Below are 40,516 nucleotides of genomic sequence, written 5' to 3'. Positions count from 1 at the left end.
GGCTGCAGGCTGCACCTTCATCCTGAAGCCTAGCGAGCGCGATCCGTCGGCGTCGCTCTTCATGGCGCGTCTGCTCAAGGAAGCCGGTCTGCCCGATGGCGTGTTCAACGTCGTGCAGGGCGACAAGATCGTGGTCGATGCGCTGCTCGCGCACCGCGATGTGAAGGCGGTGAGCTTCGTCGGCTCCACGCCGATCGCCAACTACATCTACGAAACCGGCGCGAAGCACGGCAAGCGTGTGCAGGCCCTGGGCGGCGCGAAGAACCATATGGTCGTGATGCCCGACGCGGATATCGAACAGACCGTCGACGCGCTGATCGGCGCGGGTTACGGTTCGGCGGGCGAGCGCTGCATGGCAATCTCGGTCGCGGTGCTGGTGGGCGACGTGGCCGACAAGATCGTGCCGCGTCTGGCCGAGCGCGCGAAGACGCTGATCGTCAAGAACGGCATGGAAGCCGATGCCGAAATGGGCCCGATCGTCACGCGCCAGGCGCTGGAGCGCATCGAAGGCTATATCGCGAGCGGTGTCGAGGAAGGCGCGACGCTGGTGGTCGATGGCCGCGGCCTCAAGGTGCCGGGTCACGAAGAAGGCTTCTTCACGGGCGGCACGCTGTTCGACAACGTCACGCCGGAGATGCGCATCTACAAGGAAGAGATTTTCGGCCCGGTGCTGGCCTGCGTGCGCGTCGACGACTTCGCGCAAGCCGTCCAACTGATCAACGATCACGAGTTCGGCAATGGCGTGGCCTGCTTCACGCGTGACGGCAACGTGGCGCGCGAGTTCGGCCGCCAGATCGAAGTGGGCATGGTAGGCATCAACGTGCCGATTCCGGTGCCGATGGCCTGGCACGGTTTCGGCGGCTGGAAGCGCAGCCTGTTCGGCGACATGCACGCTTATGGCGAAGAAGGCGTGCGCTTCTACACGAAGCAGAAGTCGATCATGCAGCGCTGGCCGGAAAGCACCGAAAAGGGTGCCGAGTTCACGATGCCCGTTGCGAAGTAACCCCGCGAAGTAGAACCGCTGCTTGCCGCCTGATCAAACGTCAAGCGGCAAGCAGCGCGGCAGCAATCTCGGCGACGCGCAGCACATGCGCCGTCGCCGCTTCTCTTGCGCGCTCGCCATCGCGTGCGCGAATCGCCGCGACAATCTCGTTCATCTCCGCCACGGCCTGGCGGCCACGATCGTCGGACGCAATCGTCATGGCCCGCAATCGGTCGATACGCGCGTTCAGACTCTGCACGATCTCCCACGCCACCGACCGCGCGCCGCTATCGAACATCTGCTCGTAGAAGTGCGCCGTGAGTTCGCGCACGGCCGCATGGTCGTGCGACGCGAAGGCGCGCTCGATACGCGTGACGCAGGCGGCCAGACGCTCAACGGTCGCGGCGTCGCCGCGCAGCGCGCAGGATTTCGCCGCATCGCCTTCCACCAGTGCGCGAATCTCGTAGATCTCGGCCGCCGTGCTGGCGTCCAGGCGCGCGACGATCGGCCCCTGGTTCGGCAGCGTATCGACCAGCCCTTCGGTTTCCAGATGCCGCAGCACTTCGCGCACCACTGAACGGCTCACGCCCAGTTCTTCGCAGAGCGTGCGCTCGACGAGCCGCTCGCCCGGCGCGAAATGCGCGTCCAGGATCGCTGCGCGCATCTTCTGCAACGTGAGTTCGCGCAGCGTCGCCGTGGGCCGCTCGACGCGCAGCGAAGCGGGCGTTTGCGCCAGATCGTTCATCATGCGTGCGCAAACAGGCGCGTGTCGCCCGCATCCCATTCGACCACCGCCTGCGAGCCGATCGCGAGGCCGCTATCGTGGCGTTGCGCGGCGGGCAGGCGGATCGAGATTTCCTGCGACCAGGGCGTGGCCACCGCATAGTGCATGGCGTCGCCCAGATACGTGATGTCGCGCACCGTAACAGGCAGGCCAGCCGCCGTGCCGTCGCGCTGTGACGTGAGGCGCATCTGCTCGGGGCGGATCATCAGCGTGCCGTCGTCGCCCGCCGCGAGCGCCGGATTGAAGTTGCCGCACGCCAGCGCGTGACCGTTGGGGAACACGCCATTCGCGAGCCCATCGCGGCTCGCCGTCACTTTCACGGGCAGGAAATTCGAATTGCCGATAAAACCCGCCACGAAGCGCGACGCCGGGTTCGCATAGAGTTCCTCGCCGGTACCCACCTGTTCGATGCGCCCCTTGTTGAACACCGCAATGCGATCGGACAGGCGCAGCGCCTCTTCCTGATCGTGCGTCACGTAGAGAATCGTCACGCCCGTCTCCTGATGGATGCGGCGCAGTTCGAGCTGGATCTCCTCGCGCAGTTTCTTGTCGAGCGCCGAAAGCGGCTCGTCCATCAGCAGCACGGGCGGATCGTAGGCCAGCGCGCGCGCGATCGCCACGCGCTGCTGCTGGCCGCCGGAAAGCTGCGCGGGCATGCGGTCGCGGCATTCGGACAGATGCACGAGCGCGAGCATCTTGTCGACTTTCGCCTTTATTTCGGAGTCCGGACGACGGCGCACGCGCAGCGGAAACGCCACGTTCTCGCCCACCGTCAAATGCGGAAACAGCGTGTAGCGCTGGAACACCATGCCGATGTTGCGCTTGTTCGGCGCGACCGCGAGCAGCGGCTTGCCGTCGAGCAGCACGCGCCCTTCGGTGGGCTCCTGAAAGCCCGCAACGATATAGAGCGTCGTGCTCTTGCCCGAGCCGGACGGCCCGAGGAAGGTCATGAACTCGCCCTTGCGCACGTCGAGTGACACGCTGTCGATGGCGACCACGTCGTCGTAGGTCTTGCGCAGGCGCTGGATTTGCAGGAATGCGGCAGTCATGGCTTACGTCTCCGGGAGCGGTTACTGGATCGCCTGACGGGCGCGGCGCAACAAGGCGCTCGCCAGCATCAGCAAGGTGGTGAGCGCCACGAGCAGCGAGGACGCCGCCGCCACCACGGGCGTGAGGTCCTGGCGCAGCGTCGCCCAGATACGCACGGGCAGCGTTTGCAGCGTGGGGCTCGACATGAAGATCGACACGACCACTTCATCCCACGAGGCGAGGAACGAGAAGATGGCGGCCGCAACGAGACCCAGGCGGATCGCGGGCAGCGTCACGCGCCACTTCACGGCGAGCGGCGACGCGCCGCAAATCAGCGCAGCATCTTCGAGCGCGGTGTCGAAACCCGAAAGCGAATTGCTGATGGCGATGATCGCGAACGGCAGCGCGATGATCAAATGGCCGATCACGAAGCCCGTCATCGTGCCCGCGAGGCCGATGCGCAGGAAGAACGCATAGAGCGCGACCGCGAGCACCACCACGGGCAGCACCATCGGCGTGAGGAAAAAGGCCTGCACAGCAGCGCGCCCGCGAAACTTGCCGCGCACGAGCGCCAGCGAAGCGAGAAAGCCCAGCGTGACGGAGAGCACCGTGACGATCACCGCCAGCTTCATGCTGGTCATGAGCGAGTCGATCCAGCCCGCGTCCGTGAAGAGCTGGCGATACCACTCCAGCGTCCAGCCCGGCGCGGGAAACGCCAGCCATTGAGAGTCGCCGAACGAGAGCGCGACGATAAACACAATCGGCAGCAACAGGAACAACGCCACCAGCGCGCCGATGCCAACGAGCAGCACGCGTACCGCACCAAGACGATCGAAGTCGAGCAACATGTCAGCGTCCTCCCAGGCTTTGGCGCGCGCTGCCCGTGAAGCGCAGTTGCAGCGCGTAGAGGCCGAGCGTCACAACGAGCAGCACGAACGCGGCCGCGCCCGCCAGACCCCAGTTCAACAGTTCCTGCACGAGCTGGGCGATCAGTTCGGCGAGCATCATGTACGACGGGCCGCCGAGCAGCGCGGGCGTGACGAAGTAGCCGAGCGCCATCACGAACACCATCAGCGCGCCCGAGGCGATGCCCGGCATCGCGAGCGGCACGAGAATGCGCCAGAACGCCTGCCAGCGGCTCGCGCCGCAGACGGCGGCGGCGCGCAGCGTGGCGGGATCGATGCCGCGCAGCGTCGCGTGCAGCGGCATCACGAGAAACGGCAGCATGATGTAGGTCATCCCCACCGTCACGCCAATCAGATTGTTCACGAGCGTGAGCGGCTGGTCGATGATGCCCAGCGCCATCAGCAGGCGGTTGATCGGGCCGGTCTGCTGCAACAGCACCATCCAGGCAAAGGTGCGCGCGAGCAGGTTGGTCCACATCGAGAGCAGCAGGATCGAGAACAGCGTCGTGCTCAGCCAGCGCGGCGCGATGGCAAGCAGCCAGGCAGTGGGAAAGCCGATCGCCACGGTCACCACGGTGACCACGCCCGCGACCAGGAAGGTGTTGCCGAACACACGCAGATAGGTGGTCGAGCCGAGCAATTGCGCGTAGTTGTGCAGGCCGGGCGTCGGCTCCATCACGCTGCGCAGCAGCAGCGACAGCACCGGTAGCACGAAAAAGATGGCGAGCAGCAGCAGCGCGGGCGCAAGCAGGCGCGCGTTTCGCCAGTTGCGCCGCTTAGGCGGCGCGTGAACCGGCGCCTGGGCGACGGTGCTCAGTAAGTTAGGCATGATCTCTCCCGATCCGCTTCGAAGAATGCGCGCGGCGCGCGCCGTGTTTCCGTGCCTGGCACGCCAGCCGCGCGCGCCCGGCTTACTTCGCCTGCCACGCGTACCAGCGCTTGGCGATGGCGTCGCGATTGGCGGCCCAGTACTTCATGTCGAGGTTGATCTGCGACTGCGTGAACTGGTCGGGCAGCGTCTTGGCCACGGCCGGGGTCATCAGCGCGGCCGATTTCACGTTGATCGGCGCGTAACCCGTATCGGCGGCGAACTTCGCCTGCGCCTGCGGACTCGTTGCGGCCGCAAGGAACTTGAGCGCTTCGTCGCGATGCTTCGCGCCCTTCGGGATCACCAGCATGTCGGCGGCCGTGAGGTTCTGGTTCCACGAGATGCCCACCGGCACGCCTGTGGCCTGCAATGCGTGCAGACGGCCGTTCCAGAACATGCCCATTGACGCCTCGCCCGAGGCCAGCAACTGCTGCGACTGCGCGCCGCCGCTCCACCAGACGATATCGCCCTTGATGGTGTCGAGCTTCTTGAACGCGCGGTCGAGATCAAGCGGATAGAGCTTCGCGGGCGGCACGCCATCGGCCAGCAGCGCGATTTCCAGCACGCCCGGCGCGGACCATTTATAGAACGTGCGCTTGCCGGGGAATTTCTTCGTGTCGAACAGGTCGGCCCATGTGGAGGGCTGCGCACCCTTGAACGCCGACTTGTTGTAGCCGAGCACGAACGAGTAATAGAAACTGCCCACCGCTTGCGGCGACGAGAAACGCGGATCGAGTTCGTCCTTCTTCACCACCGAATAATCGATCGGCTCGATCAGGCCGTCTTTGGCGGCCGCGTAAGCGAAGTCGCCTTCCACATCCACCACGTCCCAGTTCACGTTGCCGCTTTCCACCATCGCCTTGAACTTGCCGTAATCGGTCGGGCCGTCCATGAGCACGTTGATGCCCGTGGCCTGCGCGAAGGGCTGCGCCCAGTTCTTCTGCTGCGACGACTGGGTCGTGCCGCCCCAGCTGGCGAACACGATCGGATCGGCGGCCAGTGCGGGCGCGGCCGCCAGCATCGCCGCACCGGCCGCGATCAGCGGCGCGGCGTACAGGGTCCATCTGCTGCTCATGACTTTCTCCACGGATCAAGGACTGCGAGGTGAATGCGTGACAACGAAAAGAATGGGCGAAGCGGCGCGCGAACTCAGCGCGGGGAAAACGCGGGCATGACCTCCGAGATGAACAATTCGAGCGACTTGCGCTTGCGCTCGAAACTCATATGACTGTCGAGCCAGAAGCTGTACTGGTCGTAGCCCAGTTCCTCGTAATTCTTCAGGCGCTCGATCACCTGCTTCGGCTCGCCGATCACGAGGTTCTTGCGGATCGCCTCAGCCGAGTACTGCGGGAACATCTGCGTGTCCGCATCCGTCAACGGCTCGATAAAGCCCTGTTCGATGGGCCGCTCGTTCTTGAACCACTTGCTGAAGTAGCGATAAAAGCGCGCGAGGTCTTCCACGGCCGCGTCCACTTCCTGCGCGTTCGCGCCAACGAAGGTGTGCATCAGCATCATCACCTGCGGGCGCGGCACCTCCGGATGCGCGGCGCACGCGGCGTTGAAGCGCTCCATCAGGCTCACGACTTCGGCGTCGCCTTGGGCGAGCGAGGTGACCTGCACGTTGCAGCCGTTGGCGACGGCGAACGCATGCGAGTTGGGGTCGCGGGCCGCCAGCCACATCGGCGGATGCGATGCCTGCACGGGACGCGGCACCGGCGTCGTCGCGGGCCACGACCAGAATTCGCCCTGATGCGCGTAATCGCCCTTGAAGAGCTTGCGCAGCGCGGGCACCAGTTCCCGCATGCGCGCGCCCGCGCTCATCGCGTCGAGCCCCGGCAGCAGACGCTCGTATTCGAACGAGTACGCACCGCGCGCGATGCCCAGATCGAGTCGCCCGTTGCTCGCCACATCGACCATGCCCGCTTCGCCCGCGAGTCGGATGGGATGCCAGAACGGCGCGATCACCGTGCCGGTCCCCAAACGAATGCGCGATGTTTTCGCCGCGAGATACGCGAGATTGACGAAAGGGTTCGGCGCAATCGTGAATTCCATGCCGTGATGCTCGCCGATCCACGCGGTCTCGAAACCGCCGCGCTCCGCCAACAACACCAGCTCCGTGAGCTCGTCGAACAACTCGCGATGCGACGTGCCGGTGTCGTACCGCTCCATATGCAGGAACAACGAAAATTTCATGATGGGGCCTCTCGTGTCTCGATCCGCAATCAGGTCATTCGCGTCAATCAGGGCGCGCGCCGTGTTCAGGCCAGCGCGAGCGTCTGCACCGTGCCGGCTTCGCTGTCGCCGACGTACACACCGAAGGCGTCTTCGTGACGCTCCTTCACATAGCGTTCGAGCATCGAGCGCTCGGCCGGGTCGCTGAGCGCGTCCCACGGCACCTGCGAAAGCGGGACGATATGCAATTCGGGCGCGCTCATGCCGCGCTGCGCGACCACGCGGCCGCGATAGAAAATGCGCACGCCGTCGCGGTCTTCGTCGTGAGCGTGGTCGTGATCCTGGTCGCGACGCGGGTTCGATTCGAACACGGCAAAAATGAAGTCGAGGTGCGCAACCAGGCCCAGACGCGCGAGCACGCCGCGCAGGCTCTTCGGATCGTCGGCGGATTCGAGGCGCGCGCCGCGCGGCAGGCGCAATCCGTCCTTCGTTTCGAGCAGCACGATGCCGTCCGTGTGTTCGAGGATCGCGCCCACGTGGGCGTGCTCGCTCGCGGCAGTTGCGGCAATCGCGTCCTGAGAGAGGCTGAAGTTCACATACGCTCCCCGGCAATAGCCGAGCGGCGAGACACCCGTGTGCGCGAAATCGAGCACGCGACCGAGCAGGATGATGTGGTCGCCCGCATCGACGACTTCATGGGTGGCGCAATCGAAATGCGCCGCCGCACCGTGCATGATCGGTGCGCCCGTCGCGCGCGCCTGCCAGGCCACCTGCGCGAACTTGTCGGTGCTTTTCGAGGCGAACACGCCGGAGACATCCTTCTGGTCCTCCGCCAGCACGCTCACCGCGAAGTGCGACGTCTGCGAGAACACGCCGTAGCTCGATGCGCTCTTCGCGATGCAGACCAGCACGAGCGGCGGATCGAGCGACACCGACGTGAACGAATTCGCCGTAAAGCCGCGGGGCGTGCCGTCGGCCTGGATCGTCGTCACGACGGTGACGCCGGTGACGAAGGCGCCGAGCGCGCGGCGGAAACCCTGCGCGTCGAAGGTATCGGATTGGGGTGAGTGATCCATCTCGGACTCCTTATGGACAGCTGGCGTGGCCGGCGATGTCCCGTTTTGCATGCCCCTCAGCGCAAGCACAGCCTCCTGGCGCTCTCCTGGCAGGTCGCCGTCGTCTAGCGAACCCCGAGGTGTGGTGGCCTGCTGCGTGATTCGTGTTGCATGAGATTATGGTATGCCATGTTACGGCGGACAAAAAGCACGTCAATATTATGGAATACCATGATAGATATGATGATGAGCGGATACTGGTGATGGGGCCAGTACGCGTGAACGACAGGAGGAAGGCGGGCAGAACGAGCGCTGGCGTGGCGAGGAGAGTGCCAGGGAACGGCGGTGACGTAGCGGCGGGCGACGCTTTCTAAAGGCCAACAGGAATCGCACGCCTCGCGTAACATGCCGACACCATCCGATTCACTGCTCTATCGCCATGTTTCCGCTGATCGCCACCGCCTCCCTGCTCGTCATGATTTATGTGCACATGAGCATCCCGCGCTTCACATCCACACGCCGCAAGCGCTTCATCGCGCATGCGGTGCTGCTCGCGGTCGGGCTGGCGTTCGGGACGATCTCGGCGATGCTCTCGGGGACCGTCGCGCCGCCGTGGGTCGTGATTCTGGGCGGCATGGGCATCGTGCATCTACCCGCGATGTATGTGCTCGTGCTCAAGCGTTTCAGGAACGAAGGGCAGAGCTGATGTTCGAACCTGTCGCGCTCTCCACTGCGCGCCTGCTTATTCGCGCCCGCTTCGTCAAAGCGATGCGCGCACGCGGTTGATGGTCGCCGGTGCAGCCTTGAACACTAGTCCGCGGCGTGCACGGTCCAGGCCACGAGACGCATGACGATCGGCCTCACGATCAGCACGCACACGAACGCCGCAGGCATCGCTACACGGTAGGCATTCTTCACGTTTTCCATGTAATGCGCGTCCAGGCCGAATTCGGCGAACGTAATTACGAGGCACATCAGAAACGCCATGATCGTCGCCATGTACAGCGCGAAGACATAGGGCGTCAAACGTCTCGGAAAGCGGATTCGCAGCACGTTTTGCGACGTTCTTGTGATCATCGGCGGAAACCTCGAAGGCATCGGTCAGTTGAAGGAGCGGCCAGCGTAGCAAGCCGCCCTCTGTCCCGGTAGCGGCACATCGCTTGATTCATTCTTAAGTAAAATCAACGAATTCAAGCGATAGACTGACGCGACGATGAACGTTCTGGCTCTGATCAACAGCTTTATCCGCGTGGTCGAATGCGGCAGCATCGCGGCGGCGGCGCGTGCCCAGGGCATGAGCCCGGCCGCGGTTAGCCAGAACCTCTCGCGGCTCGAGGCGCATCTGAACGTGCGCCTGCTCTCGCGCACGACGCGCAGCATGGCGCTCACCGATAGCGGCGCGCGCTACTACGAGAAAGTGCGCCACATTCCGCGCGATCTCGAACTCGCCTCGCAGGCAGCGGCGGGCGCGGACGAGCCGCAAGGGCCGCTATGCGTCGCCACGACGGCGGCGTTCGGCCGCCACGTCCTCGCGCCACTGATGCCCGCGTTCAAGGCAGCGCATCCGCGCATCGACATCGAACTCATCAGCACCGACCGGCGCGTCGATCATCGGCTAGAAGGCGTCGATGTGAGCTTGCGCATCGCCGCGCAGCTCGACGAGCGGCTGATTGCACGACGCATCGCGTCGCGGCCGTTCGTGGTGTGCGCGTCGCCGGGCTACCTTGAGCGCGCGGGCGTGCCTGATTCGCCGGAAGCGTTGAAGGATCACGCGTGTCTGGTGTTCCGCTATCCGACCGACGGGCGCTTTCTGCCGTGGGGATTCGTGCGCGATGGCCAGCGTTTCGAGGCGCAGCTCAACGCGCAATTCGTCTGCGACGATATCGACATGCTGGCGCAGATCGCCGTGAATGGCGGGGGCATCGCGCGGCTGGCGAGCTTTGTCGCGCAGCCGTTGATCGATAGCGGCCGACTGCTGCCTTTGTTCGAGGCGACCCAGCGCAGGCAGGCCTATGCCGAACCGGAGCCGATGGAAATTTACGCCTGCGTTGCGGAGCGCTCGGCGCTCAATGCCAAGGTGCGCGCGCTGATTGCCTTTCTCGAAGCAGCGCTGGAGGGCGACGCGAAGTCGCCCGTCGCCTGACACCGCCGCCTCAACACGTCATCGCTCGAACTGCTCGACGATCGCGTCGACCACGACGCGCACACGCGAGGTTCGCGCGAGATCCTCGTGCAACACCAGCCACGCTTCGTAGGGCGCGGCCCGCCTGCGTTCGGGCCAGATGCGGACCAGTTCGGGATGACGCTGCGCCATCCAGGTGGGCAATTCCGCCAGTGCCAGCCCCGCGCGCACGAACGTGCTGAGCATCAGGCTCGAATCCAGTTCCGCGACGACACGACCCTGCGTGATCGGTTCGCCAACCAGCGTCCCCACTTGCCGCTTCGTCACACCGCGTTGATAAAGCGCGATTTCGTGGCCCGCCAGCGCCTCACCTTCGCGCGGTTGCCCGTGCCGCGCGACGTAGCTGCGCGACGCGTAGAGCCCCACGTCCCAGCTTCCCAGCCGCCGCACGATGAGCCCCGCCTGCTCGGGGCGCTCCGTGCGAACGGCCACATCGGCTTCACGCCGCGCGAGATCGAGCAGGCGCGGTGTCGTGCTCAAGATCGCACGCACGCCCGGATGCCGCGTCTGCAGACGCTCGATCGCCGGGACCACGAAGTCGACGCCGAGCGTGTCGGTGGTCGTCACGCGCACCTCGCCCTCGACGCGCTCGTCCGCGCCTTCGCTGCGGCGCTCGAACGACACCGCCAGACGCTCCATCTCTTCGGCGGTCTGCAAAACCTGCTCGCCGCTTTGGGTCAGAACGAAACCCGCTGTCGTGCGCAGAAACAGACGGCTGCCGAGCGCAGCTTCGAGACCGCCCAGACGCCGCCCCGCCGTGGTCTGGTCAATGCTCAATTGTTGAGCCGCGCCGCGCAGCGTTCCCGTGCGGTGGATAGCGAGAAAAATGCGAACGTCGTCCCAGTTCATGGCCAAAGTCAACCTGCAAAATTGCAGCCTGTGGTTGCGATTGCGTGCATTTTCACATGAAGAAACGCGCTCTAGCATGACGGCTCCCCCACTCTGCGCGCCAAGGAGCCTGTTCGTGCCACGCCTTTCGTTCATTCTCTCCGTTGCGATGCTCAACGCCTTCGGCCTGATCGCCTCGGATGTCTATCTACCCGCCATGCCGCAGATGGCCGCCGATCTGGACATCGCGAACTGGCAAATGCCGCAGACCGTCTCCGTCTATCTGCTGGTGCTGGCCATCGCGCAGATTGTCTATGGTCCGCTTTCCGAGCGGTTCGGCCGCAAGCCGGTCCTGTACGCAGGCATCGCGCTCTACCTCGCTGGCTCGCTCGGTTGCGCGAGTGCGACGGGCTTCGGCGCCTTCCTCGCCTGGCGCATGGTGGAGGCCGCTGGCGCTGCTGCGGGTCTGGTGATCGGACGCGCATTGATCGCCGATACCTGCGATAGACGGGCATCGGCCAAGGTCTACGCCATCGTCTATCCGCTCGTTTCGCTGTCGCCAGCGCTTGCGCCTGCCGTGGGCGGCTATCTCGCAGCGGCGTACGGCTGGCATGCGGATTTCGTGTTTATCGCGGTGTTTGCAGTCGCGGCGCTCTTGATGACGGCGCGCTTCATACCGGAAACGCTCGCACGCGAACAGCGCAAGCGCCGCTCGCCATTTGCCGGATTCGCGCCGGTGCTGCGCGATCGCACCTTCCGCCGCTACACGCTCGTCGTGTGCTCGATTTACTGCGCCTGGTTCGTCTATCTGACGCAGTCGCCCTTTGTATTCGCGCGACTGGGACTGGGCGAAGCGCAAAGCGGTTGGCTCTATCTGCCGCTGACGGCGGGCATCGTCACAGCGAATCTGCTGACACGCCGATGGCTCGATCGCTGGTCCTACGACCGCCTCGTGACAACAGGCGTGGTGAGCTTCACGCTGGGTGGACTCGCGTTCATGCTCGTCGCCCTGCATGGGATGGGGAGCGTGGCAGCCGTGGTGCTGCCGATGTGTCTCGTGAGTCTCGCGAACGGCTCGTCGCTGTCGCTGGCCGTCTCCGGCGCGGTGGCCGGATCTCACGGCCATGCGGCGAGCGCTTCCGCACTCGTGGGCTTCTTTCAGATCGGCAGTTCGGCGTTGATGGCGAGCGCGATCAGCGCGGTTTTCGGCACGGGGCCGCTCGTGCTCGCCGCATCGATTTTTCTGTTCTCGTTGCTGGCGCTCGCGACCTGTCTTCCCGTGCGTGCAGCCACGCGCTGCGCAGGGTAAGCGCTCGAAGCGTCGAGCTTGCAGGCACCACTGTCCGATGCCTGCGCGTCCCGTTACGCTTCGTCCGCCTCGCCCAGTTTCTCGAGCGCTTCCATCGCCAGTTGCGCCGTGCGACGAATATGCACCGACGACGCCTTCGCCGCCGCATCGCCGTCATGGCGCTCGATGGCGTCGAGCAGCGCGTTCATCTCGCGGTTCGATTCGCCGCTGCGGCCAGGCGTGGCGATGGTCAGCGCGCGCAGCCGGTTGATACGCGCGTTGAGCGTCTTCACGACGCCCAGCGACACGTTCTTGCCCGCGCCATCGAACATCGCATCGTAAAAGCGCTCGGTGTAATCGAGCACGCGCGGCAGATCCTGTTCGACGAAGGCCGCTTCGATCACGGCGCGCAACTCGCGCAGCCGCGCGACGAGCTCCGGCGTGGAATGTTCGGCGCAGGCGCGCGCCGCGTGCGCTTCGAGCAGGCCGCGCAGTTCGTAGATCTCGCCCACCTGCTGCGGATCGAGACGCGCGACGATCGGCCCCTGGCGTCCGACGGTCTCCACGAGCCCCTCGGTTTCCAGATGGCGCAGCACTTCGCGCACGACGGTGCGGCTCACGCCGAGTTCGTCGCACAGCGTGCGCTCGACGAGGCGCGTGCCCGGGCGAAAGTAACCCTGCACGATCGCGCCGCGCAACTTGTCGAGCGTGAGTTCGCGCAGCGTCTTGGCATTACGGTCGATTTTGAGGTCGGACATGGACGGCGGACGGCTGGAAAAAGGGATAAAAGATGGCAAGATACACGAGCAGGCGGCGCGTGCTGCGCCCGCCTGCCCGTGGCATGCCATATTATGCCTTCTCCCGCCCCGCCGCCCAACGACAACGGTGCGCCGCCGCTTACGCGTGGTAGGCCGTCTCGCCATGCGAGCTGACGTCGAGCCCTTCGCGCTCGCCTTCCTGATCGACGCGCAGGCCAAACACCATGTCCACCAGCTTGAACGCGACGAACGACACGACCGCCGACCACACGAGCGACGTGCCCACGCCCCAGCATTGCGCGATCATCTGGCTGGCCATGTCGTAATCGCCCACCTTGTTGGCCACATAGTCGTAGACGCCCGTGCCGCCCAGGCGCGGCGAAGCGAACACGCCCGTGAGCAGCGCACCCGCAATCCCGCCAATGCAGTGCACGCCGAACACGTCGAGCGAATCGTCCACGCCCAGCAGACGCTTGAGGCCGTTCACGCCCCAGTAGCACAGCGCGCCCGCGATCAGGCCCATGACGATCGCGCCCATCGGCCCGACGAAACCACACGCGGGCGTAATAACGACGAGGCCCGCAATCGCGCCCGACACCGCGCCGAGCATCGAAGGCTTGCCCTTGAGGCCCCACTCCACGAAGGTCCACGACACCGTGGCCGCGCAGGTCGCCAGCAGCGTGGTGACGAAGGCAAGCGCAGCCGCGCCGTTGGCTTCCAGGTTCGAGCCGACGTTGAAGCCGAACCAGCCCACCCACAGCAGCGAGCCGCCGATCATCGTCATCGTGAGGCTATGCGGCGCCATGTGTTCGCGGCCATAGCCCACACGCTTGCCGATCATCACCGCGCCCACCAGCGCGGCAATGCCCGCGTTGATATGCACGACGGTGCCGCCCGCGAAGTCGAGCGCACCCTTCTGGAACAGGAAGCCTGCGGTGGCGTTGGCCTTGTCGGCGGCAGCAGCACTCGTGTAGGCGTCCGGGCCAGGCCAGTACCAGACCATATGCGCGATCGGCAGATACGAGAACGTGAACCACAGCACCATGAAGGCCAGCACGGCCGAGAACTTCGCGCGTTCCGCAATGCCGCCGATGATCAGCGCGGGCGTGATCGCCGCGAAGGTCAACTGGAACGAAACGTAGATGTACTCGGGAATCACCACACCCTTGCTGAAGGTGGAGGCGGTGGTATCGGGCGTCACGCCCGCGAGGAACATCTTCGAGAAGCCGCCGAAGAACGCATTGCCTTCCGTGAACGCGAGGCTATAGCCATACACGGCCCACAGCACGCCCAGCAGACAGAAGATCACCAGCGTCTGCATCAGCACGGACAGCATGTTCTTTGCGCGCACCATGCCGCCGTAAAAGAGGCCGAGACCGGGTGCGGCCATCATCACGACCAGCAGCGTCGCGACGATCATCCAGGCGGTGTCGCCCTTGTTCGGCACGGGCGCCGCAGCCCCCTGCGCCCACGCGGGTAGCGCGAGCGCCAGCGCACTGATCAGTGCGAGTAGTTTGCCCAAGCTCTTCATTGCACGATCCTGTAGAAAGGCGTCCGGCAGCGCTCGCCGCCCGTGAAAAGCGGAAAGCGCGCCGTGACGGCCTGGTGTGGTGGACTACATTCGGATGGATGGCGCGCGCATCGCTGCAATGGCGGTGGCGATGCGCGCGCTGCGGCCTCATGAGCTGCGGCCTCTTTTCTAACACGCCTATTTATTACGGACTACGTTGCAAAATAAATCGTGCTGATCGAACGCTTCAAAGATCAACGCGTGAGACCGGGAATCCACGACGTGCCCGCCAGCGGCACGCGCGCCATCGCCGCTGCTTCCACCGTGAGCGCCACGAGGTCTTCCGGCTCCAGGTGGTGCACGTTCTGCTTGCCGCAGGCGCGCGCGATGGTGGTGAGTTCCATCGTCAGCGTCTTGAGGTAGTTGCGCACGCGGCGCGCGCCCTCTTCCGGCTCCAGACGCTTTTCGAGCAGGGCGTCCTGGGTCGTCACGCCCACCGGGCACTTGCCCGTATGGCAGTGATGGCAGAAACCGGGCGCCGTGTTGAGCGCTGCGTAATCCGCCACGGCCGAATGCAGCGCGCCGTTCTGGAAGTAGCTTTCGCTATTGCAGCCCAGCGCCATCAGCACGCCCTGGCCAATCGCCACTGCGTCCGCGCCCAGCGCCAGCGCCTTCGCCACGTCCGCGCCCGTGCGGATGCCGCCCGAGACGATCAGTTGCACCTTGCCCTTCATGTTGAGATCTTCGAGCGCATCCACGGCCTGACGCACCGCCGCCAGCGTGGGAATGCCCACGTTGTCGATGAAGCAGCTTTGCGTAGCAGCCGTGCCGCCCTGCATGCCGTCGATCACCACCACGTCCGCGCCCGCGTGCACCGCCAGCTTTACGTCGTTGAACGTGCGCGTGGCGGCGACCTTCACGTAGATCGGCTTTTCCCAATCGGTGATTTCGCGCAGTTCCTGGATCTTGATCGCCAGATCGTCGGGGCCGGTCCAGTCGGGGTGACGGCTCGCCGAGCGTTGATCGACGCCGGCGGGCAGCGTGCGCATCGACGCCACGCGCGGGTTCACCTTCTGCCCGAGCAGCATGCCGCCGCCGCCCGGCTTCGCGCCCTGGCCGATCACGACTTCGATGGCGTCCGCGCGGCGCACGTCGTCGGGATTGAAGCCGTAGCGCGAGGGCAGGCATTGATACACCAGCGTCTTCGACGACTGGCGCTCTTCCTGCGTCATGCCGCCGTCGCCCGTGGTGGTCGAGGTGCCCGCCGCCGTGGCTGCACGGCCGAGCGCTTCCTTCACGTTCGCCGACAGCGCGCCGAAGCTCATGCCCGCGATGGTGACCGGCGTGTCGAGCACGATGGGCTTCTTCGCGTAGCGCGTGCCGAGCACGGTCTGCGAGCTGCACTTCTCGCGATAGCCTTCGAGCGGATAGCGCGAGAGCGAAGCGCCAAGGAACAGCAGATCGTCGAAGTGCGGCACGGTCTTCTTCGAACCCAGTCCGCGAATTTCATAAAGACCGCGCTGTGCGGCAGTGTGGATGTAGTCGATGGTCTTGCGGTCGAAGGTGCTGGACTCTTCCTGTTGCAGACGCGCGAAATGAACCGGTTTGGTTTCCATGGGGACCTTCTCGATCTATGAGGTTCAATATTCCTGGTCCGCGTCCGCGTTCCAGTGGTAGAGCGTGCGAGCCGAAGCGATGCGGCGGAATTGCACCGGATCGTGATCCATGCCCGCGGCGTCGAGCAGCCCGCGCAGCGCGCTGATATCGGCATCGGTCATCGGCTCGAACTGTGCGTCGGCGCCAAGCGACTTCACTTCGCCCTTCACATACAGCACTGCTTCGTAGAGCGAATCGCCCAGCGCATCGCCCGCGTCGCCGCAGATCACGAGACGCCCGGCTTGCGCCATGAACGCCGAGAAGCTGCCGACCGAGCCGCCCACCACAATATCGCCGCCCTTGAGCGAGATGCCGCAGCGCAGACCCGCATCGCCGTCGATCACGAGCAGGCCGCCGTGCGCCGAAGCGCCCGCGCCATTCGAGGCGAAACCGCGCACATGGACCTTGCCGCTCATCATGTTCTCGCCCACGCCGGTGCCGGCGCTGCCTTCGATCACGATGGTCGCGTGCTTGTTCATGCCGCCCGCGTAGTAGCCCGCATGGCCTTCGATGCGCACCTGCACGTCGGCGTCCACGCCCACTGCGATGTTGTGCGCGCCGTTAGGCGAGGTCGCGCTCACTTGCTGGCCTTTCAGCGCGGCCGCGTCGCCGTGCAGGTACTGATTCAGTTCCCGCACGCCCTGTTTTTCCAGGTCGAAAATCACGCCTTCCATACGTACATCTCCTCGGGTGCGGGTTCGAATACCTTTGCGTTGCGAATGTCGGGCAGATGCGCGAGCGAGCGGAACTCGGACGCGATCGCCACGTAGTCGTCGTTTTCGGCCACGACAGCGGGCTTGCAGGCGAACGGATCGCGAATCAGCGCCAGCTCGTTCGACGTGCCCATCAGGAACGTGTAGAAACCGTCCAGTTCCTCGAAGCCCTTTTGCAGCGCGGCGGGCAGCGTATCGCCTTCACGCAGGCGCCATTCGAGGAAGCGGCACGCGGCTTCCGTGTCGTTGTCCGTATCGAAGTGAATGCCGAGCGGCTCCAGCTTGCGGCGCACGCCATAGGGGTTCGAAAGCGAGCCGTTGTGCACGAGGCAAAAGTCCTCGCCCGCCGTGAACGGATGCGCGCGATCGGGCGTGACCGCCGACTCCGTCGCCATGCGCGTATGCCCCACCAGGTGCGAGCCCTTGAGCTTCGAAAAGTCGTAACGCTCAGCCACTTCGGCGGGCGAGCCGATGTCCTTGTACAGATCGATCGAGCGCCCCGTCGAAAGCAGATAGAGCTTCGGATACTGCTCGGTGAGCCAGGCCTTCACGAGGTCCGCGTTGCCTTGCAGCGTGATCACCGCGTGGTTGGACTTCGCGTCGATGCGCGCGGTCACGTCCATCGCGCGATTGAGCTTGTCCAGCAGCGCCTGCCACGGGAACTGCGCGCCTTCCTCGGTGAACCCCGAGTACACGCTCAGTTTTCGCTGGCTCGCATCGACTTCCTTGCCGAACACGGCGAGACCCGCCGAGTCGGGACCGCGCTCGGTCATGCCGATCAGCATCGGCACCATCAGTTCGCCGAGCCGCTCGCGTAGCGCCGGCGTTTTCACCAGCAAGCCTACGATTCCGCACATAAGTGTTCTCCTTAGAAAAATTCGAGGTAGCTCTTGAGTTCCCAGTCGGAAACGTGGCGCATGTATTCGAGCCATTCCATGCGCTTGAGCTTGATGAATTCCTGAGCGACGGGGCCGAGCGCTTCGCAGATCAGCGTGTCCGCTTCGAGCGCGTCAAGCGCCTGTTCGAGGTTTTGCGGCAACACGGTGATGCCGTGTTCGGCAAGCTTCGCGGGCGACCACTCGTAGAGGTTTTCGTTGGACGGCGCGCCCGGATCGAGTTCGTTTTCGATGCCGTCGAGACCGGCCGCCAGCACCGCCGCCGTCGCCAGATACGGATTGCACGCGCCGTCGGGCAGACGTAGTTCGATGCGCTCGCCGGGCATGCGCACCATCGTCGAGCGGTTGTTGTCGCCGTAGCTCACATAGGCGGGCGCCCACGTCGCGCCCGTGAGCGAGCGGCCCACCACGAGACGCTTGTACGAATTCACGGTGGGGTTGCACAGCGCGGTCAGCGCGGGTGCGTGCTTCAGCAGGCCAGCCGTAAACTGGTAGCCGAGCTTCGAAAGACCCATGCCGAGGGAATCGCTGGGATCGGCAAACAGATTGCGCTTGCCGTCGCCGATCGACATGTGCATATGCATGCCGTTACCCGGGCGGTTCGCGAACGGCTTGGGCATGAACGAGCAGATCATGCCCAGATCGTTGGCGATCTCGGAGGCGGCCATCTTGAAGAACACGTAGTGATCGCACGACGTCAGGCAATCCGTGTACGTGTAGTTGATCTCGAACTGACCGTTGGCGTCCTCGTGATCGATCTGATAGACGTCAATGCCAACCGCGCGCATGGATTCCGTGAGACGTTCGAGGAACACCCGCGTGCGCGAGAGACCCTTGTAGTCGTAACAGGGCTTGGCGAGCGTATCGCTCGGATCGCACGGCTCGAGCGTGCCCGACGCCGAGCGGCGCAGCAGCGAGAATTCCGGCTCGAGACCCGTGAACAAGGTCCAGCCGCGTGCGGCCAGGCGCTCGGTCTGACGCTTGAGCGTGACGCGCGAATCGAAGGCCCAGGCCTTGCCATCGACATGACCATCGCAGACGATGCGCGCCACACCCGGCTGCCACGGCACCGGCGTGAGCGTCGCGAGATCGCCCACGGCCATGTAGTCGGGACCATTCGGCTCGATGCCCACGCCCCAGATCGCGAAACCGGCGAAACCGGCGCCGGCCTTGAGCACGCTCTTCAGATGGGCGAGCGGCACCGACTTGGCCTTCGCGACACCGTGAATATCGACGAACTGCGCCAATACATATTTCACGCCTTGCTGGCTGAGCCAACCCTGCGCGTCCTCGGCCGAGTCAAAGCGCGGCACACCGGCTGGCTCATTGAGCGGCAGCTTGCCCGCATCGTTCAGATTCATCGCTACTCCTTGCAACTACTGCATTGGCGGTTGAAAGAGGCCGTGCGCGAGGCACACGGCAGTTACGCTGGATTCAGGCCAGACCGCCATTGCGGGGACGCCGGCCGGTACTGCCCAAGTGCGCATTCACTGCGCGGGTTCTGGAACTGCTTTTACTGCCATGCAACAATGCTTCCTGCAGTTAAACCTCCGGTGCGCACGAAGGCGATGCCTCATCCTTGCGTGCCGGTCTGATACCCTTGCAACTTTGCGCCGGGACCGACCATGCACACCGTGGACGACAGCAAAACACCACTCGAACGCTACCTGGGCGCGACGCTGCGCGAACTGCGCCTGCGCCACGGCCTGACCATCGCGCAGGTCGCCGACCAGGCCGGCATCAGCCGCGGCATGCTCTCGAAGATCGAGAACGCACAGACCTCAACCGGACTCGACGTCCTGAACCGCATTGCCCAGACCCTGGGCGTCTCGCTCTCCACGCTCTTTCGACACTTCGACGTACCGCAGGGCGGTGCGCAACTCGTGAAGAAAGGCGCGGGGATGGAGGTCGTGCGCAAAGGCACCAAACGCGGCCACACCTACCATCTGCTCGCTTACGACCAGGGCCCGCGCAAAGCCTTCGAACCCTTTCTCATCACCATGGAAGACGAGGCGGAACGCTTCCCGACCTTCGAACATCCGGGCACCGAGTTCATCCACATGCTCAAGGGCGTACTCGAATACCGTCACGGCCAACACACCTACGTCCTGCATCCCGGCGACACGCTCACCTTCCAGGCCGACATCCCTCATGGCCCCGAGCGCCTCATCAAGACGCCCATCCAGTTCCTGTCGATCTTCATCTACCCGCCGGGGGCCGCCGAGTAACACGCGGCCCGTTTGCTCTTTCTTATGCAATCTCCGTGCCAAGTTTATCTCGGTGAATCAAAAGTTCCTGTAGATAAACATCTGGCGCGCACTTGCGGGTTTTGCTGCTTCTGCGTCCTGCTTGCCGTGCACCGTTTGATGTTGCCTTCCTGCCTGCTAACGGTGCGCGGCGTTCCTGCCTGCGGAGCGTCCCTGCACTGAAACGGGACGGCCGCTTACGCTTCTGTATCAGTCTTGCTTATGCAACCGCCGGGGCGAGATGTGTCACGGCGTCGAGCGCCGCGCTGACCATGCGGTGCAAGGTTGGCTGTACGGCTTCAGCGCGATCGCTCTTGTAGTCGAACGGGGCTTGCTCGTTCATGTAGGTCGATTGGCACATTTCCAGTTGGATCGCGTGGATGCCGGCTGCTGGCGCGCCGAAGTTACGCGTGATGTAGCCGCCTTTGAAGCGGCCGTTTGCTATCCAGGTGTACGGGCTAGTTGCCATTGCCGCTATTGCTGCGTCCTGCACTGTGCTTGCGCAGGTTCGCCCGTCCAGGGTGCCTAGATTCAGGTCCGGAAGTTTGTCCGCGAATAGGCGCGGTAGCACGCTGGCTATCGAGTGCGCTTCCCAGAGCAGGACGTTTGCGTGGTGCTCGCGCAGGCGGGTGAGTTCTGTGCGCAGCGCGTCGTGGTAGGGCTGCCAGTATTGCGCTACGCGGCGGGCTTTTTCTGCTGCGCCTGGCGCACTGTTGGGCTTGTAGATCGGCTCGCCACGGAAGGTTTCATTTGGGCATAAGCCCGTTGTCGTCTGGCCTGGATAGAGGCTCTCATCATTCGATGGGCGGTTCAGGTCGATCACGTAGCGCGAGATTCTTGCGCCGATTATCGTCGCGTTTAGCTCTTTTGCGAACGCGTATAGGCGGTCTAGATGCCAGTCTGTGTCTGCTACCGTGAGCGCTTCTTCCGTGTAGTTCGGGCGCAGTTCCGCCGGGATTTCGGTGCCCAAGTGCGGTATCGATATCAGGAGCGGCGATGTGCCGCGTTCTAGCGAATATAGTTCGGTCATCTGATTTCTCCTCTTCGGTTTTGACCAGGCTATTTTTCGCAGCTCCTCCGGCGTTGGCCTTTCCTTGTTTTCTTGTCGGTCTATTAGCGTCGCCCCTGTGCGGGGCAGCACCTACTTTTCTTTGCCGCGGCAAAGAAAAGTAGGCAAAAGAAAGCCGCTCACACCGCTAGTGTGACGAAGTCCACAAACCGCCTTTTAGGGGGAAAGGTATAGGTGCGTCTGCCATCTCGCACCACCATACTTAGTGACAAGGCCGTCATTCATCCGGGGGCGCTACGCGCCCCGTGGGGCATAACCGCAAACCGAAGGTTTGCTAGAACTCGCGCAAATGCCTTTAGCAAGGGATTTCCCTTGCAGACCCGTCCGCTGCGCGCGTAGCGAGCAGCGGGATGAATGAGTCCTTTGTCACTTTGTTTGGTGGTGCGAAATGACGGATGCTCCTATACCATTCCCCCTATACGGCTGGATGTGGACTGCGTCACACTGGCGGTTTGAGCGGCTTTCTTTTGCCTCCTTTTCTTTGCCGCGGCAAAGAAAAGTAGGTGCCGCCCCGCACAGGGGCGACGCTAATAGACCGACAAGAAAACAAGGAAATGCCCACACCGCAAGAACCACAAAAAAACCTAAAGCAAAGCATCCTCAGGCAGCTGAGGCAACGCGCGCATAAGCGCGGGCCGAATAGTCCCATCGAGCACGCCACGCGTGAGCGTAACGATTTCCTGCCCAAAAGCTTCCCACTCCCCCTGCCTGTGCAACAAAAAGAAATCACGCCGCCCAAGGCGCCCAGCGGGTAAGGGCAACACGGCGATATCGGGCAAATAATGCCGAGCCTGCCACAAACAAAGTGGCGTAGAAATAGCAAACCCGAGCTTGGCGGCCACAAGACTTAACAAAGGATCCGTAGCATCAAACTCATACCGCCGGGGGCTATTAATACCCAGATGCCGCGCATACCTCTCGACTTGCTGCCCAATAACCGACCTCGCGGTATAGCGAATCAACGGCAATTCAAGCGCGAGCGTACGCCAATCGACATTGCGCCGCTCGGCGAGCCACGCCCTCGACACCACCACAACGAAGGCTTCAGAAAACAGCGGCACCTCAACAATCCGCGCATCGTTAAGCGTAGTCTGCGTGCACACAGCAAGATCAAGCTCGCGATCGTGCAACTGCTTGCTCAACCCCGGCGTCAAGCCGGACCAAAGAGCAATTTGCCGCGCCGACCCAGAAACAGCACGGATAAGCTCAGGCCCAACAGTAGCCGCAAACGAATCGACACACCCCAGCCGCACCGGCAAAGTCCCCGCATGCGAAGCATCGCCAATCCGCGTACTCACCATCTGCGCATGCTCCAGCAACGCGCCCGCGAGTTCCAACAGCGCTCGCCCTGCAACGTTCGGCCGCGGCGGCCGACTTTCCCGATCGAACAGCGTGACCCCTTGATCACGCTCCAAGGCGGCAATCGCCTGACTCACGGCACTCTGGCTCACGCCCAGTTGTTTCGCGGCGCCCGTCATCGAACCGGTCTCGCACACCGCGAGAAAAGCCTGCAAGGCATTCAGATCAATAGGCGCCTGGGTGCGTCTCATAACGACTCCGTGGAAATCCCGTGCAAAGCCCGTCCGGATACCCCGGACGCTCAACCGGCACCGCGTTGGACAGCATCATGCCGCGCCATGCACCGTTCGCGCCGAGGATGAGCGATTGCGCTCGTTGTCCATAAGTTTGCCTAATACAAAAAAACCGTGGGCAGCCAAGTCCCAGAATTCGTTCCATCGTCCACCCACGGGGGCCCCATGAGCCACTATGACTATGTCGTGATCGGTGCCGGTGTGATCGGCACGTCCGTCGCCCACCATCTCGCCGCGCTCGGCGCGAAGAGCGTGCTTGTACTCGATCAGGGCACGATCGGCGCCGGCACCACCTCGCAGTCCTCCGGGCTGCTGCGCACCCACTATTCGGTGCGCCAGAATGTCGAACTCGCCCGGGCCTCCTGGTGGGCGTTCAATAATTTCGCCGATTACCTCGGCGACGACGAAGCCTCGTGCGGTCTCGTCAAATGCGGCTACATGATCGCCGCGCCCGATGGCGACAAGCTCGATCCGCTCGCCGCCTCGCTGCGCGCCCAGCAGGACATGGGCATCGAGGTGCAGTTGCTCGACCGCACCGAGGCGCAGGCGCGTCTGCCCATCGCCACCTTCGACGACGCCGCGCTGATCGGTTTCGAGCCCGAAGCCGGTTTCGCCGATGCCTATCTGGTGGCGACCAGCTTCGCGCGCTCGGCACGCCGCCGTGGCGTCAAGATCATGGAAGGCACGCGCGTGACCGGCGTGGTCCGCGAAGGCCGTCGCGTGGTGGGCGTCGAAACCACCGCAGGCCGCTTTAGCTGCGGCACGCTCATCAGCACGCAGAACATCTGGACGCCGGAGCTAGCCGAGTGGATCGGCGTGCCCCTGCCCGTCAAGCCCGAGCGTCACACCGTGCTCGCGCTCGAATGCGAGGCCGCGCCTTACACCTTCGCGATGCCCGCCTTCAAGGATCTCGGCTCGGCGGGCATGCTGTATTTCCGCAGCTATGGCGGCAGTCAGATGCTTGTATCCGAAGGCGTGGTGGGCGACACGCTCAACGCGCCCGAGACCGAGCAGGGCGATATCTCGCTCGACTATGTCGCCGAGGTGGGCGCGCAGGTCGCCGAGCATTTCCCCGCCTATGAGACGGCCGGGCTCGCCTCATCGTGGACCGGCGTGTACGACGTCACGCCCGACTGGAATCCGGTGCTCGGCAGCGTCGCCGATGTGGAAGGCCTGACGGTGGGCTTCGGCTTCTCGGGCCACGGCTTCAAGCTCTCGCCGGGTATCGGCAAGCTGCTCGCCCAGCATGCGCTCGGTCTGCCCACCGATGTTTCGCTCGACCCGTATGCGCTCTCGCGTTTCGAAAGCGGCGCGCTCCTGACCGGCAAGTACGGTCTGGGCGCGGTGTCGTAAAAGCACAAAGGACAACACCATGACTATCCGCATTCTCGTGCCCGTCAAGCGCGTGGTCGATCCGAACGTGCGCGTGCGCCTGAGCGCCGCCGGGGCAATCGACACGGCCGGGCTGAAGATGTCACTCAATCCGTTCGACGAATGCGCGCTCGAAAAAGCGCTGCAACTCAAGGAAGCCGGCGTGGCCACGCACGTGACAGTGCTCACCTGCGGGCTGCCCACGCATCAGGACGTATTACGCACCGCGCTCGCGATGGGCGCCGACGACGCCGTGCTGATCGACACCGGCGCGGCCACCGCGACGCTCGATTCTCTCGCCGTGGCGCGGCTGATCGCGGCGCATATGAGTGAGGTCGAATACGGCCTCGTGCTGTGCGGCAAGCAGGCCATCGACGGCGATATCGGCGGCGTGGCGGCAATGCTCGCCGCGCTCCTCGGCTGGCCGCAGGCGCTCAATGCAAGCGCGCTCGATGCAGCGGATGCCGGCTGGCGCGTGAGTTGCGGCGACGATGCGGGCACCTCCACCTGGCAGCTCGACGGCCCCGCTGTGGTGAGCGCCGATCTGCGTCTGGCCGAGCCGCGCCGCGTGACACTGCCAAGCATCGTCAAGGCGAAACAGAAGCCGCTCGCCACGCGCGAAGCGGGTGTGCCGCTCGATGCGCAAAGCCGTCTGGTCGCGCTCAACGATCCGCCCGTACGCGAGCCGGGCGTGAAGGTGGAAGGGGTCACCGCGTTGCTGGACGCGCTGGCCGGTCAACGTGTGTTTGAAACCGCAGGAGCATGACGATGAGAACACTGGTACTCGCCGATGGCGATCTGGGCGCGATCTCCGACGCCACCTTGCGCGTGGTGGGCGCAGCAGCCGCACTGGGGCAGCCCGTCGATGTGCTCGTATTCGATGCGGCAAGCGCCTCAGCAGCGGCTCAAGTGAGTGGCGTGGCGCGCGTGTTGAGCGCTTCGGCTGGCGACGCCGACACACTCGCACCCGAAACCGTGGCGGCCCAATTGCAAACGCTCGCGCCGCAATATTCGACGATCCTCGCGCCGCATCGCGCACGCGGCCGCGCCGCGTTGCCGCGTGCAGCAGCGCTCACCGGCGGCGCTTTCCTCGCCGATGTGATCGCGCTGCGCGAAGGCGCCCAATTCGTGCGCGGCCTCTACGCCGGGAGCGTGATCGCAACCGTTGCCAGCGCAACCACATGCACGTTCGCCACGGTGCGTCCCACTTCGTTCGCGCCCGCGGACGCGCAAGGCGGCACGGCGGAAATCGTCGCGCTCGAAGCGCTCGCGCCGTTCGCCCGCACGCGTCTGATCGAGCGTCGCGCCGCCGAACAGAGCGGTCAGGATCTGGGCAACGCGCGTGTCGTGATCGCAGGCGGACGCGGTCTCGCCTCGCCCGACAACATGACGCGCCTCGGCCGTCTGGCCGATTCGCTGGGCGCGGCGCTCGGCGCCTCGCGCGCCGCCGTCGATGCGGGCTATGCGCCCAACGCCGCGCAGGTCGGGCAGACCGGACGCAGCGTCGCGCCCGATGTCTACGTGGCGTTCGGCATCTCCGGTGCGATCCAGCATCTGGCGGGCATGAAGGATTCGAAGTTCATCGTCGCCGTGAACAAGGATGCGGACGCGCCGATTTTCTCGGTGGCCGACGTGGGCCTCGTCGGCGATCTGTTCGACGTGGTCGGCGCGCTGGAAACGCGTGTCGGGAGCCCGGCATCGAACGAGGAGTCCCGCGCATGAACGCCCGCCTGCCCGCCATTTCGCCCGACGCTTCCACCACCCAGGCCGCCGATGCGATGACGGCCGTGCGCTTCATCGACTGCACCCGTCTCGTGCCCGAACCCTGGGCGAACGGCGGCGGCGTCACGCGCACGCTCGCGCGCGGGCCGGAACAAGGCGGCGCGGCGGCGTGGCGCGTGAGCATCGCCACGCTCGACGGCCCCGCGAAGTTCTCGCAGTTTCCCGGCTACGACCGTACGCTGCTGCCGATCGACGACGGCATGATCGACCTGCGTTCGCAGGACGGCCAGTTGCTCGCGCGCGCGGGCCAGCCCGTGCACTTCTCCGGCGATCTGCATGTGTGGGTGAATCTGCCCGCGCGGCCCGTGAACGTGCTCAACGTCATGTGCCAACGCGGCGCGGCGCGCGCCCGCGTGAGCGTGGCCGCGCATTCGCTGCGCGTGACGCCCGCCGCCACGCATCTGCTGGTGAGCCTTGCGGGGCAATGGAGCCTCGAAAGCGCGCTGTTGCGCGGCGTGACGCTCGCACCGCTTCACGCGATGTGGATCAGCGGGCGGCCCGAGGAACTCGCCTTGCGCCCCTCTGGACCGGGCGCGCAACTGGCGTCGATCGCCATCGACTCACTGAAGGCCGACACCCAGGGGCAATCGCGATGACGACGCAGGCGCTCATCGAGCAATACGGCCCGCGCGAGTCGATGGAATACGACGTGGTGATCGTCGGTGGCGGCCCGGCTGGGCTGTCGGCGGCGATTCGCCTCAAGCAGCTCGCAGCGGAGAAAGGCGCCGAGATCGGCGTATGCGTGCTGGAAAAAGGCTCTGAAATTGGCGCGCATATTCTCTCGGGCGCCGTCATGGATCCGCGCGCGATCAATGAACTCTTTCCCGACTGGAAAGAGCAAGGCGCGCCGCTGAACGTGCCCGTGACGGAAGACAAGTTCCTGTTCCTGTCGGCAACGGGCGCGAAGTCCGTGCCGAACTGGGCGCTGCCCGACAACTTCAAGAACCACGGTAACTACGTCATCAGCCTCGCGAACGTGGCGCGCTGGCTGGGCCAGCAGGCCGAAGCACTGGGCGTCGAGATTTTCCCGGGCTTTCCTGCGGCTGAGGTTCTGTACAACGACGATGGCTCGGTGAAGGGTGTCGCCACCGGCAACATGGGTATCGGTAAGGATGGCGAACCAACTGAGAACTTTCAGCTTGGCATGGAGTTGCACGCGAAGTACACGCTCTTCTGCGAAGGCGCGCGCGGGCATCTGGGCCGTCAACTGAACGAGCACTTCAAGCTGGGCAAGGACGCCGATCCGCAGGTCTACGGCATCGGCATCAAGGAACTCTGGGAGGTCGATCCTGCGAAGCATCAGCCGGGCCTGGTTGTTCACACTGCCGGTTGGCCGCTCGAAAGCGATACGTACGGCGGCTCGTATCTCTATCACACCGAGAACAACCAGGTGATGGTGGGCTTTGTCGTCGGCCTGGCTTATACGAATCCATATCTCTCGCCGTTCGAAGAATTCCAGCGCTACAAGACGCACCCGGAAATTCGCAAATATCTGGAAGGCGGCAAGCGCGTCTCCTACGGTGCGCGCGCCATCACGGCGGGCGGCCTGATGTCGCTGCCGAAGCTCGTGTTCCCGGGCGGCGCGTTGGTGGGTGACGACGCGGGCTTCCTGAACGCCTCGCGCATCAAGGGCAGTCACGCGGCGATCAAGACGGGGATGCTCGCAGCCGAAGCGGCATTCGAAGCCGTGCAGACGGGTCGTCAGAGCGATGAGCTGAGCGCCTATCCGGAAGCGTTCAAAAAGTCGTGGCTGCATGAAGAACTGTACAAGGCACGCAACTTCAAGCAGTGGATGAGCAAGGGCCTGTACCTGGGCACGATCATGGTCGGCCTGGAGCAAAAAGTGCTGGGCGGAAAGGTGCCCTGGACGCTGCATCACCGGCATCGCGATCACGAGATGCTCAAACCCGCTTCCCAATGCAAGCCGATCGAGTATCCGAAACCTGACGGCAAGCTCACGTTCGATCGCCTCTCTTCGGTGTTCATTTCGAACACGAACCACGAAGAAAATCAGCCCGCGCATTTGACGCTGAAAGACGTGAACGTGCCGGTCGGGATCAATCTCAACCTGTACGCGGGACCGGAAGCGCGCTTTTGCCCGGCAGGCGTTTATGAATTCGTGAAGGACGATTCGAACGCCGACAAATTGCAGATCAACGCGCAAAACTGCGTGCACTGCAAAACCTGCGATATCAAGGACCCGACGCAGAACATCGTCTGGGTCACGCCGGAAGGCGGTGGCGGTCCCAACTATCCGAACATGTAAGCAAACCCGCACCGACACGACTAAAACGGCCTTTTCGCTCCCGCCGGGGCGCGAAAAGGCCGTTTCGCATTTTGCAGCGCCATGCCTCAGAGGCATGCCCGCCAGCTTCCAAAGTCTTTTCCCTCGCCGCCGCAGCCGCCTACATTACGTACCAACACAGGCGTTGCACCGACAGGCAGAATTCCCGCCCCATACGTCCCAGCGATGCCGTGCCGAATCAAGCAGGCTCCCGCAATTCCGTGCAAACCGCATCCTCAAGGACACCGCCATGACCCGCCATACCCACCAAAGCGCCCCGACCCAATACGTGGAAGCCAACGGCATCCGCTTCGCGTATCGCCGCTTCGGCAACCCGCAAGGCGTGCCGCTCGTGATGAACATCCACTTCACCGGCACGATGGATCACTGGGACCCCGCCGTCACCGACGGCCTCGCGCAGCAGCGCGAGGTCATCCTCTTCAACAACGCCGGCATCGCCAGCACCTCGGGCACCGTGCCGGAGCGCTTCGTCGCCGACGTCGATCGTTTCCTCGCTCAAGACGCGGCGTCGCAAGCCTGACGCCCCGCTCATCCGCAATCACACTGCAAGGAGTCTCATCATGGCTACATTGACTGGCAAGACCGCGCTCGTAACGGGCGCTTCACGCGGCATCGGCCGCGCCATTGCGATCTCGCTCGCGAACCAGGGCGCACGCGTGCTGGTGCACTACGGCAACGCGAAAAGCGCCGCCGACGAAGTGGTCGCCGCGATCCGTGCGGCGGGTGGCTTGGCGGAACCCATCGCCGCCGATTTGCGCAACGCCGAAGGCCCGCACGAACTCGCGCGGCAGGTGCGCGAACACGTAGGCGAACGACTCGACATCGTGATCGCGAACGCGGGCATTTCGAAGGCCGCCACGATCGAGGAAACCACGCTCGCCGATTTCGACGATCTGTTCGCCGTGAACGTGCGCGCACCGTTCTTCCTCGTGCAGCAGTTGCTGCCGGTGCTCGGCGACGGCAGCAGCGTCGTGCTGCTCTCCTCGCTCGCGGCGCACGCGGCGGTCGGCAATCTGTCCGCCTACGCGGCCACCAAGGGCGCTATCGATACGCTGGTGAAGCACTTCGCGCAGGCGCTCGGCGAGCGCGGCATTCGCGTCAATGCGATCGCGCCGGGGGTGGTGGAAACCGATATGTCGAACTTCGCCAGAACCGATGCGGGCCGTGATTTCACGCTCGGCATGCAGGCGATGATGCGTGTCGCGCAACCCGACGATATCGCGGGCGCAGCGCTCTTCCTGGCCTCGGACGACTCGCGCTGGGTGACGGGCGATACGCTGCGCGTCGATGGCGGTTCGAAGCTTTGATGCGGGAAATGGCGGGTGGGCGCATCGTGAAGAGGCACCACCCGTTTCTGTAGCCCAAGCTCAATGCAGTACTGGCGGATGCCAGACGAGGGTCGGCGCCAGCAGCGAAAGCAGCGTGAGCACGATCGCCATGCTGCAAAGAAACTGCGCGAACGTGAAGCCGACAAGATCGCGCGCCTTCAATCCGAGAATGCCCAGCAGCGGCAGCATCCAGAACGGGTTGATGAGATTGGGCAGTGCCTCGGCCGCGTTATAGATCTGCACGGCCCAGCCCGCATGCACATGCAGGCGGTTCGCGGCCTCCATCACATACGGCGCTTCGATGATCCATTTGCCGCCGCCCGAGGGCACGAAAAAGCCCAGCACCGAGGAATACACGCCCATCAGCAGCGCATAGGTATGCGTCGAAGCGATGCTCACGAAGAACGTCGACAGCAGGTGACTCAACGTTTCCCCGCTTGCGCCGTGCGCGCCCGTCAGCATGCCTGCGATGGCCCCATAGAGCGGGAACTGGATCAGCACGCCGGCCGTCGCCGGCACCGCGCGCGACACCGCTTGCAGGAAGCTGCGCGGGCGCCAGTGCAGCAACATGCCCGCAAGCAGAAACAGCAGGTTATAGGTGTTGAGCCCCGAGATCGCGGCCAGCCAGTTTTTGGTGGCGAACTCGTTCCAGAGCCAGCCCGCGCCGAGCGCCACCAGCACGAGCGTGAGCGCGGGGCTGTATTCGAGCCATTCACCGGGACGCTCGCGTTGGGGCAAGGGGTTTTCGATCGGCGCGAGCGCGATGCCCAAATGCTGCGCCGTCTTTGCCCGTTCGGGCGCGGGCGCGGTCCACCAGGCGATCAGCGTCGAGCTCGTCACGAGCACGGCGGCAATGACGAGGCTCTGCCAAAGGAACAAGGTCTCGCTGAAGGGAATCACGCCGGTGATGGGTAGCAATGTGGCGGGAATGCTTGCGGCATTGGCCTGCAACTGCGCCGCGGACGAACTGAGCCCCAGCGCCCACGTCGCGCCAATCCCGAGGTAAGCCGCGGCCCCGGCCGCCCGATAGTCCATGCGCAGATCGGCGCGGCGCGCCAGTTCGCGCACGAGCAGCCCCGCGAAGACCAGGCTGATCGCCCAATGCAGCAACGAGGTCAGCACGCTGATGAAGGCGACGTACGCCACGGCGGCGCGGCCGCTCTTCGGCACCTGCGCGGCTCGCGTGACGAGCCGGGCGACGGGTGGCGAACTCGCGATCACGTAGCCGCTGATCGCCACCATTGCCATTTGCATGGTGAAGGGAATGAGGCTCCAGAAGCCGTTGCCGAACGCCACCGACACCGCGCGCGGCGACGCGCCCATCGCCATTGCGCCCAGCGCCACCACCAGCACCGTGAACGCGACGAATACATAGGCATCCGGATACCACTTCTCGCACCAGGCGGTGATGCGAAGTGCGAGTCTTTCAAATAGCGGCGCCCGCTCAATTGATTCGCTATCCGAATCGTTTAAATCAGCAAAAGAAGCAGCGGGCACAACACGCTCAGCACGCGCAAGCGCGCGGTCGATATCGGCGGACATGGCGATTCTCCAGACGGAATGCGACGGTATTGCGCGGGCGGCAACGCCCCAGGCACGAGGCCCGGGACGGCGTTCAGGCATGCGTCAGCCCGGCGTGCACGGAACGCGCGGGACACGCGCCGCCATATCGAGCGAGGCTTCGAGCATCTGCGCCGCGCCGAGCAGCTCGAAATCGCCACGCGGGCGGCCGAGCAATTGCAGGCCCACGGGACGGCCATCGGCGGTGAGACCCACCGGCACCGAGATGGCCGGGCAACCCGTCAGCGTGAGCACGAAGGTGAGATACATCCAGTCGATATATGAGTCGAGCGGCGTACCGTCGATCTCCACGGGGAAGCGCTGCGCGACGGGATAAGGCGCGACCGCGACCGTCGGGCAGGCAAGCACGTCGTATTCGCCGAAAAATGCGGACACGCGATTGAACAGTTCGCCGCGCAGACGCTCGGCGCGCGCGATGGCCACGCCATCCTGCTGCAAGCCCCTTTCGACGTTCCAGATAATCTCGGGGCAGATGCGCTCGCGATGCGCGTCGAGCAAGGGCCCGCGCACGGCGGCAACGAGGTTCGCGCGCAAGGTCTGGAACGCTTCGAAGCCGCCGCTGAAATCCGGGTGATCGTCGTCGACGTGTGCGCCCATCGCGGCGAAGCGTTGCGTCGCGGCACGGCAGATCCGCGCGACCTCGGCCTCCACCCGGCCGATGCCGAGATCGGCCGTGAAGCCCACGCGCGCCGGTGCGCGGGCATGGCGCACCGCTTCGACGAAGGGCACGCTCGCGCGCGGCCAGGAAAGCGGATCGCGCGCATCGAAATGCGCCTGCGCGTCGAGCATGAGCGCGACATCGGCGACGCAACGGCCCATCGGCCCCTCGACCCAGAGCGGGTCGTAGGGCAGCACCGAAACGGGACGCGGCACGCGCCCCACACTCGGCCGCATGCCCACCACGCCGCAATAGCTCGCGGGGATGCGCAGGCTGCCGCCCAGATCGTTGCCGGTGGCGAGCCACACCATGCCTGCCGCCAGCGCGGCTGCCGAGCCGCCCGACGAACCGCCCACGCTCAACTCCGGGTTCCAGGGGTTGCGCGTCGCGCCGAACACCGTGTTGAAGGTGTTCGCACCCGCGAATTCGGGCACGTTCGATTTGGCGAGTACGATCGCGCCCTGGCGCTGGAGGTTGGCGACGGTAAGGTCCGAGTGCTGGACCACGTTGCCCGCGTAGATCGGCGATCCATAGGTGGTCGGCAATCCAGCCACATCGTTATAGTCCTTCACGGCGATGGGCAGCCCCGCCAGCCAGCCCGGCGCGGCGGCGGTCTGCGGATCGGCGCGCGGGAAATCCCGGGCCTGTGTGCGCGCCGCCTCGAAGCGGCGAATCGGCAACGCGTTCACCACGGGATCGACACGCTCGATGCGCGCGATGGCCGCGTCGACCAGATCGAGCGGCGAGATCTCGCGTTTCTTCAGCAGATCCACAGCGGCGCTCGCGCTCAAGGCGCACAGCGCATCCGTGCCTGTTTCAGTAGGCCGAATCGTGTCGATGGTGCTCATGGTCTCCTGCTCCTCATGCATGACGGAAAGGGGTGCGGGCGCGCTTTCGTGCTGTGTCCAGGGAATATGTCCAGTTGCCCGCGCGGTTTCGATCAAGAATAATCAGCGCCTCGTACGCGGGGAAATCACTTCTCGCGATGAAGTTCATAAGCCCGCTTTCTGAGCGACGAGGCCCACGCACATGGACATCCGGCAACTGCGTACCTTCGTGACGGTGGCGCGCCTCGCGAGCGTGACCAAGGCAGCGGAAGTGCTGCATATCACGCAGCCCGCCGTGAGCGCGCAACTGCGCAGCCTCGAAGAAGAGATCGGCGTGCGGCTGCTGTCGCGCACCACCACATCGGTCGTGCTCACGCAAAGCGGCGAGGCGCTGCTCGCGAAAGCCGAACACGCCATCGAAAGTTTCGGCGACTTCGTGCATGCCGCACGGGCGTTTCGCGGGCAGATCGACGGACGCCTGCGCATCGGCATCGTCATGCTCGATCCAGCGGTGCTGCGCGTGGGCAGCCTGCTCGGCGAGATGGTCGCGGCGCATCCGGGGCTCAAGATCGATTTGCAGGTGGGACGTACGAGCTGGCTGCTCGACGCGCTGCGCAGCGCCGAAATCGATTGCGCGATCCTCGTGAGCAACCGCGCGCTGCCGAATGTCCGCACGCTGGTGCTCGATCGCATGACGTTTCGCCTCGTCGTGCCGGCGGCGTGGGCCGATCGCTTCGACGGCGACTCGCTCGATCAGTTGAGTGCGCTGCCGTGGATTCGCATGGCGCCCCGCAGCGGGCATCGCGAACTGCTAGAAGCAATCCTGCGCGACACGGGCATCAAGCCCGTCGAAACGGTGGAAGCCGATCACGAACAGCTAATGCGTTCGCTCGTGGCGGCGGGTGTGGGCGTGGGGCTGCTGCGCGAGGCGCTGGCTGACGAAGCCTGCGCGGCCGGTGAGGCGGTCTGCTTCGGCGAGCATGCGTGCACGACGCAACTGGTCTTCGCGTGGCCCGAAGGCCGCGACGAAGATCCGGCCATTCAGGCCGCGCTGGCCACACTCAGACGCATCTGGACGCTGGACGACGCGGCTTGATGATTGCGGGCGCAACCATCGTCATTCAATCGCTCGCCGCTTCACTCGGCAACACGATGCGGATAACGGCCTCGTTGTCGGTGAACGTCCCGGTGAGCGTGCCGTCGTGGCCCTTGACGATCGCTTGCGCGATATAGAGGCCCAGACCCAGGCCGCCACGATTGGCAGGGTTGTCGAGCGAGCCGCTCTTGAACGGATCGAGCAGGCGTTCGAACGGCACGGCGGGGCGCTCCCGCAGCGCGTTGCGAATCTCGATGCACGGCCCGCCTTGCGCAAGGGTCGCAGTGAGCGTAACCGGCGAGCGCGCATCGCCGTGCTTGCGCGCATTGCCCAGCAGATTGGCGATGGCCTGGGCGAGGCGATCGGCGTCGATGTTCGCGTCGCCCAGGTCATCGGCAATCTGCATCTCTAGCGCCATGCCCGGATGCGCCAGGCGCGTCTGCTCCGCCACCGACTCCAGCAGGTCGCGCAGCGAGACATCGACACGCTTCAGGCCGAGCCCCATGCCCGAGCGAATGCGGCTCACGTCGAGGATATAGCCGATCAGCGATTGCATGCGGCGCGTGGAGCCCTCCACGCGCTTGACCGTGTCGTTGCCCGAAGCGAGGCCCCGCCCCATCAACAGCATCGCCATGTTGATGGTCTGGATCGGGTCGCGCAGGTCGTGGCCGAGCGTCGCGAGCAGCGTAGTCCGCGCCCGTTCGGATTCGCGCATCTGCACCAGCGCGATTTCCTGGAGGATCGAGCGCAGTTCGCGCGCGGCCAGCTGGTCGAATTCCGTCCAGTCACGGCTGCGGCCCGTCACAGTCTGCTTCCAGACTTCGAAGGAGCCGCGCGGCGTGAGGCGCGGGCCGTTCGGCCCCTGGGCCACGACCTTGTCGGGCGGCCCGGCCCAGTGGATCGTTTCGACCAGTTCGTCGCGCAGCCAGATGATCGTGATGCGGCTGTCGCCCAGCATCTGGATCGCGAGGCAACCCGCCACGCGGCCCGCCGCCAGCCCGTGCGCCAACGGCTGCGGCAGTGTCTCGCCCACGCAGGCGCTGGCGAACTGGTCGACGCGCGTCTGCGCCACATGCTGCGCGAGTTCGAGCAGGGTTTCGCGGCTCGCCGCCGTGGCCTTGCCGCGCATCACGACTTCGTTGTCAACCACCAGCGCCACGGCCTCGCAATCGACCAGCGCGGCGATCTCGGGCGCGGCGCGCACGAGGCCGGCGAGCGGCGATTCGGCCTGCGCGAGTTCGCCCGCGATGCGCGTGCGCAGTTCGTGAATGCGGCGGTCGGCTTCGGCGCGATGCTGCGCCTCGATCTGCGCGATCAGGATCGAGACCACCTGGGTGAGCACGGTCGACGAGAGGCGCACCGCATGCGAGGCGCGATACGGCGACATGTGATGGCACGCAAACAGGCCCCAGAGTTGCCCATCGCGCACGATCGACACGCTCATCGACGCCGCCACGCCCATGTTGCGCAGATACTCCAGGTGGATCGGCGAGACGCTGCGCAGCACGGAATAGCTGAGGTCGAAGGGCACGCCCGATTGCGGATGCAGGGCCGGTTCGATCGGCACGGTCTGCGCATTGACATCGGCGATCTGGCGGATCGGATTGAGCACGTAGAGCCGCCGCGCCTGCTGCGGGATGTCGCTTGCCGGATAGCGCTGCTGCAAGTAAGGCGTGAGGTCATCGCGCCTCGCTTCAGCGATCACTTCGCCGCTGCCGTCGGCCATGAAGCGATAGCCCATTACGCGGTCGAAGCCCGTCATCGCGCGGATCGCTTCCGCCGCGGCCTGGAGCAGTTGCGGCACGTCGTCATGGCGCGCGGCCTGCAAACGCTGGATCGCGCGCTGCGCGAACAGGGCGAACTGCGTGGCGGCCGGCGATTTCAGGCTGATCTGCTCGAATTCGACCACGAGCGTGTCGCCCGACCAATGCATGATGAGGTCGAAGCGCTCGCCGGTGACGCCCTTGCATTCGACGCTCTCGCTCGTCATCGCGCGGTCGGCGAGCGCCGCGCGGATCGTCTGGCGCGAGAGCGGGCTCAGATGCGCGTCGGTGATCGCCTCGCCGATGTCGGGCAACGGGCCGAGCCACGCGAACGCGTTGGCGCTGCGCGCGATCAGACGCCCCTGGGCGTCGAAGCACAGCAGCGCGCCATGCGGCTGGATGCGGCCCAGCAGATGAATGGGCTCGCTGTCGCAGTTCGCGACGATTTCGTTGATCTCGGGCTTGTCCACTTCGTGATGATGTCCGCGCGTGTATGCCGGTGGAAGGCCTGCCGTCATGTTCCGGTATTGTCCGCGATTGTCCTTGAAGCCGGTGCGCTTTACCAGTTCGTTGCCCGACAGTTTGTGCAGACCGGCGGCGCGCGCAGGTCGCTCATTCGTCGCCGGGCGCGCCATCCCGCGCGTCCAGCAGTGTGACGAGCGTCTTCAGCAGTTTCTGCGCGGGATAAGGCTTGTCCAGAATCGCCGCGAACAAGGTGGGATGCGCGCGCGCCGAAGCACCGAGCGCCGCGCTCGAAAGAATCACGGGAATATGGGCGAGCGCCTCGTTCGCCTTGAGCGCGCGCGCCAGCTCGAGCCCCGACATGGCCGGCATCATGTAGTCCGTGATCACGAGATCGGGCACGACGCGGCCGATCAGGTCGAGTCCGTCCACGCCATTACGGGCGACATGCACGATATAACCCGCGTCCTCCAGGAAGAAGGCGAGAAAATCGGTGATCAGGGTTTCGTCGTCGACTACAACGATGGTCGTCATTCCGGCTCACTCTCGTTCCCTGCCGCGAGCCCCAAGGGGCTCACTAACCATGCGGCGACTGCTTTCAGAGGGATGGTTTGTCGGAGACTGCTGCGCTGGCATCCCTGATCAATACCGAGGTGGCATTTGGAATAATGAGCTTGGTCAGCGCGGGCGCAAACGCGCTGTCCCGTATCTTGATCACCTTCATGCTCTGATATAGCGAGTCGTCAGCCTCTTCGAGCTGCATGCCAATCACGTTGTCGAACAGGCTCAACGCTTCGGGCGAGGACGTATTCATGGTCGTCGCGCTCAGTTCCTTCGTCTCCCACGTGCACACGGTCGTGACATCCATGACGCGAAGCTGGTTGGTGAGGGCGGCAAGAAACTCCGTGAAGCGGTGGCCGTCGACGCTCGCCCGCTCGAAACCGGCGAGACCATCTATCACCAGACTCCGCACACGGCGTGCCCGCACGGCGTCGAACAACTGGTACGCGAGGCTGTCGATGACGTTCTCGGTCAGCGGATTCCACAGCACGGTCAACGCGCCCGAGGCGAGCAACGCATCCATGTCGATGCCGAGCGCAGCCGCCTTGCTGGCCAGACGCGCCGGCGTCTCGTAGAAGCCGAAGTGCAACGCGGGCTCCTCGGGCGTCGCCAGACGCAGGAAATTCAGGCCGAAGCTGGTCTTGCCGCTGCCGCCGGGGCCCACGACCGCCGTAGCGGAGAACGCGGGCAGGCCGCCCTTGATGCGCAGATCGAGTTCGTCCACGCCGCTCGACACCCGCTTGCTGGGCGCGTGGTCCTGCCCCACGGGGCGGCCATAGAGCGATTCGAGGCGCGGATACACGGTGATGCCCGCATCGCTGATCTCGTAGTGATGCAAGCCGCCCAGCGAGGCGCTGCCGCGCGACTTCGACACGCGCATGCGCCGCACCGTGCGGGAGCCGAATAGCTCCTCCTCCAGTTGCAGCACGCCGTCCACCATCGTGTGTTCGGGGCTCGATTCGTCGATGCGGGCGCTGGTCAGGAACAGCACCGTGCAGCCGCTGAACGCCGCGTGCCCTTGCAGTTCGGCCACGAACGCTTTCACGTCGAGCGAGCTATGCGTGCTCTCGCGTGCATTGAGCAGACCATCGAGGATCAGCATCGACGTGCCCTGGCGCGCCATTTCCTTGCGCAGCAGGTCGACGAGCGCGCTCAGGCCGTCTACGCGCAGCGTGCGGAACAGGCTCAGGTACGAGACTTCCTTGCCGACGAGTTCGGCATCGTAGAACGCGAGTGTCGCGAGCGACTGGAACAGCCGTTCGTGCGATTCGGCCAGCAGCGTGATGTAGAGAACCTTGCCGCCCTGCTTCGCCTGGGCGAAGGCGATCTGGTTGGCGAGGATCGTCTTGCCGGCGCCCGGCCGCCCTTGCAGGATGTAGGCGGACCCGGCAATCAGGCCGCCGCCCAGGATAGGGTCGAGCCCGGGGACATCACTGTGCAACCGCGTCAGAGTCTGAGGCATCGCGTGAGCTGATTCGTCGAAGTGGATGGCCGGAGGCACGGCAGGGAGCTGGCGCGCCGGCGCGCTTGAATGTGCATTATGGGGCAAAGGTCGCGCTCATGGCGACTGACCGGGACGGCCCCAGACGGGCCGCCTCGCGCGAGGCGGCAAGCCGCGGCGGCGTGCAATGCAGCGGTGCTCGACGCGCGCGATGCAATCACCGACACGCATGCCGATTGAGTGTCGAGATTGATCCTCTATGTTCAGGATGTCGATCGATTAAAGCGCATTTATCAGGCGCATTTTTCGTTCCTGCTGGTCGAGGAGATCGGCGGGGAGTGGGCCTTACTGAAGGCCGGCGCCATCGAGATTGCGCTGCATCGCGCCGGGCAGGCGTGCAAGCACAGCGCCAGCGCCTGCACGACGCTCGCGCGCACGACACATCACCTTCCTGGTGCCCGCCGCCCTGCGTTGCCGTGCAGGCCCGCGTCGGGCGAACCACGCCTTAACTGAGCGAGCCCATGCTCGACTGCTGGTAGTTTTGCAGGCCGACCTTGTCGATCAGCCCGAGCTGGGTTTCCAGCCAGTCGATGTGATCTTCGGTGTCGTCGAGAATTTCGACGAAGATCTCACGCGAAACGAAATCGCGCACCGATTCGCAATAGACGATCGCTTCCTTGCATTGCGCCTGCGCGATGCGTTCGAGCTTGAGGTCGCATTCGAGCGCCTCTTTCACGTCCTCGCCCACCAGCAGCTTGCTCAGGTCCTGGAGATTGGGCAGACCGTCGAGCATCAGAATGCGCTCGATGATCTTGTCCGCGTGCTTCATCTCTTCGATGGACTCGTCGTACTCGTGTTTCCCGAGCGCATTGAGCCCCCAATGCTTGTAGAGCCGCGCGTGCAGGAAATACTGGTTGATCGCCGTGAGTTCGTTCTTCAACTCGGCGTTCAGCAAGGCGATAACTTTGGGATCGGATTGCATGACTCTCTCCAGATCGATTATTCAGACTTTTTGTGGTGCTTCGCTTTTCGCTGCTTCAGTGAGACGCATAGCAAGAGGATAGACACTCCGCGCGCGCACTGCATGAACGGGAGTGCCAACGATAAGCATTCTTCTTTCCTGCGATTGCGTTACGCCTGTTTCCCCGTGGGTGCGCAAAAAATCGATTCGGTCCCTCTCTGCGTGAGGCGCACCCTGGTGGTGCGTTTTGCGCTTCGGGCTATCATCGAAGGTCCGGGTTCATGGCTCAAAGGAGAAAACAATGGCTGAACTGGTGACGTGCCTGTGGTTCGATGAAGGCCGCGCGCGCGAGGCGGCGCAGTTCTACGCGGCAACCTTTCCCGATAGTCACGTCGATGCGCGCAACGTCTCGCCCATCGAAGGTATTGGCCAGGGCGACGAACTGACGGTGGAATTCACGGTGCTCGGCCAACGCTTCGTAGGACTGAACGGTGGACCCGGTCACGCGCCGAACGATGCCATCAGTTTCATGGTGCAGACCGATACCCAGGAAGAGACCGATCGCTACTGGAACGCCATCGTCGGCAATGGCGGCGCGGAAATCGCTTGTGGCTGGTGCAAGGACCGCTGGGGCTTCGCGTGGCAGATTACGCCCAGACGCCTGCTCGAACTCATCAGCGGCGCCGACAAGGCCGCGGGCCGTCGCGCGATGGAGGCAATGATGCAGATGAAGAAGATCGATATCGCCGCGATCGAACGCGCGGCGGCGGGGTAATAAGGGGCGCGCCGTGTGCGCGCCCGGTCTGTCTATTCGGCGCCCGCCTGGCGGGATGCGAGCGCTGCGGCAAGCGCGAGAATCTGTTGCGCCCGCAACAACACAGGGCGATCGACCATCTTGCCGTCCACCGTGATCGCGCCCGCGCCGGCGTGGCGCGCGGCTTCGTCCACGCGCGCCGCCCAGGCCAGTTCCTGCTCGCCCGGCCGGTAGACGCCATGCACGGCGTCGATCTGCTTCGGGTGAATGCAGAGCTTCGCGCCAAAGCCGAGCCGCTTGCCGTTGAGCGCATCGTGCCCGATACGCGCGACGTCCTGGATATCGGGCGTGACACCATCTACGGGCGTATCAATGCCCGCCACGCGCGAGATCAACGCAAGCTGGCAGCGATAGTGGTTCAGCGGTTCGCCGTCGTCGGGCATGCCCATTTCAGCGATGAAATCGAGCGTGCCAAACATCAGGCGCTTCACAAACGGCGCCTTCGCGATGTCCATGGCGTTCCACATGCCCTGCGCACTTTCGATCAGCGGATAGACCGGCACGCGGCGGCGTGCCAGCGCGATCGTGGCCGTGACGTCCTCGGCGCTTTCGGCTTTCGGCAAGACGATACCCGCCACGCCGTCGAGCGCACCCAGCTTCGCGTCCTGCTCGAACCACGGCGTCGCGCGGCCGTTGATGCGCACCAGCACGGGTGACTTGCGCGAGACCCAGTTCGCGATGTTCTCGCGCGCCGCCGCTTTCGCAGTGGGCTCGACCGCGTCTTCGAGGTCGATGATGACGGCGTCCGCCCCGCTTTCCAGCGCGCGCTCGAAGCGCTCCGGGCGGCTGCCCGGCACGAACAGATAGGACTGCGGCAAGAACGCGTCCTGACGCTCAGAGGGCATGTCCGAGCTCCGGCACGACTGTGAACAGATCGCCGACGAGGCCGTAATCGGCCACGCCAAAGATCGGCGCTTCTTCGTCCTTGTTGATCGCGACGATGACCTTCGAGTCCTTCATGCCGGCGAGATGCTGGATGGCGCCCGAGATGCCCACCGCGATATACAACTGCGGCGCGACGATCTTGCCGGTC

At 64.7% G+C, this 40,516-nt stretch carries 39 protein-coding genes and 1 pseudogene; 15 read left to right on the top strand and 25 right to left on the bottom strand.

All coding sequences use genetic code 11. The features are described 5' to 3' along the window. A partial coding sequence (gene mmsA, locus U5782_RS39715) for a CoA-acylating methylmalonate-semialdehyde dehydrogenase (RefSeq protein WP_322049334.1) occupies positions 1–1,003 on the top strand: 1,003 nt, incomplete at its 5' end. A 40-nt stretch (positions 1,004–1,043) separates the two neighbouring features. Here the strand turns inward: mmsA and U5782_RS39710 are convergent. The 7 genes from U5782_RS39710 to U5782_RS39680 all read right to left on the bottom strand — a co-directional run bounded on the left by U5782_RS39710 (position 1,044) and on the right by U5782_RS39680 (position 7,816). Continuing rightward, positions 1,044–1,730 (bottom strand): GntR family transcriptional regulator, encoded by a 687-nt coding sequence (locus U5782_RS39710; protein WP_322049333.1) that lies wholly within the window; start codon positions 1,728–1,730, stop codon positions 1,044–1,046. Continuing rightward, entirely contained in the window at positions 1,727–2,815 is a 1,089-nt protein-coding gene (locus tag U5782_RS39705; RefSeq protein ID WP_322049332.1) for an ABC transporter ATP-binding protein, read from the bottom strand. Before U5782_RS39705 ends, U5782_RS39710 begins: the two co-directional genes overlap by 4 nt. 21 nt (positions 2,816–2,836) lie before the next feature. Further along, positions 2,837–3,643 carry an ABC transporter permease gene (locus U5782_RS39700; RefSeq protein ID WP_322049331.1) on the bottom strand — a complete coding sequence of 269 codons (807 nt, stop codon included), beginning with the start codon at positions 3,641–3,643 and terminating at the stop codon, positions 2,837–2,839. A 1-nt stretch (position 3,644) separates the two neighbouring features. Next, a complete protein-coding gene (locus U5782_RS39695) occupies positions 3,645–4,529 on the bottom strand; it encodes an ABC transporter permease (RefSeq protein ID WP_322049330.1) in 885 nt (294 codons plus the stop codon). A gap of 82 nt (positions 4,530–4,611) precedes the next feature. Beyond that, positions 4,612–5,643: an ABC transporter substrate-binding protein gene (locus tag U5782_RS39690; RefSeq protein WP_322049329.1), complete on the bottom strand. Its 1,032-nt coding sequence runs from the start codon at positions 5,641–5,643 to the stop codon at positions 4,612–4,614. Positions 5,644–5,717: 74 nt separating this feature from the next. Further along, on the bottom strand, positions 5,718–6,761 hold the full coding sequence (locus U5782_RS39685) for an LLM class flavin-dependent oxidoreductase (protein ID WP_322049328.1): 1,044 nt from the start codon (positions 6,759–6,761) through the stop codon (positions 5,718–5,720). A 65-nt stretch (positions 6,762–6,826) separates the two neighbouring features. Beyond that, positions 6,827–7,816 (bottom strand): flavin reductase family protein, encoded by a 990-nt coding sequence (locus tag U5782_RS39680; RefSeq protein WP_322049327.1) that lies wholly within the window; start codon positions 7,814–7,816, stop codon positions 6,827–6,829. Between the two features lie 418 nt (positions 7,817–8,234). Between U5782_RS39680 and U5782_RS39675 the strand changes: the two genes are divergently transcribed. Then, positions 8,235–8,501 (top strand): hypothetical protein, encoded by a 267-nt coding sequence (locus U5782_RS39675; RefSeq protein WP_322049326.1) that lies wholly within the window; start codon positions 8,235–8,237, stop codon positions 8,499–8,501. A 104-nt stretch (positions 8,502–8,605) separates the two neighbouring features. Here U5782_RS39675 and U5782_RS39670 read toward each other — a convergent pair whose 3' ends face one another. Continuing rightward, on the bottom strand, positions 8,606–8,872 hold the full coding sequence (locus U5782_RS39670; protein ID WP_322049325.1) for a DUF2798 domain-containing protein: 267 nt from the start codon (positions 8,870–8,872) through the stop codon (positions 8,606–8,608). A 136-nt stretch (positions 8,873–9,008) separates the two neighbouring features. Between U5782_RS39670 and U5782_RS39665 the strand changes: the two genes are divergently transcribed. Then, positions 9,009–9,938, top strand: a complete 930-nt coding sequence (locus U5782_RS39665; protein WP_322049324.1) for a LysR family transcriptional regulator — start codon at positions 9,009–9,011, stop codon at positions 9,936–9,938. Between the two features lie 18 nt (positions 9,939–9,956). Here the strand turns inward: U5782_RS39665 and U5782_RS39660 are convergent, their stop codons facing one another. Continuing rightward, positions 9,957–10,826 carry a LysR family transcriptional regulator gene (locus tag U5782_RS39660; protein WP_322049323.1) on the bottom strand — a complete coding sequence of 290 codons (870 nt, stop codon included), beginning with the start codon at positions 10,824–10,826 and terminating at the stop codon, positions 9,957–9,959. Positions 10,827–10,941: 115 nt separating this feature from the next. Between U5782_RS39660 and U5782_RS39655 the strand changes: the two genes are divergently transcribed. Then, on the top strand, positions 10,942–12,114 hold the full coding sequence (locus U5782_RS39655; protein ID WP_322049322.1) for a multidrug effflux MFS transporter: 1,173 nt from the start codon (positions 10,942–10,944) through the stop codon (positions 12,112–12,114). 53 nt (positions 12,115–12,167) lie between these two features. Here the strand turns inward: U5782_RS39655 and U5782_RS39650 are convergent, their stop codons facing one another. The 6 genes from U5782_RS39650 to glnT form a co-directional block, all read right to left on the bottom strand. After that, the gene (locus tag U5782_RS39650) at positions 12,168–12,851 is read right to left on the bottom strand and encodes a GntR family transcriptional regulator (RefSeq protein ID WP_322049321.1); all 684 of its coding nucleotides are present in this window, start codon (positions 12,849–12,851) and stop codon (positions 12,168–12,170) included. 139 nt (positions 12,852–12,990) lie between these two features. After that, positions 12,991–14,382 carry an ammonium transporter gene (locus U5782_RS39645; RefSeq protein ID WP_322049320.1) on the bottom strand — a complete coding sequence of 464 codons (1,392 nt, stop codon included), beginning with the start codon at positions 14,380–14,382 and terminating at the stop codon, positions 12,991–12,993. A gap of 233 nt (positions 14,383–14,615) precedes the next feature. Next, the gene (locus tag U5782_RS39640) at positions 14,616–15,977 is read right to left on the bottom strand and encodes an FMN-binding glutamate synthase family protein (RefSeq protein ID WP_322049319.1); all 1,362 of its coding nucleotides are present in this window, start codon (positions 15,975–15,977) and stop codon (positions 14,616–14,618) included. Between the two features lie 24 nt (positions 15,978–16,001). Then, positions 16,002–16,691, bottom strand: a complete 690-nt coding sequence (locus tag U5782_RS39635; RefSeq protein WP_322049318.1) for a protein glxC — start codon at positions 16,689–16,691, stop codon at positions 16,002–16,004. Then, positions 16,679–17,587 carry a glutamine amidotransferase family protein gene (locus tag U5782_RS39630; protein ID WP_322049317.1) on the bottom strand — a complete coding sequence of 303 codons (909 nt, stop codon included), beginning with the start codon at positions 17,585–17,587 and terminating at the stop codon, positions 16,679–16,681. Before U5782_RS39630 ends, U5782_RS39635 begins: the two co-directional genes overlap by 13 nt. 11 nt (positions 17,588–17,598) lie before the next feature. Then, on the bottom strand, positions 17,599–18,987 hold the full coding sequence (gene glnT / locus U5782_RS39625; RefSeq protein WP_322049316.1) for a type III glutamate--ammonia ligase: 1,389 nt from the start codon (positions 18,985–18,987) through the stop codon (positions 17,599–17,601). A 264-nt stretch (positions 18,988–19,251) separates the two neighbouring features. Here glnT and U5782_RS39620 point away from each other — a divergent pair, with 264 nt between their 5' ends. Further along, positions 19,252–19,854, top strand: coding sequence for an XRE family transcriptional regulator (locus U5782_RS39620; RefSeq protein WP_322049315.1), 603 nt, complete (start codon positions 19,252–19,254; stop codon positions 19,852–19,854). Positions 19,855–20,092: 238 nt separating this feature from the next. Here the strand turns inward: U5782_RS39620 and hutG are convergent, their stop codons facing one another. Then, entirely contained in the window at positions 20,093–20,902 is an 810-nt protein-coding gene (gene hutG, locus U5782_RS39615) for an N-formylglutamate deformylase (RefSeq protein ID WP_322049314.1), read from the bottom strand. A gap of 623 nt (positions 20,903–21,525) precedes the next feature. Then, entirely contained in the window at positions 21,526–22,491 is a 966-nt protein-coding gene (locus tag U5782_RS39610) for a LysR family transcriptional regulator (protein WP_322049313.1), read from the bottom strand. A gap of 207 nt (positions 22,492–22,698) precedes the next feature. Here U5782_RS39610 and U5782_RS39605 point away from each other — a divergent pair, with 207 nt between their 5' ends. The 7 genes and pseudogenes from U5782_RS39605 (at position 22,699) to U5782_RS39575 (ending at position 29,298) form a co-directional block, all read left to right on the top strand. Beyond that, positions 22,699–23,886, top strand: a complete 1,188-nt coding sequence (locus U5782_RS39605; RefSeq protein ID WP_322049312.1) for an FAD-binding oxidoreductase — start codon at positions 22,699–22,701, stop codon at positions 23,884–23,886. Positions 23,887–23,905: 19 nt separating this feature from the next. Further along, the gene (locus U5782_RS39600) at positions 23,906–24,670 is read left to right on the top strand and encodes an electron transfer flavoprotein subunit beta/FixA family protein (RefSeq protein ID WP_322049311.1); all 765 of its coding nucleotides are present in this window, start codon (positions 23,906–23,908) and stop codon (positions 24,668–24,670) included. A 2-nt stretch (positions 24,671–24,672) separates the two neighbouring features. Next, positions 24,673–25,626, top strand: coding sequence for an electron transfer flavoprotein subunit alpha/FixB family protein (locus tag U5782_RS39595; protein WP_322049310.1), 954 nt, complete (start codon positions 24,673–24,675; stop codon positions 25,624–25,626). Next, on the top strand, positions 25,623–26,282 hold the full coding sequence (locus U5782_RS39590; protein ID WP_322049309.1) for a HutD family protein: 660 nt from the start codon (positions 25,623–25,625) through the stop codon (positions 26,280–26,282). The genes U5782_RS39595 and U5782_RS39590 overlap by 4 nt, the downstream gene beginning before the upstream one ends. After that, on the top strand, positions 26,279–27,952 hold the full coding sequence (locus tag U5782_RS39585; protein WP_322049308.1) for an electron transfer flavoprotein-ubiquinone oxidoreductase: 1,674 nt from the start codon (positions 26,279–26,281) through the stop codon (positions 27,950–27,952). The genes U5782_RS39590 and U5782_RS39585 overlap by 4 nt, the downstream gene beginning before the upstream one ends. A 268-nt stretch (positions 27,953–28,220) precedes the next feature. Continuing rightward, positions 28,221–28,454, top strand: a pseudogene (locus U5782_RS39580) (alpha/beta fold hydrolase); the annotation flags it as partial. Between the two features lie 97 nt (positions 28,455–28,551). Further along, a complete protein-coding gene (locus tag U5782_RS39575) occupies positions 28,552–29,298 on the top strand; it encodes an SDR family NAD(P)-dependent oxidoreductase (RefSeq protein ID WP_322049307.1) in 747 nt (248 codons plus the stop codon). 60 nt (positions 29,299–29,358) lie between these two features. Here the strand turns inward: U5782_RS39575 and U5782_RS39570 are convergent, their stop codons facing one another. Both U5782_RS39570 and U5782_RS39565 read right to left on the bottom strand, forming a co-directional pair. After that, complete coding sequence (locus U5782_RS39570) at positions 29,359–30,861, bottom strand: short-chain fatty acid transporter (RefSeq protein WP_322049306.1); 1,503 nt, start codon at positions 30,859–30,861, stop codon at positions 29,359–29,361. An 84-nt stretch (positions 30,862–30,945) separates the two neighbouring features. Beyond that, a complete protein-coding gene (locus U5782_RS39565; protein ID WP_322049305.1) occupies positions 30,946–32,406 on the bottom strand; it encodes an amidase in 1,461 nt (486 codons plus the stop codon). A gap of 181 nt (positions 32,407–32,587) precedes the next feature. On the opposite strand from U5782_RS39565, the gene U5782_RS39560 reads away from it, so the two are divergent. Continuing rightward, on the top strand, positions 32,588–33,481 hold the full coding sequence (locus U5782_RS39560; RefSeq protein WP_322049304.1) for a LysR family transcriptional regulator: 894 nt from the start codon (positions 32,588–32,590) through the stop codon (positions 33,479–33,481). Between the two features lie 25 nt (positions 33,482–33,506). Here the strand turns inward: U5782_RS39560 and U5782_RS39555 are convergent, their stop codons facing one another. From U5782_RS39555 to U5782_RS39545, 3 genes are all read right to left on the bottom strand, one after another. Beyond that, entirely contained in the window at positions 33,507–35,762 is a 2,256-nt protein-coding gene (locus U5782_RS39555; RefSeq protein WP_322049303.1) for a GAF domain-containing protein, read from the bottom strand. Positions 35,763–35,856: 94 nt separating this feature from the next. Beyond that, positions 35,857–36,240: a response regulator gene (locus tag U5782_RS39550; RefSeq protein WP_322049302.1), complete on the bottom strand. Its 384-nt coding sequence runs from the start codon at positions 36,238–36,240 to the stop codon at positions 35,857–35,859. Positions 36,241–36,304: 64 nt separating this feature from the next. Then, complete coding sequence (locus tag U5782_RS39545; RefSeq protein ID WP_322049301.1) at positions 36,305–37,729, bottom strand: RAD55 family ATPase; 1,425 nt, start codon at positions 37,727–37,729, stop codon at positions 36,305–36,307. Positions 37,730–37,957: 228 nt separating this feature from the next. Between U5782_RS39545 and U5782_RS39540 the strand changes: the two genes are divergently transcribed. Further along, positions 37,958–38,221, top strand: a complete 264-nt coding sequence (locus U5782_RS39540; RefSeq protein ID WP_322049300.1) for a hypothetical protein — start codon at positions 37,958–37,960, stop codon at positions 38,219–38,221. On the opposite strand, the gene bfr is transcribed toward U5782_RS39540, so the two are convergent. Continuing rightward, the gene (gene bfr / locus U5782_RS39535) at positions 38,214–38,690 is read right to left on the bottom strand and encodes a bacterioferritin (protein ID WP_167053010.1); all 477 of its coding nucleotides are present in this window, start codon (positions 38,688–38,690) and stop codon (positions 38,214–38,216) included. The two genes, U5782_RS39540 and bfr, sit on opposite strands and share 8 nt — an antisense overlap. Before the next feature lie 280 nt (positions 38,691–38,970). Between bfr and U5782_RS39530 the strand changes: the two genes are divergently transcribed. Further along, positions 38,971–39,444 (top strand): VOC family protein, encoded by a 474-nt coding sequence (locus U5782_RS39530; RefSeq protein ID WP_322049299.1) that lies wholly within the window; start codon positions 38,971–38,973, stop codon positions 39,442–39,444. Between the two features lie 32 nt (positions 39,445–39,476). Here the strand turns inward: U5782_RS39530 and U5782_RS39525 are convergent, their stop codons facing one another. Both U5782_RS39525 and U5782_RS39520 read right to left on the bottom strand, forming a co-directional pair. Continuing rightward, positions 39,477–40,328 (bottom strand): CoA ester lyase, encoded by an 852-nt coding sequence (locus U5782_RS39525; RefSeq protein WP_322049298.1) that lies wholly within the window; start codon positions 40,326–40,328, stop codon positions 39,477–39,479. Further along, the coding region (locus U5782_RS39520; protein WP_322049297.1) for an electron transfer flavoprotein subunit alpha/FixB family protein at positions 40,318–40,516 on the bottom strand (199 nt) is incomplete at its 5' end. The genes U5782_RS39525 and U5782_RS39520, both read right to left, overlap by 11 nt.

It is taken from the genome of Paraburkholderia sp. J67 (assembly GCF_905220265.1).
GTDB lineage: Bacteria > Pseudomonadota > Gammaproteobacteria > Burkholderiales > Burkholderiaceae > Paraburkholderia.
Note: the sequence above shows the minus strand (reverse complement) of the source record. Positions and strands in the feature narration are given on the sequence as shown.

Coding starts and splice junctions, on each gene's coding strand:
- U5782_RS39710 (WP_322049333.1), bottom strand. CDS start 1,730: ATGATGAACGATCTGGCGCAAACGCCCGCTTCGCTGCGCGTCGAGCGG.
- U5782_RS39705 (WP_322049332.1), bottom strand. CDS start 2,815: ATGACTGCCGCATTCCTGCAAATCCAGCGCCTGCGCAAGACCTACGAC.
- U5782_RS39700 (WP_322049331.1), bottom strand. CDS start 3,643: ATGTTGCTCGACTTCGATCGTCTTGGTGCGGTACGCGTGCTGCTCGTT.
- U5782_RS39695 (WP_322049330.1), bottom strand. CDS start 4,529: ATGCCTAACTTACTGAGCACCGTCGCCCAGGCGCCGGTTCACGCGCCG.
- U5782_RS39690 (WP_322049329.1), bottom strand. CDS start 5,643: ATGAGCAGCAGATGGACCCTGTACGCCGCGCCGCTGATCGCGGCCGGT.
- U5782_RS39685 (WP_322049328.1), bottom strand. CDS start 6,761: ATGAAATTTTCGTTGTTCCTGCATATGGAGCGGTACGACACCGGCACG.
- U5782_RS39680 (WP_322049327.1), bottom strand. CDS start 7,816: ATGGATCACTCACCCCAATCCGATACCTTCGACGCGCAGGGTTTCCGC.
- U5782_RS39675 (WP_322049326.1), top strand. CDS start 8,235: ATGTTTCCGCTGATCGCCACCGCCTCCCTGCTCGTCATGATTTATGTG.
- U5782_RS39670 (WP_322049325.1), bottom strand. CDS start 8,872: ATGATCACAAGAACGTCGCAAAACGTGCTGCGAATCCGCTTTCCGAGA.
- U5782_RS39665 (WP_322049324.1), top strand. CDS start 9,009: ATGAACGTTCTGGCTCTGATCAACAGCTTTATCCGCGTGGTCGAATGC.
- U5782_RS39660 (WP_322049323.1), bottom strand. CDS start 10,826: ATGAACTGGGACGACGTTCGCATTTTTCTCGCTATCCACCGCACGGGA.
- U5782_RS39650 (WP_322049321.1), bottom strand. CDS start 12,851: ATGTCCGACCTCAAAATCGACCGTAATGCCAAGACGCTGCGCGAACTC.
- U5782_RS39645 (WP_322049320.1), bottom strand. CDS start 14,382: ATGAAGAGCTTGGGCAAACTACTCGCACTGATCAGTGCGCTGGCGCTC.
- U5782_RS39640 (WP_322049319.1), bottom strand. CDS start 15,977: ATGGAAACCAAACCGGTTCATTTCGCGCGTCTGCAACAGGAAGAGTCC.
- U5782_RS39635 (WP_322049318.1), bottom strand. CDS start 16,691: ATGGAAGGCGTGATTTTCGACCTGGAAAAACAGGGCGTGCGGGAACTG.
- U5782_RS39630 (WP_322049317.1), bottom strand. CDS start 17,587: ATGTGCGGAATCGTAGGCTTGCTGGTGAAAACGCCGGCGCTACGCGAG.
- glnT (WP_322049316.1), bottom strand. CDS start 18,987: ATGAATCTGAACGATGCGGGCAAGCTGCCGCTCAATGAGCCAGCCGGT.
- U5782_RS39620 (WP_322049315.1), top strand. CDS start 19,252: ATGCACACCGTGGACGACAGCAAAACACCACTCGAACGCTACCTGGGC.
- hutG (WP_322049314.1), bottom strand. CDS start 20,902: ATGACCGAACTATATTCGCTAGAACGCGGCACATCGCCGCTCCTGATA.
- U5782_RS39610 (WP_322049313.1), bottom strand. CDS start 22,491: ATGAGACGCACCCAGGCGCCTATTGATCTGAATGCCTTGCAGGCTTTT.
- U5782_RS39605 (WP_322049312.1), top strand. CDS start 22,699: ATGAGCCACTATGACTATGTCGTGATCGGTGCCGGTGTGATCGGCACG.
- U5782_RS39600 (WP_322049311.1), top strand. CDS start 23,906: ATGACTATCCGCATTCTCGTGCCCGTCAAGCGCGTGGTCGATCCGAAC.
- U5782_RS39595 (WP_322049310.1), top strand. CDS start 24,673: ATGAGAACACTGGTACTCGCCGATGGCGATCTGGGCGCGATCTCCGAC.
- U5782_RS39590 (WP_322049309.1), top strand. CDS start 25,623: ATGAACGCCCGCCTGCCCGCCATTTCGCCCGACGCTTCCACCACCCAG.
- U5782_RS39585 (WP_322049308.1), top strand. CDS start 26,279: ATGACGACGCAGGCGCTCATCGAGCAATACGGCCCGCGCGAGTCGATG.
- U5782_RS39575 (WP_322049307.1), top strand. CDS start 28,552: ATGGCTACATTGACTGGCAAGACCGCGCTCGTAACGGGCGCTTCACGC.
- U5782_RS39570 (WP_322049306.1), bottom strand. CDS start 30,861: ATGTCCGCCGATATCGACCGCGCGCTTGCGCGTGCTGAGCGTGTTGTG.
- U5782_RS39565 (WP_322049305.1), bottom strand. CDS start 32,406: ATGAGCACCATCGACACGATTCGGCCTACTGAAACAGGCACGGATGCG.
- U5782_RS39560 (WP_322049304.1), top strand. CDS start 32,588: ATGGACATCCGGCAACTGCGTACCTTCGTGACGGTGGCGCGCCTCGCG.
- U5782_RS39555 (WP_322049303.1), bottom strand. CDS start 35,762: ATGACGGCAGGCCTTCCACCGGCATACACGCGCGGACATCATCACGAA.
- U5782_RS39550 (WP_322049302.1), bottom strand. CDS start 36,240: ATGACGACCATCGTTGTAGTCGACGACGAAACCCTGATCACCGATTTT.
- U5782_RS39545 (WP_322049301.1), bottom strand. CDS start 37,729: ATGCCTCAGACTCTGACGCGGTTGCACAGTGATGTCCCCGGGCTCGAC.
- bfr (WP_167053010.1), bottom strand. CDS start 38,690: ATGCAATCCGATCCCAAAGTTATCGCCTTGCTGAACGCCGAGTTGAAG.
- U5782_RS39530 (WP_322049299.1), top strand. CDS start 38,971: ATGGCTGAACTGGTGACGTGCCTGTGGTTCGATGAAGGCCGCGCGCGC.
- U5782_RS39525 (WP_322049298.1), bottom strand. CDS start 40,328: ATGCCCTCTGAGCGTCAGGACGCGTTCTTGCCGCAGTCCTATCTGTTC.